Genomic DNA, 57,671 nt, shown 5'->3' with positions numbered 1-57,671 from the left:
CTTATCAAAAAAGCGATAATCTCCGATTATATTTCTGTCAACTTTGTAGATAGGGTTTTTGATGCGCCTAATAGTTATACTGCTTTCGAGAACTTAATGGCAGTATATGGCTATAGCATACAAATATATTGTGACTTTTCGGGCTATAGTGATATGGCTATTGGTATAGCGTTATTGCTTGGTTTCGAACTTCCACCCAATTTTCGTACCCCTTATAAATCGGCAAGTATAACCGAGTTTTGGCGTAGGTGGCACATATCGTTATCTACTTGGCTTAAAGATTTTCTTTACATCTCGGTAGGGGGTAATCGTCGAGGTTCTTTTGCAGGATTTTTGTTCCCTGTTTTGTTTTTTATAGCTACAATGACTTGGGGTGTAGTGCAACTAGATGTTAGCCATTGGCCGCTTATTATAAGTAGTAGTGCATTAGTATTATTTATACTATCATTTTTATTAGCTAAAGATAAACAAAGAACAATGGTAACTAATGTAAACTTAATGACTACTATGTTGTTAGGTGGGTTATGGCATGGTCCTAGTCTTCGTTTTATTGTATGGGGAGCATTGCACGGTATGGGGCTTGCGGTACATAAAATAGTTACAGAGTTTTTCCCAGCATCAAAAGGCAATAAAACAATATTTAGTGCATTATGTAAATTTATAGCTGTAGTGATAACCTTCCATTTTGTAGCATTTTGTTGGATATTTTTCAGAGCCAAAGATTTTACCCTTGCGCTTGATGTAATACATAACATTGGTAAGGTAACATTTGACCCTGAGCAATGGAAAACAATAATTATGGGGTATAAAAATGTGTTTTTATTAATACTTATTGGGTATATATGGCACTTTACACCCGATAGTATAATTAATACCTTACGCCAAGCATTCAATAAAACCCCATTGGTAATGAAAGCAATACTACTTGGTTTTGTTTTTTGGATGGTATATGCAACTGCTTCGGCTGAAGCACAACCATTTATTTATTTTCAGTTTTAAATATAACAATTTTAAATAATTTAGTTTTTTTTTATTGATAGTTTAATTTTAGAGGTTTTATAAAGAGTAATGATTGAAAAAAATCTTAAATTACGCCTTCAAACTATTTAAACTATGAAAAAAACACTACTACAACTAACTTTATTTGTATCGCTTTTTGTTGGTTCGACTGCTTTAGCACAAGATCCGTACAGCCTTAATGTATTTGACCAAGCCGTTTATTATGGCATGTATGAAGGTACTGTAGATGAACCCGTTCCTGAAGGGGCTATAAGAAATAGCAATTCATCTTATGGTAAAATGCTTACCGAAGAGCAACTGAACTCTTTTGGTAATACACTAACTATGACAGTTACTCTTAATCCTCTTTGTGATAATTATGACAGGATAGGTAATGTAAACTTGGTATTGGTTCCTAAAGGACAAACATCATACGTTTATGGAGAAGTAGGAAGATTAGAAATAGGTCGTTTTATTACTCCTTTTATGGATAAAAACGTAACTGATCCTAATGCCGTTCCTTATGTATATGAATTAGATCATCTTACAAAATTGTTTCATAATGAAGCTATTACAGACGATTTTGATTTTTGGGTAGAACTTGAGGTATATGGTTACCAAGGTGGTCCTGGTCAAGGTGGAGCTGCGGTAGAAATTGATGGTTGTGAAGACAGAAATGATGTGTATATGGGCTCTTTAGATTTTACTTCTACTTTTGACGATAGTGTTGATAATACAGATAACTATGTAATATCTTTATCGCATAAATATGAATTAAAAAATTATACGTTTGACGGAACTGATGTTTTAGGACAAACTGTAAAAACATTTAGTTTTACACTAGAGCAAGATGTTTCTAACGTAAAACTTTATCTTATAACCTCAAACCACGGTTCTAATAATGGTGGTGAGGAGTACATTAGACGTAATCATTTTGTATATTTTGACGATGCACAAGTGCTAACCTATAAACCAGGTGGTGTTTCTTGTGTGCCTTATAGATATTATAATACACAACCAAGTTGTATTTATATTGACTGTGGAGCTAATCCTCAGGTTTATAGACCCGATACTGATGCAGCATGGGCTTGGAATAACTGGTGTCCAGGGGATAAAATCCCTAATCGTGTTGTAGAGCTTGGAGATCTTAGTGCAGGAGAGCACAGTTTTAGAATAGAGGTTCCAGATGCACAATTTGCCGATAATCAAGGGTATTTCCCAACGTCAGTATACTTGCAAGGTGAAGCACCAATGCTTAGTACTACTGATTTTGATATGGCATCTTTTAGTGTTTCTCCTAACCCTGTTGTAGATGTTGTTACTATAAATACTACTGATAATGCAATGGTAAAAAGAGTAAGTGTTACTAATACTTTAGGGCAAACAGTATATACAGGAACTACAAATAGTGCTGATCTTTCTACATTGCAAAGCGGTGTATATATTATAACAGCAGAATTTAATAATGGTATTACAGCTACAAGAAAAATTGTTAAGAAGTAGAAAAAATGTTTAGCTAATTTTATTAAAATCCGTCACAATCGTGGCGGATTTTTTTATGCTACTAATATAATTATATTAGTAATTATTACAGTTGTTATAATAAGATATAGGCAACTAAAAACTAAGTTTTATTAAAGCATTAGGAGTGCGCTCTAGTGCATAGGTGTTTACTACCTCAATATCATCATTGGCATTAATACGGTAATAGCGATTAATGATATTTTTACGATTAAAAATATTAAGTATCGACAGCCCAAATTGCATTTGTACTTTAGGGTTTATATCCCAGCGGTAAGAAGCAGAAAAATTCACTTGCAAAAAATCATTTAGATTATCAGTATTAGGGTATTCATATAATATAGATGGGTTTCCATTATTATCATATATAGGTATATTGAGCAGTGGTTGTGTTACTGGTTTACCTGTAAACCACTTAGACCCTAATGCAATTTTAAAGTTATTCCATTCGTATATAGCTGCTGTATTTATACTATGATTTATTTCAAAGTTGTTGCTAAACTTTATGGGTTCTATATCTTCAAAGCGGTATTTATTATTGTTCCAAGTATAGCTTAACCATGCATAAAAATTACGATATTGTTTTTGTATTAAAAATTCAGTGCCATATACACTATAATTACCTGTAGACTCTACTTGTTCTAGTTGATTTTGAAAAGCCTGACTATAAGTAGTAATGCCATTTACTCTTTTATAAAAATTATCTATAGCTACAAGCCATCCCTTGTCTTTATAAGTTATTCCTGCAGAAACTTGGCTACTGTGTTGTATTGGTACATCAATATCATTAGCGAGTACCCATCGTTTGTTTTCTATTCCCAAAAAATCAGCTTGTAGTTCTACTATCTGTGTTGTAGTTTGGCTCTTCAGTTCGGCAAGTATTTCCATTTGCCAAGTATCGTTCATTTTATAATTAAATTGTAGGCGTGGTTCCATATATATGGCTCTTAGCTGTTCAATATAGTTAAAGCGTAATCCTGTTCGTACATACACTTTTTCTTGTTCGGGGTTATATTCTATTTCACCAATTATTGCATGTGTGCGTAAAACTTGGTTAGTGCTTCGCACTGATTCAGGATTACTCATTACATCTATATTCTCTACTTTCAATTGATCAAGTTGGTAGCCACTATGTAGCTTATACATATTGGTTAGCATATTAACATTGCTATACCGAAAACCATAGGCCTGTATTTTATTTTCCTGTTTTATAGTCTCTTCTGTCTCTAAGGCTCTATTAGTTCCATCTACATCATAAAAAGAGCCGTAAATACTAAAATTACTACTATTGTTTTCATTCCACTTGGTCTCCCAGCCCGCGGCTACACCAAGAGTCTGTTGATTTAAGCTACTAAGGGTGGTTATTATATTTGTAGCATTTACAGTACCTTGTGTAAAATCTAAACTATTATCTATACCTATCAGATGTAGGTATACATCATGTTTATCATTTATTTTTTGATGGTATTGTCCTGTAAAATCATAAAAATAAAATTCTTTATCACTTTTATAATTTACATCAGTACTATTAGCAAGTTCTGTAACTATAGTGTTTTGAAATATTCGTTGTGAATATTTTGTATAAGTAGGGAAGTCAAGTGCATCTGTAAAAGAACGACGAGCCGAGAGTTCAATATTTGCTTTTTCTGAAATTTTTAATTTAGTATAAAAATCTGCATTTATCATATTACTACCAATACTTGTATTTCCGTTTTCGATGTTTGATGTTTTAGAAGAGATATCAACCACACTCGAAACGCTTTCGCCATAAAATGCCGAAGTACCATTTTTGGCAATTTTTATGTTATATGCAATATTGGGGTTGATGGCAGAAATTAGCCCGAAAAAATGACCAGTTTGAAAAAGGCGTATACCATTCCACATAAAAAGATTTTGGTCGTGTGTACCTCCTCTTACATTAATATTAGAAACTGTCTCATCTATACTAGTTATACCTGGCAATTGTTGCATAGCAAGCAGTACGTCTGGTTCTATAAGTCCAGGAAGAATACCAAATTTTTTAGGGATAATATTAAAGCTTCCGTCTTTTTTCTTAGAGATACCTGTAGTAAGGTAACGCTCTGTAATAATTTCTTTTAGTTCTAATGGGGCTATTTGTAGCTTTATATTAAGACAATCGCCTGTATATTCGGATATTGATATGCTTACAGGTTTATAGCCTAGATGACCTACATAAATTTTTTCGGGTAATGAAGAGGTGTTTAATTCAAAATAGCCATCTATTCCCGCTACAATACTTTTATTATCGCTTATTTGAATAGAGGCATTTTCTATTATATATCCATACTCATCGGTAATGTAGGCACAGAATTTTTTATTTTGAATTCTAGTGCCTTTATATAATACTATATATTCTCCGTTTTCTTTATAAGTAAGCCCTGTACGATTGGTTATATAAACCAACTTTGCCCGAAGCGGCATAGAAGCTTCGGGCAAAGTTAGAGTGTGTTGAAAAATATCTTTTTCAGCATAATTAAATTTCACATTATGTTGTACTGCAATGGTATCGAGTACCTGTCTTAAAGCAATAAGTTGCTGTCCGTCCTGCCCAAAGGTTTTGGGGGCGAAAAAGAGAATAGATATTAAAAGTAATAAACACTTTATGTTTAATCTCATTCAGAGGTTAATACGATTCTATTACCTGATTTTTCTGCTTTTAAATGATATATACTCGTTATATTATCAAGAGCTGTATCTAAGTCATTCATTGGTAATGCACCATTAAAAGGACTATCAATATTTTCAGGTAGACTTATTGTTATATTATATTGACGTTCCATTTCTGCAATTACATTAGCAAGACTCTCCTTATGGAAATATACTTCATAGTTAATCCAGCTTGGTTCTGCGTTTTCTTCAAGCGGAATGTTTAGGTTCTTGCCATTTTCAAATATAGCACTTTGCCCTGGGGTTAGCAGTATCTCTTTACCATTACTTTTTACCATTACCTTGCCTTCAAAACAGGTAACATCAAAACGGTCTTCGCGCGCTTTTACATTAAACTGTGTTCCTACTACGGTTACAGTTCCTAAACTGGTAACAACATCAAATTTTTTACCTTTAGCAACTTTAAAAAATGCTTCGCCTTCAAGTTCTATTTTACGGTTGTTATCCCAGTTCCATGTTTTAAACTCAGCCTTAGAATCTGCATTTAGTACTACCGATGAATTATCGGGTAATAAAAATTCAGTACGCGTCCCTGCTTCTGCTATCGTGTTAGTAGTATGTGTAGTGTAGAAAAAATAAGATACTCCTAAAGTTACTACTAATACAGCAGCAATTTTAGCTATCCAAGGTGTTAATTTTATTACCTTATTTTTCTTGTCCTTATTACGTATAACATTTTGGTAAATATGATCTACATCAGTATCAGGTGCAGCTAATGCTCCTGAATATTCTTTAATTTTACGATATGTTTCAAAGCCAGGCAACGCTTCAAACTCCTGTAACTCTCTCTCGGTCATCCTACCATCAAGCCATTTTGCCAGTTTTATATCATCTTTCATTATTCCTCGTTTTTATATATAACAGTTATACTGTCATTTTCCCTACCTCATATTTTCAATTTCTTTTCGCAACTCTACTAGTGCACCATGAATTCTTTTTTCTACAGCTTTAATACTAATACCAAGTATTTCGGCTATTTCATGATATTTCTTTCCATCTATACGGTGTAACAAAAAAGCAGTTCGTTGCGCTTCGGTAAGTCCATCAATAGCTTTTTGTAGTTTCACTTTAAATTGCTCTTCTTCCATTAAAAACTCAGGGTCTTGCCCATCAGTATATACATGGGTGTTTTTTTTCACATACTGTAATACAACCTTTTGGTGAGCAATATGATTAAGCGATGTATTGTTGGCTACGGTATATAAAAAAGACTTTGCTTTTTCTGGTGGCACATCGGCACAGTTTTGCCATAGCTTTATAAAAGCCTCTTGGGTAACATCATCTGCTTGTTCCTCATTACCGAATTTGTAAAAAAGATAGTTGCGAAGTGATTTTGCATGATCCTTAAAAAAACTGGAAAATGTAATTTCTTCACAAATACCTGAAAGCGAAGTTTTTTTCATTTTGGCGTATAAAAGTGGGTGTTAAATTATGAATTTTTTTTAAACCGATATAATTATGATGTTTTTTAACATGAAATATGATAATATAAACATTTTTAGTATTAAATCTTAAATGTTAAAATTTTGTTAACAAGGTAGGGAGGTTTATTACTTGGATGTTATTAATAATACACAGGACATTTTAAAGTCCTTGAGTATTTTGAAATTGAAATATAGTGCCTCATGTAGGCTTACAATACTATGAAAAAGAAATGCTAGTTTCTTTATCCCTGGAACAAAAACCAACTGTAACAGTTGGTTTTTACCCAGGTGATACTAAAAAGCTTAAGATTTAGCTTTCTTTTACAATGAATATTAATTTGATACTGTTATCACCTTGCCGAAGAGCCAATCCATAAGCTATCTCGGTTTAGTTATCCGTTTCGGCAGGGCATACAGTAAAATAAAAAGTACTTAAAGAATATATTGAATAGTTGTGTTTTTTTTAAATATTCAGGTTTTTTCCGAGAGAAAAGCCGGCTCTTTCCCGGAGTCGGTTTTTTTATTTCCATAACTCTGCTAACTTACATATCAAATTATTAAATTTGCAGTTCTATAAAAGAAACTCTCGATTTTTATGTTCGAAAATTTAAGCGATAAATTAGACAAAGCCTTACACATATTAAAAGGTCACGGTAAAATTACCGAAGTAAATGTTGCCGATACTCTAAAAGAAGTACGTCGTGCATTACTCGATGCCGATGTTAACTTTAAAATAGCCAAAGAGTTTACCAATAGGGTAAAAGAAAAAGCACTTGGTCAGGATGTACTTACTACATTACAACCAGGGCAGCTAATGGTAAAGTTAGTAAAAGATGAACTTACCGAACTGATGGGGGGTGATGCAGAAGGCATAAACCTATCGGGTAATCCATCAGTAATATTAATGTCAGGTTTGCAAGGTTCGGGTAAAACCACCTTTTCTGGTAAACTTGCTAATTTTCTAAAAACTAAGAAAAATAAGAAACCATTATTAGTAGCCTGTGATATATACCGTCCTGCGGCTATTAATCAGCTACACGTAGTGGGAGATCAAGTAGGAGTAGAGGTATATTCCGAAGAAGGAAATCGTAACCCTGTTGAGATTGCACAAAATGCAATTAAGCATGCTAAGGCAAACGGCTTTAATGTAGTTATTGTCGATACTGCGGGTCGTCTTGCTGTCGATGAGGAGATGATGAAAGAAATTGCCAATGTGCATAAAGCTATACAACCACAGGAAACCCTATTTGTAGTAGACGCTATGACGGGGCAAGATGCAGTGAATACTGCTAAGGCATTTAACGACAGGTTAGACTTTGATGGTGTTATCCTTACAAAACTTGATGGAGATACACGAGGTGGTGCAGCTATTTCAATTAAATCGGTAGTAGATAAACCTATCAAGTTTATAGGTACAGGCGAAAAAATGGAAGCGATAGACGTGTTCTATCCTAACCGTATGGCAGAGCGTATTCTTGGTATGGGTGACGTTGTGTCGCTTGTAGAGAGAGCGCAGGAACAATATGATGAAGAAGAAGCACGTAAACTACAGAAGAAAATTGCCAAGAATGAGTTTGGTTTCGATGATTTTCTTTCGCAGATACAGCAGGTTAAAAAAATGGGTAACATGAAAGACCTTGTAGGTATGATACCTGGTGCTGGTAAAGCTCTTAAAGATGTAGAGATAGAAGATGATGCTTTTAAGCATATAGAAGCTATTATACACTCTATGACACCTGTAGAACGTACAAGACCATCAGTTTTAGATGCAAAACGAAAATCACGTATTGCAAAAGGATCGGGTACTTCTGTGCAACAAGTAAACCAACTACTGAAGCAGTTTGACCAAATGAGTAAAATGATGAAGATGATGCAGGGTGGTGGAGCTAAAAACATGATGCGAATGATGGGCGGAATGAAAGGCATGAAACCATAACAACAACATATTTATATAAAGACGCGGTTTAACCGCGTCTTTTTTAATTAACTACTATTCTAAACACTAAATACACATCACACTATGCAATTACTCGATGGTAAAAAGACCTCGAACGATATCAAGAATGAGATCGCTGCCGAGGTAGAAAAAATGAAACAAAACGGGGAGAAAGTTCCTCATCTTGCTGCGGTTATAGTAGGTAATGATGGTGCGAGCCTTACCTACGTGGGTAGTAAAGTAAAGGCTTGCGAGCGTGTAGGCTTTGAGTCGACACTCGTAAAAATGCCAAGTACAACATCAGAAATGGAGCTACTCAAAAAAATTGAGGAACTAAACCAAAATGATGACATTGATGGTTTTATAGTACAGTTACCTTTGCCAGACCAGATAGATACTCAAAAAGTTATTGAGGCTATAGACCCAAGTAAAGATGTAGACGGTTTCCACCCTGAGAACTTTGGTAAAATGGCGTTAGATATGACAACCTTTATCCCAGCTACACCATTTGGTATATTAGAGCTGCTAGAGCGTTATAATGTAGAAACTGCGGGTAAGCATACCGTAGTTATTGGTCGTAGTCACATTGTAGGTAGACCCATGAGTATATTAATGGGGCGTAAAGGTTTCCCAGGTAATAGTACGGTAACCCTAACACATAGCCATACTAAAAACATTAACCAGATAACTACTCAAGCCGATATTATTATTACAGCACTTGGAGTACCTAACTACCTGAAAGCAGAAATGATAAAAGATGATGCAGTAGTAATTGATGTGGGTATTACACGTGTTGCTGATGATACAACTGAGAAAGGATACAGAATAACAGGTGATGTAGATTTTGAAAACGTAAGTAAAAAAGCATCATTTATTACTCCAGTTCCGGGTGGTGTAGGACCTATGACGATTGCTATGTTGCTTAAAAATACATTACTAGCACGAGAGCAACGTAAGTTTAAAAAATAAATTTTTATTTATACTTATAATAATATAAAAGCCCCGCATCTGCGGGGCTTTTCAATTTAAGAGTGAGAATAGAATTAAGATTTAAAAATCAGTAGCTTTGCTTACTGTTTTCCATGCTTCAACTTCATTATGTAGCGAAGTATTTTTATCCTGAGCCATTTTCAGTGCGTCACTACCTAAAAATAGGTATAATGGTGCATTGTCTATACCTGCTGTTTTAATAATTTCGGCTACACCTTTTACAGGGTCTCCTTGTTGGTTACCGTTAATTTTATTTTCATGCATAGCCTGAATTTCGCGAACTTCTTTGTACTCTTCCATTTGTGTAGCAGCAATAACAAGCGAATCAGATTCCAAGAAATTAGTCCTGAAATAACCAGGTAATACAATAGTAGCCTTAATACCAAAAGGTTTTCCTTCTACCGCTAAAGCTTCGGTAAAACCTACTACTGCAAATTTGGTAGCACAGTAAATTCCGAACCCAGGGAAACTACCTGTAATTCCTGCAACTGATGAAAAGTTGAAAATATGCCCTGACTGCTGTTTGCGCAAATGTGGCATTACTTGCCGTATTACATTAAGCGAACCAAATACATTTACATCAAAGTTTTGTCTTGCTTCTTTATCACTAAGCTCTTCAAGGCTTCCCGCAATACCATATCCTGCATTGTTCACTACATAATCTATTCTGCCAAATTTGTCTATAGTTTCAGTGATAGCATTGGCTACGCTTTGCTCATCAATAAGGTTAACTTCCAATGGTAGGAAGTTAGTATCTTTCGTATTGGTAGCATCTTTTAGTTGTGATATACTACGCGAAGTAGCAGTAACTGCATCGCCTTTTGCTAATAGTTGCTTTACAAACTCTAACCCAAATCCTTTAGAAGCCCCCGTAATAAACCATACTTTTTGTACTGTTTGATTTTTCATACTATTTGATTTTTTTATTTATACAAATGTATGATGGTAATAAGGAGGCATAATTACTAGATGTAAACCAATTATTACGAAATTCAAACACTTCTGTAATGAGAAGGGATGGTGGAGGTTTGTTTTTTAAAGAAATTATTAAAATGTGCAGCCTCCTCAAAGCCAAGACTACGACCTATTTCCGATATATTCCAGTCAGTATGTTTAAGTAATGCTTTTGCTTCGGCAATAATACGTTCGCCTATTAATACTGTTGTTGTTTTTCCTGTAGTATGTTTTACAGCACGGTTCAGGTGGTTTACATGTATAGACAAACTAGTTGCAAAATCGCTAGCCGATCGCATAGTAAAACGTTGAGCAGGTGTTTCTATAGGAAATTGTCTCTCTAGTAATTCTTTAAATATAGCTGTTGTTCGAGAATTGGCATTAGGGTGTTCATACAAGTTTTCGGCAGGCTCTGTTTTTAAAGCAAGATGTATAATCTCATTAAGGTAACTTCTAAGTAAGTCATATTTAAAAGTATAGTCAGAGTTAATCTCGGTGAGCATTTTTTCAAAAGTAGCCATAACAGCATCTTCTTGAGTTTTATTAAGAATATAAGAAGGTTTACTACCTACAGTAAACATTGGTAGCTCATTTAAAGCGCCACGCATTCCTTCGGTAAAAAACGACTCTGTGAAGATGCAAAAACAACCCGTAGTATCTCCCGAAATGGTTTCCCAAGTATAAGGCACTTGTGGATTAAAAAACATTAAAGTAGTACCCGATATCTCAATACTTTTATCAGCATAATGATAAAGAATATTGCCTCTTATAAGACTTATTTTGTAATAATCTCTACGGGTATATTTTACCTGTTTTCCTGGTAACAAACAATCTTCGAGACGGAAAACGTTAAAATGTCCTATACCATTACTAATATTTTGGGGAGTGTCGCTATTGGTTATATTATCAGTATAAAACTGGGTGAGTGTTTCTGGTTTCATAGTCTGTTATTACAAAATTCAATCAAAGGTAATAAAAAAAGCTAGCAGTTATTGCTAGCTTAAGAATATGCTTTTTACTACAGGTTAATTATTTCTATTCCGATTATTGTTCCTCTTATTCCAATTGGTATTATTATTTGCTCCGCGTGGTCGTGTGGACTGTGCTTTGGGTAGGCTTGCTTCTTCAGTTTTACTACTAGGCTCTATAAGTGCATTAAGCTCTTTAATTTCGGCGGGAGTAAGATCACGATAACGTCCCACAGGTACATCTAACGATATATTGATGATACGAATACGCTTTAATGCTATAACCTCATAGCCTAAGTATTCACACATACGTCTAATCTGTCTATTAAGTCCTTGCGTCAGTATAATCTTAAAAATATATTTGCTAACCTGCTCTACCTTACATTTACGTGTAACGGTATCGAGTATAGGAATACCACCACCCATGCGCTGAATAAATCTGTCGGTAATGGGTTTATCTACGGTAACAATATATTCTTTTTCGTGATTATTACGGGCACGTAGTATTTTGTTTACAATATCGCCATCGTCGGTCATAAATATTAAACCCTCACTGGCTTTATCAAGTCGCCCGATAGGGAAAATTCGGGTAGGGTAGTTAATATAATCTACAATGTTGTTTCTAACGTCAAGATTAGTAGTACACTCTATACCTGCAGGCTTATTAAAAGCAAGATAGGTTAGCTTCCCCGTTTTTTCGAGTATCAGTTTCCCATCAATGCGCACTTCATCTTCTATACTTACTTTAGTTCCCATTTCAGGAACTACGCCGTTTATAGTAACGCGACCTTCTTCTACAAGTTTGTCTGCTTCCCTACGCGAGCAGTAGCCCGTTTCCGATATAAATTTATTAAGACGTTTAAGTTCTTGTTCCATGCTGCAAAAATAAACATTTTAAAATATAATTTTAGTTAATATATATTGAAGAATAAGGGCACCCAATATCGAGGTTAAAAGGAGAATATCCTGTGATTTTTAAATTTACTTCAGGGTCAATGATAGCTTTAATATTATCAGCAGCTATATCAGGGTTTAAATCTATAATAATTATCTCATTAATATTATAACAAACTAGCCCTACAGTTTGAAGTAATTCAGCATCTAGAGGACTCATTGATAATCCATAAATTATTAATGTATTAGTCTTTTCAAGTATCGTAATAAATGATGAATGTTTTTTTCCAAAAAAAATTTCTTGTTCCTTATTCCGATAATTCTCCTGAGTCATTTCGGTAGGTAGATAAATATCAGAATCAATATTTCCATGAATATATAAACATGGTATTTTATTTGTTTTATCCTCTAAATGACAAATTCTATTTATTTCATTTTCTATTACAGTATCCCAGTTTGTAGAAACTAAGTATGTTTCATTATTACTTACTGTTATAAATTTTCTAATTATTTTTTGAAACTCAGGTCTAGCATTTATTTTTGATTGCTCTTGAGCACTTCTCAATTTTTGGCATATTAGGTTTTTTAAAAAATCAATATTACTTAATGTTAATTTTAAATCCTGTTTTGCTTGTGGATGTTCAATTTGAGAATAACATCTCGCTAGATGTATTAATTTCGCGAAAAAAGCATTTGCGTTATTTGCTGAGATATTTTTATTAATCTCTTTTATTGCATCAACGACAGGAGTCCATGCATTTTCTATAGCTCCAGCCCCTACAAGTAATATTATTTTCTTCTTTTCCATATTCCTGTAAATATACTCAAAATCCTTTCTCAGTATAAATCACAAAAATATGCGCTACTTTTGCAGTCTTAAATTATATGCGCTTTGAGTACTAAACTTTTTTTAATAACACCGCCTTTTACACAGCTTAACACGCCTTATCCCGCTACGGCATACTTGAAAGGTTTCCTGAATACCAAAGGCATTGCCAGCGCGCAAGCCGACTTGGGTATTGATGTTATTAATAAACTATTCTCAAAACAAGGACTTACCGATTTATTTTCGCGTATTGAAACTGATACAGAAGATGGTTTTTCTGAAAACGCACAACGTATTATTGCTCTTAAAGAAGAGTATTTAAAAACGATAGATTCAGTTATGCTATTTTTACAAGGGAAAAACCCTACGTTGTCACATCTTATCTGTCAGGAAGATTTCTTGCCCGAAGCCTCTCGTTTTGCACAACTCGACGAACTTGATTGGGCTTTTGGTACTATGGGTACACAGGACAGGGCAAAGCACCTTGCTACATTGTACCTTGAAGACATTTCGGATCTAATTGTCGAGTGTGCCGACCCGCATTTTGGTTTTAGTCGTTATGCTGAAAGACTAGGGCGTTCGGCTAACTCATTTGATGAGCTATACGAGAGCCTGCAACAGCCTTATACTTATATTGATGAATTACTTATAGATTTATTACATCAGCGAATGGAAGAAGAGCAACCTAGTTTGGTTTGTTTTTCGGTGCCATTTCCTGGTAATTTGTATGCGGCATTTAGGAGTGCACAGTATATAAAAGCGAATTTCCCAAAGGTGAAAATTGCTATGGGTGGCGGTTTCCCGAATACCGAATTACGTTCACTTAGTGATGTACGGGTAATGGCGTTTTTCGACTTTATAACACTAGATGATGGCGAAGCACCCATTGAGTGCTTAGTCGAGCATATAGAGGGTAGGAGGGAACTTACTCAGCTGAAGCGAGCTTTTGTTTTACAAGGTGATAAAGTAACTTATATAGATAACGCCAATAAACCTGATTATAAACAAGCGCAAGTAGGTACGCCCGATTATACAGGGTTACCGCTGGATAGTTATATCTCGGTTATTGAAATAGTAAACCCGATGCACCGTATGTGGAGCGATGGGCGTTGGAATAAACTTACTATGGCACATGGTTGTTATTGGGGTAAGTGTACATTTTGCGATATATCGCTCGATTATATTAAAATATACGAACCTGTTGCTGCAAAATTGCTTGTTGACCGTATGGAAGAATTGACAGCGCAAACAGGTCAAAACGGTTTCCATTTTGTAGATGAAGCTGCGCCACCTGCTTTGATGCGGGAAGTCGCTTTAGAGATTGTAAGACGTAAACTTGCGGTGACATGGTGGACTAACATCCGCTTTGAAAAAAGTTTTACTGCCGACCTTTGCCGATTACTAAAAGCATCAGGGTGTATTGCCGTATCAGGAGGATTGGAAGTCGCTTCGGACAGATTACTAGACTTAATACAAAAAGGGGTAACAGTAGCTCAGGTAGCGCGGGTAACCCGCAATTTTACCGAAGCAGGCATAATGGTGCATGCTTACCTGATGTATGGTTTCCCTACACAAACGGCACAGGAAACGATAGATTCGCTCGAAATGGTACGCCAAATGTTTGAAACAGGTGTGTTACAATCTGGGTTTTGGCATCAGTTCGCTATGACAGCACATAGCCCTGTTGGGTTATATCCTGAAAAATTCAATGTAGTTAAAGAGAGTGATATTGTAGGTAGTTTTGCCAATAATGATATTGTCCATATTGATAAAACAGGAACTAATCATGATAAGTTTAGCTTTGGGTTAAAAAAGTCACTTTTTAATTTTATGCATGGTATTTGTTTTGATTATCCGTTACAGGATTGGTTTGAGTTTAAAGTGCCACGTACTAAAATTGACCCTGATTATATATATAATGTATTGCAGGAAGAAACTGAGTTTACTGTAAAGCCTACCGCAAAGTTGGTATGGATGGGAGGTAAGCCTGCTGTTTCGCATTTTACGAAAACAAAAAAAGGACAGACCTATGCGGTATCGTCCTTAACGTTTCATGATAAAAAGGAATCATATACTATACAGTTATCACAAGAACAAGAACAATGGTTAATGCCCTTTTTAGAAAATACTGCTAGTAAACCTGTTACATTTGCACAGGCAAAACAAAGCTATGAAGTGAATTGTAGTGAAGACTTTGAGCTATTTTGGTATAGTAAGCCTATAAATACCTTGCGTGATTTTGGGTTGTTAGTACTCTAATATTTTCTGTCATCTATCATCTCCTGATATTTTTCAGCTTGTTCTTTTGATAATAGTTTGAATATCTCTTTATCTATTTTTTCGCTCACGTCTTTTCCTTTCTGTATTTTAGCATCCCTTGGTATATCCTGTTCTGCAATGCCCATTATTTCATCTTTGTTATCGTTGTAAATAACAGTAATAGCTGCTTTCTGAAAATCATCTAGTTTTAGTTTCTTGTCGAGTTGCTTTACTGTTTCCTCAACAATATCTATTTTTCTATTTAACTTTTCTTTATTTCTGGTTCTCGGTGCACTTCTTTGTCGATCTATAGTACGATCAACTCCCGCACCTGTACCATTGTAAGGGTCATAGTACTGAGCAAAAGCAGTACCCGAACCCATAAGGAAAGTAAAGAGTAGTAAAAGGTTTTTTATAGTTTTCATAAAAGTAATGTATTATGCTAGAATCAAAATTACAATAAAAATGCCAAAGTTTCCTTTGGCATTGGTTTAAGTTCTATTCAGTAACGGGAGTGCCATATAAGTCAAACTCGGTAGCGTCGGTAATTTTTATGTTTACAAATTCGCCTGTTTTTAGGTAAGTTGTTGTAGCGTCTATCAGAACTTCGTTATCTACATCAGGACTGTCAAATTCGGTACGACCCACAAAATGATTACCTTCTTTTCTGTCGATAATACAACGGAACGTTTCGCCTATTTTTTCTTGATTCAGTTCCCATGATATTTGCGACTGTATTTCCATAATCTCGTTAGCACGCTGTTGTTTTACTTCAGCAGGAACATCATCTACAAGATTATAAGCGTGAGTGTTTTCTTCATGCGAATAGGTAAAGCAACCCAAACGTTCAAAACGCATTTCCTCTACCCACTTTTTCAGGGTTTGGTAATCTTCTTCTGTTTCACCAGGGTAACCTACAATAAGTGTAGTACGTATCGTCATGCCTGGTACAGCCTCACGGAATTGTTTTAACAACTTAGTTGTTTTTTCTTGCGTAGTACCACGACGCATCGATTTTAATACGTTATCAGCAATATGTTGTAAAGGAATATCTATATAATTACACACCTTAGGTTGGCGGTTCATTACATCTAGTACATCTACAGGGAAACCTGTAGGGAATGCATAATGCAGACGTATCCACTCTATACCTTCAACTTTTACTAAGTTTTCAAGTAGTTCGGCAAGATTACGTTTTTTATAAAGGTCAAGACCATAATAAGTAAGGTCTTGTGCTATAAGTATCAATTCTTTAACACCGTTACGCGCTAATCCTTCGGCTTCTTTAACCAGTTTTTCTATCGGTTGGGATACGTGTTTACCACGCATAAGTGGTATGGCACAAAAACTACACGGACGGTCGCAACCTTCGGCAATTTTTAAATATGCATAATTTTTTGGGGTAGTGGTAAGCCTTTCGCCTAAAAGTTCGTGCTTATAGTCAGCACCAAGCGCTTTAAGTAAAAGAGGCAGCTCAGTAGTACCGAAATACTGATCTATATTAGGTATTTCTTTTTCTAAATCGGGTTTATAGCGTTCAGAAAGACATCCTGTAACAAATACTTTATCTACCAGTCCTTGGTCTTTTTTGTCAGCATAATTCAATATCATGTTTACCGACTCTTCCTTTGCATTGTCTATAAAACCACAAGTGTTTATCACGATGATGTTTCCTTCTTCCTCAGCAGGAGCTTCGTGGGTAACCTCTTTACCGCTGGCTTTCAGTTGCCCCATCAGTACTTCGCTGTCATACACGTTTTTGGAACACCCAAGGGTTATTACATTTATCTTATTCTTCTTTAACGATTTGGTTCTCATGTAGTTGAAAATTGGAGTGCAAAATTACGCTTTTTATTGATAATGAGCAGGGTATGAGGGGTAAAATTTAGTTATACAATTTTTTAGAAATATTTATGAAAAAGTAAGAGTACTTGTAAATAAATAATTACTCTTCTTTATATTTGTTAAAAATTACTTTATGTCATTTTATATAATGAGTGATACTTTACCAAACTGGACAGAGGTAGCTCAATTTATTATTGGTTCTATAGGTATGGGTGTTGCATTATGGACATTAATTAAATTGGTATCACGAGATAAACAAAGAGAATCTGAAATTGCTAGCTTGTCTTTAATAGCCTCTAAATTAGAAGAATTACAAGAGGTAAATCAAAAACGATATGTAGAAAGTAAAAATCCACAATTGGAAATTAGATGTGATAGGGATTATGAACTTGGAGGTCATTATTTTCTATATTTTAAAAACTTAAATAATAATGGGAAAATAACCAAGTTCTTAAAGTCTGACTATAAGGGAGGTATGGTCAGTAGAATATCTAATTTGGGTAAAGAACAAGAATTTGCATTCTCTATTACCGCTCCTAAAAAAGGAGAAACATTAACAATTTTCATGACCTATATTATAGAGGATACTCATGAGTTTCAACAAGAATTATTTATATACTATTATCAAGATAAATTAATAGTTAGACCATTAACAATAGAACTTATGATTAAAAATAATAATATGTAGTATATCTGTCCGTTTTAACTATTTCAAAAAAGCCATTCTGAATTAGGAATGGCTTTTTTGAAATATAGTAAGACGAAAAAATAATTACAAATCGAGCGTGTAAGAAAGCGTTACATTATTGTTAGTGCTTTTTACACGGGCAGCATCGGTAAGTCCTGTGCTAAAAAACTGTACATCCATTTTACGTTGGTACCAAGAGTAAGCTAGGTCGAGCCTTGAGTTGCCAAAGGCAAAGCCAAGCCCGCCAGAATAGCCTGTAAGATCGCCTACAGTTGTACCATTTTTATACGGACTTTCAGAATAACGGTAACCACCTCTCAGACTTACGTTTTTAATGCGATATTCTGCACCTACACGCAGTTCGCCTGCCATACCTAATGTGTTACTAAGTTCGGTGTTAATAGCTTCGTAACCATTGGTTACAAATTCGGTATTGCCATAATCTTTAATAGAGTAGTCAGCACTTAATAGTCCATTTTTGCCAAATACATAGGCAAGACTACCCGTCCATTTAGAAGGCGTTTTTAATGTATAATCATCTAATATAAAGGTAAGGTAAGGGTTTACCACAACAGTACCATTTCCTGTTCCAGATGATACTACATTTTGCCTTATTTCATCTTGCAGTCGCAACCATGTTGGCGATTCATAAGCAATACCAGCTCTTAGTTGTTCGGTTACTTTTACAATAGTTCCTAAGTTGAAAGATACTCCGCCACCATAGGTATAACGTTCATTATTAAATCGGATAGCATTAAGCCCCGAAGGGGTATTGGCATCTTCATAAAAACTGGTTGTTTTTATATAATCTGTAAAGTGAATATTAATATTTGCCCCTACATATATTCTCTTCTTTAACTGCGCGCCAAAGTTTAGTGCTACTTTACCGTGAAAGCCCGTAGTGTTGAGTTGGTCTTCCTGATAAAAGTTATTTGCACTAGTATCATAACTAGATACATAAGCGGTGTTGTTAGCGGCTTGACTAACAGGGTCAAATATATAGGCATTATAACCTAAAAAAGCCTGCTGTTGCGAGAAATTAAGTTCTTCTAGATAACTGTTTTCTATTGTTCCTAAAGATGTTCCGTTGGCATAATTAAGAAAATAACGATCTATTGAATTTGTAGGGTTTGTACCCCGAGAATAAATATTGTTATCAAAATTATTGATATTATCGTAATTGAATGCTAATGCAAACTTGTTCATAAAAGCATCTTCGTTTGTGTTGTTAAAAACAAAAACAGCTCCCATTTGGTTTAAGTCAAAAGCATTATCATTTTTTTTTGTTTGTGTGCCAAAATAACTTGAGGTGTTACTTGTGTTGTAGCTAGATAGTGAAACAGTACCCGAATTGTAGCTAAAAATTGCAGAGCCAGCAGGGTTAACCATTATAGCCGAAGGGTCGCCACCCAACGCACCAAAGGCACCACCCATAGCACGAAAACGTGCCGAACCTGTTAAATTATCCATTGCATAACGAACACCATCTGCTGCTGAATTCAAATCGCGTTGTGCATATGAACTTACTGCTGCAAGGCTAAATGCAGCTAATAGTATATTTTTCATAACCTTATTTTTTCTTTAAAAGCTTTATGTTGTTTATATACAAAATAAGTAAAGCTTGATTTTTTTAACCTCTTCTACCACCACTGCTACGAGAGCCGCCACGAGAACCTCCGCCAGATGATCTACCTCCGCCAAAACTACCTGAGCTTCTTGAAGGGCTTACAGTGCTACTTCTAGAGGGAGAACTACTTCTTGTGCTGCTTCTAGAAGGCGAGCTACTTCTAGTGCTACGTGATGGAGAATAATTTCTATTATTATTGTTTCTTGAAGAGTTGTTGTAAATACTTCGGCTACTATTTCTATTAGTAGAAGTATTATAGCGTGAATTACCTTGTGTTCTTCTTACGCTATTGGTGTTTGTAGCTCTTCGAGAGCTATTTGTAGTAGTGCTTCTTCTGCTTGAGTTGTAATTTGCAGTTCTACTAGCGCTACGACGATTATTGTAATACTGATTTCTACCTCCAGCATAATAGTTACTAGATCTATTTCCGTAATAATGGTTATTGCCATAATAGTAGTTGTTGCCCCAACCATTATAACCCCATCCGCCACCATAGTAGCCTCCATAATAAGGATAGTTCCAGTTGTTCCAGCCCCAGCCACCGTAGCCCCAGCCACCATAACCCCAACCTAAACCTATACTCCAGCCTGAACCATACCAACCATTATTCCATCCGCCATAGTAGCCTCCATAATAAGGGTAATTCCAGTTATTCCAGCCGCCATAACCGTAGCCTCCGTAAACATTTACAACTACATTATCAGTTTGCTCGCCCCAACCCGGATATGCATTATAGTCGTCATATGTAGTATAACTATCACCTTCTTGTACTGTAAGGGAATCTTCTTCATACGAGTTGTATTCTTCTACATCTGTAAAAGCTGTTCCAGGGTATTGGTTTTGAAGTGACTTGAAATAAGTTGTATAATTCATGTTTTGCCCCGATACATCGCCATCACGATATTCATCGACATTACCATCATTATAAGTATATACGGGTTCATTGTTCTCATCATGAGGAACTGAGCCATATATTCCATCATTACTATAAGTCGAATTATTTTGGTATGAGCTGCATGAAGTTACGGCAAGCCCTAAGATACTCAACACTGAGTATAAGGAGATTTGACGTAGTTTGTAGTAATTAGTTTTCATATCTCTGCATTTTTTTTATTGTTGGGCTTTGCAAAATGGTTATTTTTGCCAAACGATTTCTACTAAATAAATATAAACAATATTTGTGCCAATCTAAATAAAAATGAGTAAGAACTTAACTAAACGGTCAGAAGATTATTCCAAATGGTATAATGAACTGGTTGTAAAAGCAGACCTTGCTGAAAACTCGGGAGTAAGGGGATGTATGGTAATAAAACCATATGGCTATGCAATTTGGGAAAAAATGCAGGCAGAGTTAGACAGGATGTTTAAGGAAACAGGACACCAAAATGCCTATTTCCCGTTGTTTATACCCAAATCATATTTTAGCAAAGAGGCAAGCCATGTAGATGGTTTTGCTAAAGAGTGTGCTGTAGTTACTCATTATAGGCTAAGAACTGCTGCAGATGGTAAGACAATAGAAGTAGACCCTGATGCTAAACTAGAAGAGGAGCTTATAGTGCGCCCAACTTCTGAAACTATTATATGGGATACTTATAAAGGATGGATACAATCGTATCGTGATTTACCATTGCTTATAAATCAATGGGCAAATGTGGTGCGCTGGGAGATGAGGACTAGACTGTTTTTACGTACAGCAGAGTTTCTTTGGCAAGAAGGGCATACAGCTCATGCTACAGAAAAAGAAGCTGTTGCTGAAGCAGAACAAATGATGAATGTATATGCAGATTTTGCTGAAAACTTTATGGCAATACCGGTTATAAAAGGTGTAAAAACGGCTAATGAACGTTTTGCAGGAGCAATAGAAACTTATTGTATAGAAGCCTTAATGCAAGATGGTAAGGCTTTACAGGCAGGAACATCGCATTTTTTAGGTCAAAATTTTGCAAAAGCTTTTGATGTAAAATTTGCAAATAAAGAAGGTAAGCAAGAACATGTGTGGGCTACTTCATGGGGGGTATCTACCCGATTGATGGGAGCACTTGTAATGACACACTCTGATGATAACGGACTAGTGTTACCACCAAACCTTGCGCCAATACAAGTTGTTATTGTACCAATATACAGAAACGATGAGCAGTTTGATGCAGTATCTGATGCAGCAAATGAATTGATGGCTAAGCTGAGAAAGCTTAATATATCAGTTAAATATGATAATAGAGATACACATAAGCCAGGCTTTAAGTTTAATGAATATGAACTTAAAGGCGTGCCAGTACGTATAGGACTTGGTCCAAAAGATTTAGAGAATGGCACATTTGAAGTTGCCCGTAGAGATACACTAACGAAAGAAATTGTTAGTAATACAGATATTGTTACCTATATACAAGATTTGCTTGAAGAAATACAAACAAACTTATACGCCAAAGCACAAACCTATAGAGATTCACACATTACGGAGGTAAATAGTTTTGATGAATTTAAAGAGGTTTTAGAGAACAAAGGAGGCTTTATATCAGCTCATTGGGATGGTACTCCAGAAACGGAAGATAAGATAAAAGATCTTACTAAAGCGACCATAAGATGTATTACTTTAGACAGGAAAGAAGAGGCTGGAGCATGTGTGTTAACAGGCAATCCGTCTGTTGGTAGAGTGCTATTTGCAAAGGCTTATTAATTTTTTTTATTTTTTTTGTTTCGACTATTGCGTAACTAAAAAATAGTTGTATTTTTGCATCCGCATTAGAGAAACAAAATGGCCCGTTCGTCTATCGGTTAGGACGCCAGGTTTTCATCCTGGTAAGGGGGGTTCGATTCCCCCACGGGCTACAAAAATAGAAGTTGAAGGAATTTTGAATAATCACCAAGACTTCAGGAACATTTAATGGTCCGTTCGTCTAGGGGTTAGGACGCCAGGTTTTCATCCTGGTAACAGGGGTTCGATTCCCCTACGGACTACAAAAAAGAATAATTTAAGACATTTAAGATAAAAGAAAATGGCAAATCATAAGTCAGCTTTAAAAAGAATAAGAACTAGCGAAAAGAAAAGAGTGTTGAACAAGTATCAGCACAAAACTACTCGTAATGCGATTAAAGCTATACGTGTAGCTACAGATAAAAATGAAGCTTCAGAGAAACTTTCTGGTGTTATCTCTATGATTGATAAATTAGCGAAGAAGAATATTATTCACGCTAACAAGGCTTCTAACCTTAAATCAAAACTTACTAAGCACGTAGCAGCGCTTTAATAAGCAAACTAGTGTTCATAATATTTTTAGCTCCCATTTTTGGGGGCTTTTTTTGTTACTATAATATTCTCTTTACTGCCTTTTTTATTTTACTTTAAAAAAAATCAATTTTTTTAAAGTAAAATAGTACTTCATTCGTCTTCTATAGTATATAGCAAGCAAAACCAAAATGCCGAGAAAAAGAAAACATGTTACATCAGAGATAATTAAAGAATTTAGTTCTCAATTATCTGGTTTTGTTATCGGCAGAGTAAACCGCCATGAAGATGCTCAGGATGTAATACAAGATGTATGGTATCAGCTAAGCAGGCTTACTAATCTAGATGAGTTAGAAAACATAAGTGCATGGCTATATCGGGTTGCAAGAAATAAGATTACAGACCTATATCGTAAAAAATCGGATGTATTACTTGAAGATTACACTTATGAAACAGAAGAAGATGAAGTAGAGATAAGAGATATTTTACTGCTAGATACTACAAATGATCCTGAATTGACTTTGTTTAAACAAATTTTTTGGGACGCACTTTTAAAAGCATTAAATGAGTTGCCAGAAAAACAACGACAAGTATTTATACTTAATGAAATAGAAGGGGTAACGTTGCAGGAAATAGCTACAACACAGCAGGAGAATATAAAAACAATTATAAGTCGTAAAACCTATGCTGTGAAACACTTGCGAAAACGATTGTTAAATTTATATAATGATTTAAACTAATATAAAAATGGATAAAGAGATAAACAAAAAAATTAAAAGACGAAAAAAATTAAAAATGCTTTTAATGATTCCTTTTGTGCTGGCACTTATATTTGGTCTGTCGGCTGTAGTAATGTTACTATGGAATAATATTTTACCTGAGGTTATTGGTGTTAAGCAAGTAAGTTACTGGCAAGCTTTAGGTTTACTGTTGCTTTCCAAAATATTATTTGGAGGACTTGGCTCTGATGATAGATTTAAATCAGATAAAAAATCACGAAAAAAAAGAGCAATGCGAAAAAAGCTGAAAGGGATGAGTGAAGAAGAACTTTCAAAATTTCGTGAGGAATGGCAAAAACGCTGCTAACATTCATCAATCAATCAATCAATAACTGTTATTTTAATTGAAGCCCTCTTTAGGGCTTTTTTTGTTAAATGGTTTTTATTTTTTGTTTTTCTTTTCGTTAGCTTCCTTTATATCATCTGTGTCAGGCTGCATTACTTCTTTATCACTTGTGTCTTGTGGTTCATACTGTATTTCGATAAATATCGGAAAATGATCAGAACCATAGCTATCTAACCTTTTTATTTTATTGAGTTTAAAGGCAGGAGAAATGAAAGCATGATCTAAAGGGAAACGCAAAAAAGGATAACGTGCATGAAATGAGTTAAAAAAACCTCTACCACGTCTTGGGTCGAGTAGCCCACTCATTTTTAAAAAAAGACTTGTGGTATGGCTCCAAGCTACATCATTTAAATCACCAATTACTATTACAGGTTTGTCTTGTTCTTTAACAATATCAGCTATTAACAATAATTCTTTATCTCGCTCTGTAGATCGTTCGTTTTCGGTAGGAGAAGGAGGGGTAGGGTGAATGCCATATAGCATTACTGTTGCTCCACTTTTTAAAATTAGTTTAGTATGTATAGAAGGTATATCATTTTCTACTATAAATTTAACTTTACTATCAGTTAATTCGAGCTTAGAATATAAGAGCATACCATAAGTGTTTTCTTGTGGTACTTTTATATGATAAGGATACTTTTCATTAAGTTCATCAGTACCTTCTTTCCATGTATTATTTGTTTCTAATAAAAATACTACATCAGGGTTTGCTTTGTATATTTCTTTAAGGCAACCTTTTGTATTAGTATTGTATTGGTACACGTTACTAATCATGATACTGATACTTTGTTCAGGCTTACTTGAGGCAGATTTATGTACTTGCTTTTTACCTGCTATAGTAAAAGGTAGTATTTGGTATATTAAGTATAGTATATTGCTACTTATTAGGGTGGTTAATACCCAATACAATATACTTTTCTCTTTGTATAATAAGACTATTAATACAAGGCAAAATATAGATAGTGTGAGTTTCTGTAAACGCGGATAATCGAAAACGCGAAATACCCAATAATCATTTCGGATTAAAGATAGTACTGTAAACAGTAGTAGCGTTCCAGTTAGAATAATAAGAAACGTATTCAAAATATATCGTATTAGTTGATAGGTACAAATATAGTACAGCTATAGTCAATTGGTGCTTTTATGTTATAACTTAACTTTCTAGTTTACACCATCTTTCTTTCTATATTAATAGGTAGTCGTGTTAATAACTCATAGTTAAGTTGATTGCTCATTTCTCCAAATGAAGCTACACTAACTTCATGTCCTCCTTGCATACCTATTAGTATTACGGTATCGTTTATTTTTACATCACTCATATTAGTTACATCTATGGCTATACAGTTCATGTTTACCATACCTACTACTGGCGCTCTACGCCCGTTTATTAATACAATACCGGTGTTACTAAGGCTTCTGCTAAAACCGTGCGCATATCCTACAGGAACGATCGCTAAAAGCATTGTTTGGTGTGAAAAGAAAGTAGCCCCATAACCGATGAATTCTCCCGGAGGGACTTCTTTAATACTCATAATGGTGCTTTCCCAACTTAGTATTCGCTTTAGGGGTGACTCCTCTACATTATACTTGTTAAGGTACTCTATCAAAACTTCAGGACCCGACCAAAAACCATATTGCATAATACCTATCCTTATCATATCATAATGCATATCGGGCAGTCGAACTGCTGCTGCTGAGCAACAAGTATGAATAATTTCGGGCATTATCCCAGCTTCTTTAAAAACTTTAAGAGCCTTTTTAAAACTAATTTTTTGCTTTTTTACGCGTACATAGTTAGCAATACTTTCTGCTCCTGCAAAGTGCATGCACAGTCCTTTAAATACTAATGTATCAGTATTATTTTTTAGATGAGTTATTAATTCTGGTATAGTACTCTGTTCAAAACCGGTACGGTACATACCTGTTTCTATTTCTATATGTATTAATGCTTTTTTATTCAGCTTTGCAGCGGTATTAATAGCTGTTGCTAAACGTTCCATTGTAAATACGTAAAACTCAATATCTTTCTCTATAGCCCACTCAATATCATCATCGTCAAGTGACCCCATTATCATTATTGTACTACTGGGCGAAGCAACCTCATATACTTCATAGGCTTCACCTGCATTAAATACAGCAAAGTGATTAACGCCACAGGCTTCTGCCATAGGTACATATGCAGTTATACCATGCCCATAGGCATTACCTTTTACAACTGCGCTTATTTGTTTGCCTTTAAAAAAACTTCTTAAAAATTCCCAATTAGATTGTAGAGCCGTTTGGTTAAGTTTTATTACTGATGATGCTTTCATTATTGTTGCGCCTCTTTTTGTATGGTTGTAAACATTGTAATACCTGTTGTTGTAATTTCGTCAGGATAATCATAAGCAGGGTGGTGGAGTGGGAAACACTTTTCGCCAGAGCCAATACCAAACATAGCCCCAGGATAAATGTTGGTAAAAATTCCAAAGTCTTCTCCAAACCTAAATCCGTCGGCTATTCCCTCATATTCTAGCTTTGCAACATTCGCAGCTTTGTGTATTATATTTACAGCATCAGGATGATTTTGGTTCGATTCAAAAGGCTCAATTACTTCAAAAGTAACCTCAAGTTCTTCCTTTTTAGCAATTTCAGTGGCCATATTTCTCATCACACCCATCACTTTATTAAGCCTTTCATTATTATCAGCACGAACTGTTAAATGTACAGAGCCTTCACCTGCTGATATACCATAGGCTTTCTCACCCATTTCCATATGCACAGGCGTTACTGTTATATAGGCGGGCTTTTCTTCTGCATTGAGTGATAGAGCATTTAACATATATTCGCTTATTGCTCCTGCGGGGTTTCTTCCATTCCAAGGTTCAGCAGCATGTGCAGTATATCCTTTAAAATAAGCTGCAAGACTCACTACGCTAGATGTAAAGCTTCCTGTTTTGCATACTATGTTATGCTTTTTAAAACCAGGTAAGTTATGTAATGCAAAAACCATATCGATATTCAGGTTTTTCAATGTACCATCAGCTACAACATTACGTGCGCCCCAACCGTTTTCTTCGGCAGGCTGAAACAGAAGGTACACATTCCCTTTTTCAGGTCGTTGTGCTGCATAGTGCTGGGCAACACCATACATAATGGTAGCGTGTCCGTCATGTCCGCATTTATGCGATACTCCTGTAATTGTCGATTTATATTCAGTAGTTATGGTTTCCTCTATGGGTAAAGCATCTATATCAGCGCGTAATAATATGTTTTTCCCAAAGTTTTTCCCAATAAAACTAACCAAAATACCAGTGTTAGCTGTTTTCTCTATTTTATCAGCATTTAGTTTATTTAAAAGCGATAGTAAATATTTTTGGGTTTCAAATTCGTTTTGTGATACTTCGGGGTTTTGATGCAAGTAATGCCTCAGGGTGGTGAGTTCCTCCATGATTATTTTTAATTTTTATAATGATACAAAAAAAACAGGAGGTAGAAAAATGAGATAGTATGGCTTTTTTAATGTCTCACTGTATAAAAAAAGCTATAGTATATTAATTAATATACTATAGCTTTTTGTGACCACGATGGGATTCGAACCCATACGCCTTGCAGCACCACCCCCTCAAGATGGCGAGTCTACCAATTTCTCCACGTGGCCATTATTACTTTAAATAAAAAAAGTTAAGCATGTATAATGACAGCTTAACTTTTTTTTGTGACCCGACTGGGGCTCGAACCCAGGACCCCATCATTAAAAGTGATGTGCTCTACCAACTGAGCTATCGAGTCGTGCATTAGGTAATGAAAAAGGTCTTATTAGTGACCCGACTGGGGCTCGAACCCAGGACCCCATCATTAAAAGTGATGTGCTCTACCAACTGAGCTATCGAGTCGTGTTTCATTCCCTGAATGCGGGTGCAAATATACGGATGTATTATTTATTATTCAAAGCCATTTTGTTATAAATTTGAGTTTTTTTTTACTAAAATTGTTTAACGACTTAATATATAGTGGATTATTATATGAAAAAAATTATTTTATGTGGATATATGGCTTCTGGTAAGACCACAATAGCGCGTTTACTGGCTCAGGCTTCGGGTATTACCTACCTAGATCTTGACGAAGTTATCGAGCAACAGACAGGAAAAACAATTCCACAGCTTTTTTTAGAGGGCGGAGAAATACAATTTCGGAAAAAAGAGCACATAGCATTAAAAGAAATTGTAAACAAAAATGAAAGTTTTATTTTAAGTCTTGGCGGTGGCACACCTTGCTACGCTAATAATCATGAGTTTTTACAAAGGGATGATGTACTATCTATATATTTAAAAACATCAATAAAAGAAGTTGTAAGTCGTATAGAGACGCAGTCTAACGAAAGACCCATGCTTAATAATTTAAGGGGGGAAGAGCTAGAAGAGTTTGTAGCCAAACATTTGTTTGATCGTAGTTATTACTATATGCAGGCAAAGCATAGGGTAGCTACAGATGATAAAAGCCTTGAAGCTATTGTTAATGAAATAATGAGCTTACTTTAGCTAAGACAAGCATAAGCTTCGTTATCTGTAAATACTACTTTTATATGCTCTTTTAAAGATGTAGATAAAGACAGTCCTTTAAAATCAGCTTTTACTGGGTATTGCTTGTGGTTACGGTCTACTAAAACAGCTGTTTTAAATTTCTTGAGTGGTACATCAAGAAAATGTTTCACACCATATATAAGTGTAGTACCAGAATTTAGTACATCATCTACCAAAACGAGTGCTTTATTAGTATATTCTTCTGGCGTTAATGATGTTTGTACACCATCAAGCGGTTGCTGTTTGTTTATTTTTACCTCGCACAAAGTTATTTTTAGGTCAGAAATTTTTTCGAGGGCAGTAGCTAGTTTCTGCGCAAAAATGTAACCATTACTCGCTATTCCTGCAAGTACCACTTCTTTTTCATCTACAAATGTTTCGTATATCTGGTAAGCCATACGAGTTGTTTTATGTTCTATTTCCTGCTGAGTAAGTATGATGTGGCTCATTATGTTATAACGTTATTTTTTCTCAAAGATAAAAAAGAGTTCTTTACCTTCTCTTGGTTTAATAGAATTATAGGCTGTTTCTATGATGCGGATATTAAATAGACCTTTAAAGGTAGCTATATACTCTTCAGTATTACCGCCAAATGGAGGACCTTTCTCTGTAAGCGGAAATTGAAATAACAGCCCTACAAGTTTTCCATTGGGAGCTAAAAGACTATGCATTTTTTCGGCATATTGTTTCCTTAAAGAAGGGTCGAGGGCACAAAAGAAAGTTTGCTCTATTATCAAGTCATACAGACCTTCATGTTTAAAGAAATCATCAAGAATTAAGTGCTTAGTGTCAAGCTCAGGAAGTCTTTTTTGTATATTTTCTAACGGAGAAGGAGCAATATCTAGTACATAGCTATTGTAGAATGCCTGATGAATTAAGTGTTCAAATTCATGACCGTTACCTGCTCCTGGTATAAGTATTTTTAAAGACTTATCGGTAAGTTGGTTGATATATTCTTTTATAGGCGGTGTAATTTTGCCCATATCCCACGGAGCAGAATCATTAAGATAACGCTCTTCCCAGTATTTTTTATCAAATGTTGTCATCAGCATCAATGTCTAAAGTGTCACTAGAATAATCATCAATATCCCTACGGTCTTTTTTAGTGGGTCTGCCGCTTCCTTTTGCTCTATAATGGTCTTTGGATAGCCTGAGTAGTTTCAGGTGCTCAAAGGCTTCGGCAGGCGTTTCATCCTTACGGTAAATATCTACCAGTTTAGGACCTACACGATTTGCAGGAATATCTAACACGGTTAGTTTATAGTTAATTTGATCGCGGCGAACCGTTATTTTATCGGTAGGGAAAACCTCCCGCGAGGGTTTTACCTGCTGTCCGTTTACAGCTATGTGCCCTTTCTTACAGGCTTCGGTAGCTATATTGCGTGTTTTATAGTAACGCACACACCATAAATATTTATCAATCCTCATACTAATTCTTAAAAATCATTGTTATAGCTGTACAAAAATAAAGGAAAATTGTATCTTGCGCCATTAAAATAAAAATTAAAATGAATAGATTTTTAAAGGCTTCTAGCCTGCTTTTACTGATTACATTTTTTATTGCTTGTAAAAAAGATGATGGTGCCTCTATAGAGCCACCAAGAGACTATGCAGAGCAGTATGTGGTTGAAAAAGCAGAAATAGAAGATTATTTGAGAACTCACTATATTGCAAGTGTTGATGAAGATTTTAATGTAGACTTGCAGGAAATACCTACAGATGGCGATCAAGTTTCTATTTGGGATCAAACAGAATACCCGTTACAAAGCAAAATAGTAACTCTTGATGATGTTGATTTTACATTATATTACTTAGTGTTACTACAAGGGGTAGGAGAATCGCCAACGAGAGCTGACGGAGTACGTGTAGCATATAGAGGTACTACACTCGACGCAACACAGTTTGACTATAACCCTTATCCTGAAACCTATCCTTCACTTGCAGGAACAATACTAGGGTGGCAAGAAATTATACCACTTTTTAATACGGGTACTTATGTAGATGTGCCTGATAGTCCAGATCCAGCTTATTTTGAAGATTATGGTGCGGGTGTAATGTTTTTACCATCAGCTTATGGGTATTACGAGCTCGCTCAAGTAAATATTCCAGCATACAGCCCACTTATTTTTAACTTTAAGTTATATGATTTGAACTATGTAGATAGTGATGGTGATGGGATATTGAATAAAGATGAAACAGAAAATGGTATTGATATAAATGATTATGATACTGATGGCGATGATGCTCCAAATTATCTTGATATTGACGATGATGGCGATGGTTACTCTACTCGTTATGAGATAACAATATCTGGTACTAATGATGTGTATGATTTTGAAGATATACCGACTTGCGATGGTGGTACTATTAAAAAACATTTAGATCCGAATTGCTTTTAAATCAATAAAATTGAAAAATAAAAAAAGCCTGTTCATATATGAACGGGCTTTTTTTGTTACCATAAATTGTTGTTGAGAATTTCTTCTGTATTTAAATCATTTCGGAATTTACCAATTCTGATTCGGGTTACAATACTGTCTTTAATCTTAAATAAAGCGGTACGATTATCTTTTTTGTATATAATAGTACTATCTACTTTTGTAAAATTATTTCCAAAGTTTTTAATTACATCTTTATAATGCATACCTACTTTAACTTGATTATCATATATGTATATTTCTTCTCCAGATAAGTAAATATCCATAAATTCTTCTGTATCTGTTCCATAATGATACGGGTCTACAGAATCATAAACAATTAACATACCCTGAAGTTCCGACTGTTTTAATCGCTCTTGTTCTTTAGGGTATTTAATCAGAGTATAGTGTACAAAATTTTTATTTTTTTTATTTCTAGGGTAAATCTGTGTTTCTACTTTTGGCATGAATCCGCTTGTAACATCATCTAGCTGAAACTGTATGTTTTTTACATCAACATCATTATCAAGTAATGAATATTCTAGTTTAGTAGAGATAATAGTGTCTTTTTTTAAGACAAACTCTTCCTTTCTTTGAGGTTCTTTGGGAATAGTTTTCTTTTCAATATTCTCTTTACAGGAATAAAAAAGTAGAGATATGGATAGGGTTATAAAAAAGGTTTTCTTCATGAATAATTTGATTTTTATAAATAAAAAAAAATCCCAACCTTTCGATTGGGATTTTAAATATAGTAAATAAAACGATTACTTTCTTTTTACCACTTTTTCAACAGCAGCAATAATAGCATCGCTATTCAATTTGTATTTTTCCATTAGTTGTGCAGGCGTTCCGCTTTCTCCAAAACTATCTTGTACTGCAACAAACTCTTGCGGAGCAGGATTGTTAAGAGTCAATGTGCGTGCCACACTCTCACCAAGACCACCTAATATATTATGTTCTTCGGCAGTAACCACACAACCTGTTTTACCAACAGATTTTAATATCATTTCCTCATCAAGAGGTTTAATGGTATGTATGTTTATAACTTCGGCAGAGATACCTTTAGCTTCCAGAGCTTCGGCAGCAACAAGTGCTTCCCATACTAGGTGACCTGTAGCAACTATAGTAACATCAGTACCTTCGTTAAGCATAACCCCTTTACCAATTTTAAACTCACCATTTTCAGGTGTAAAGTTTGGTACAGATGGGCGACCGAAACGTAAGTAAACAGGACCATTATGTTCTGCAATAGCAATGGTAGCTGCTTTGGTTTGGTTATAATCGCAGGTATTAATAACCGTCATGCCCGGAAGCATTTTCATTAACCCTATGTCTTCTAGTATTTGGTGAGTAGCACCATCTTCGCCTAGCGTAAGCCCAGCGTGCGATGCACATATTTTTACATTTTTATCGCTATAAGCAACAGATTGGCGTATTTGGTCATAAACCCTTCCTGTAGAAAAGTTAGCAAAAGTACCCGTAAATGGTATTTTACCACCAATAGTCATACCTGCAGCCATACCTATCATATTAGCTTCGGCAATACCTACCTGAAAGAAACGCTCTGGGTGATTCTTTTTAAAATCATCCATTTTAAGCGAACCAATAAGGTCGGCACAAAGTGCTACTACATTTTCGTTAGTTTTACCCAGTTCGGTAAGTCCTGCTCCAAAACCAGAGCGTGTATCTTTATTTCCTGTATTTGTATATTTCGTCATGATGTTCTAATAATTAATAGTCCCCTAAAGTTTCTGCATTTTGTGCTAATGCTTTTTCAAGTTGCTCATCGTTAGGAGCTTTACCGTGCCAAGCGTGAGTATGCATCATAAAATCGACACCATTACCCATCTCAGTATATAACAATACACAAACAGGCTTTCCTTTTCCAGTTTTGGCTTTCGCTTCGGTCATACCTGCTATAATAGCCTCTATGTTATTACCTTCTTTAATTTCTAGCACGTCCCATCCAAAAGCTTCAAATTTTGCTTTAAGGCTACCCATTGGTAAAACCTCGTCGGTAGGACCATCAATTTGTTTACCATTAAGGTCTATGGTCGATATAAGGTTATCTACTTTGTAAGCCGACGCATACATAATAGCCTCCCAGTTTTGTCCTTCTTGTAACTCACCATCACCATGTAGGCTATATACAAGGCTATCTTCACCATTAAGTTTTTTGGTTTGTGCAGCACCAAGTGCTACGCTCATACCTTGCCCCAGTGAACCCGATGCCATACGAATGCCTGGTAAACCTTCGTGCGTAGTAGGGTGACCTTGTAGTCTTGAGTTTAGTAAACGGAAAGTAGCTAGTTCGCTTACAGGGAAGTAACCACTACGTGCTAGTACGCTATAGAATACAGGAGAGATGTGTCCGTTAGAAAGGAAAAATAAATCTTCATTTATTCCATCCATATCAAAACCTTCTTTGCGCTCCATTAAATTTTGGTAAAGTGTTACCAAAAATTCAGTACAGCCGAGTGAGCCACCTGGGTGACCTGAGTTTACGGCATGCACCATACGAAGAATATCTCTTCTTACCTGAGTAGTTAAATCGTTAAGTTGTTGTGTATTAGGTTTCATTTGTAGAAATTAGTTAAACAGGTGCAAAAGTACTCCTAATTTTTATGAGGGGCAAATTAATTGTTTTAGATAATTTATCTATTGATAGTTCTTTGACTGAGTTTTTGGAGCTTTAAAGTTCTTCTGTCAGGTAATACTTCAAATGAAAGTACCTTATATATGGTTTCCGTTTTTAAGCTTTTTGTAATGATGTAGGTAATTGAGTCTTTCTCTTTAATCTTAACTCTATAATAATCATCACGTGTTATAACTCTTACACTGCTAATTGTATTACAAGTATTAATGTCATTAATGTAAAAACGATTTTTTTTGTAGAAATCCCAAGTCACAAATTTACAGCCAACTGAAGGAGAACCAATCTTATTAATGAGAATAATAGTGTCAGATTTATAGTAGGTGCTGTCAATATTATTAGTTTCCCAATAACCACTCCAATCATTCCAATCGTTATAATCTTTATATCTAATACTTTTCTTGAAAGAATTTTTCAGTATCCTTTTTGTAATTTTATCAGATTGAGAATAGGTTAGGGATGAGCGGAATATAAAAAAGGTGATGAATAGTAATTTCATATGTATGGAGTTTAAAAAACGAATATAATCAAATTGTTATTTACTGTTCAACTTTATCTAATAGCTACAATCTATATTCTCAAATCTAAAATGTATCTTTGCAGGCTGTAAAAGAGAGCTATGAAATTTGATTTATTTACAAAAGACCCACAAAGCAAAGCAAGAGCAGGAGCTATAACTACTGATCACGGAGTTATAGAAACGCCTATATTTATGCCAGTGGGCACGGTAGCCTCGGTAAAAGGGGTACACCAACGTGAACTTAGAGATGACATAAACCCTGATATAATTTTAGGAAATACCTACCACCTGTACTTGCGTCCGCAAACGGAAATACTAGAAAAAGCGGGAGGGCTTCATAAATTTATGAATTGGGACAGACCCATACTTACCGATAGTGGCGGGTATCAGGTATATTCACTTTCGGCAAGCCGAAAGATTAAAGAAGAAGGCGTAAAGTTTAAATCGCATATAGATGGTTCATACCATTTCTTTTCACCTGAAAACGTGATGGAAATTCAGCGTACCATTGGTGCTGATATTATCATGGCATTTGATGAGTGTACACCTTACCCGTGCGATTATCGCTATGCCAAACGCTCGATGCACATGACGCATCGTTGGCTAGACAGGTGTATTACGCATCTGGACAAACTGCCTTATAAATATGGGTACAGTCAAGCTTTTTTCCCGATAGTGCAGGGGAGTACCTATACTGATTTACGACAGCAATCGGCAGAGTATATTGCCAATGCTGGAGCAGTAGGGAATGCCATCGGCGGATTATCTGTAGGAGAACCTGCCGAAGAAATGTATGCTATGACGGATGTAGTATGTAGTATACTGCCAGAAGACAAGCCTCGTTACCTTATGGGAGTAGGTACACCCATAAATATATTAGAGAACATTGCATTGGGCGTCGATATGTTCGACTGTGTTATGCCTACGCGTAATGCGCGTAACGGTATGTTGTTTACGGCTAACGGTACTATCAATATAAAAAATAAAAAATGGGAGGACGATTTTTCTCCTATTGACGAAATGGGCATAACCTTTGTAGACACAGAGTACTCAAAAGCCTATCTGCGACATCTTTTTGCTGCTAACGAATATTTGGGTAAACAAATAGCCACGATACACAATCTTGGTTTTTATATGTGGTTGGTTCGTGAAGCAAGAAAGCATATATTAGCAGGAGATTTCCGTGAGTGGAAAGATATGATGGTGAAAAATATGAACCAGAGGTTATAATTATATTTAAGTAAAAGCCTAGTGAAAATAATAGACTGGTATATCCTGAAACGATACTTAGCCACATTTTTTGTAATGTTGCTACTTTTTATTCCTATAGGTATAGTAATAGATGTATCAGAAAAAATAAATAGGATACTCGAAAATAAAGTTCCGTTTATACAGGTTGCATTATATTATGCTGACTTTACCATTTATTTTGCCAACCTTCTTTTTCCTATTTTTCTTTTTCTGTCTGTTATATGGTTTACTTCTAAACTAGCTAATAATACCGAGATTATAGCCATATTAAGTTCGGGTATATCATTTAACCGTTTCTTAAGACCTTATATTATAGGTGCTACCATGATATCGTTATTAGCCTTATTAATGGGGTTCTTTTTTGTGCCAAAAGCCAGTAAAGGCTTTAATGATTTTAGGTATAAGTATCTTAGCCGTAAAGAAATAAGGAAGAGTCAGGAAGTGTATAAACAAATAAGTCCTGACGAGCAGATATATGTAAGTAGCTTTGATTACGTGCGAAAAAGAGGTTATAACTTTAATCTCGAAAAGTTTGAGGATAATGAGATGTTGTATAAAATTAGTGCAACGTCTATAAAATGGAATCCTGAAGATAGTACCTATACATTACAAGGATATAACAAAAGAACAATAGGGGAACTAAATGATACATTTGAGTCTGCTACAGAAAAGAAGTTCAAATTTAATTTTGAACCAGACGATCTTACTCCTGTTGTATATATAGCAGAGACCATGACACTGGGCGAGCTAAACCGTTTTATAGAAAAAGAACGGGCAAGTGGTTCGGCTAATATTAATACTTATCTTGTTGTTAAGTATAAGAAATACAGTATACCTATTTCGGCATTTATCCTTACAATTATTGCCGTTGCTGTTTCATCTATGAAACGTAGGGGGGGTATGGGGGTAAACCTTGCTATGGGTATAGGGCTTGCCTTTACCTATATTTTCTTTGATAAGGTTTTTGGTACTATGGCAGAGAAGTCTAGTATTCCGCCGCTTATCGCAGTGTGGTTCCCTAACATTACATTCGGCATACTTGCCATTTTCCTATTAAGAAATGCCAAAAGATAACATAAAAAGTTACCTACAGCTCCATTTTATAGTATTTATATGGGGGTTTACCGCCGTTATAGGCGCATTAATATCGCTTGATGCCTTGCCGCTAGTATGGTTTAGGATGTCTATTGCGGTACTCATTATTTTGCTTTATATGCTTATAAAGCGCATGCCTCTTAAAATACCGCCCAAAACATTAGTAGGCTTTTTAATAGCAGGTTTAATCATAGCATTGCATTGGCTTACGTTTTTTAAAGCCATAAAAGTCTCTAATGTTTCAGTAACGTTGGCTTGCCTTAGCACAGGAGCATTCTTTACATCACTATTAGAGCCCATTTTCTTTAAGCGTAAAGTAATATGGTATGAGGTTTTATTTGGGTTGTTTGTAGTAGGTGGTCTTTACCTTATTTTTCGTTTTGAGGGCGATTATATGTATGGTATAGTATTAGCGCTTACTTCGGCATTTTTATCGGCTTGTTTTTCTACTATTAACGGTATTTATGCCAAGCAATATAATTCATCAGTAGTATCCTTGTATGAACTTTTTGGAGGCGTTCTTTTTCTATCCCTATACTTATTATTTACAGGGAGTTTTACAGCTGATTTTTTTATAGTCTCAATGTCCGACTGGCTTTGGCTTTTCGTTTTAGGTTCTATATGCACAGCGTATGCTTTTATCGTATCGGTAGATATAATGAAGTTTTTAAGCCCTTATACAGTAATGCTTACTATAAATTTAGAACCTGTATATGGGATTATTCTCGCATTAATAGTATTTAATGAGAAAGAAAAGATGAGTTGGACATTTTATGTAGGGGCTGCAATAATAATAACAATGGTGATTCTCAACGGAATACTTAAAAAATATATTAAAACTGAAAAGTAAATGGCTAGGATTTGTTTTTATCTAATCTTAAACTTTTATCTTTGTAGTTCGAACCAAAAGTAAAATTCTGTCGGAATTATGGAATATTTAGATTTTGAATTACCTATTAAAGAGCTTGAAGACCAGCTCGATAAATGTACCGTTATAGGTCAGGAATCGGATGTTGATGTATCTAATACATGCAAACAAATCGAGAAAAAACTAGAAGAAACTAAGAAAAAGATATATAAGAACCTTACTGCTTGGCAGAGAGTTCAGCTTTCTAGACATCCAAGTAGACCATATACCATGGATCATGTAAAGGCGCTTATGGGAGATACTTTCTTAGAACTTTTTGGCGACAGGGGCTTTAAAGATGATAAAGCCATGATAGGTGGGCTTGGTAAAATAGGCGGTCAGTCGTTTATGGTTATCGGTCAGCAAAAAGGATATAATACCAAAACAAGGCAGTACCGTAACTTTGGTATGGCTAACCCAGAAGGATATCGTAAAGCTTTGCGCCTTATGAAAATGGCAGAAAAGTTTGGTATCCCTGTTATTACGCTTGTAGATACTCCTGGAGCATATCCTGGTCTTGAAGCTGAAGAGCGCGGACAAGGAGAAGCTATTGCTAGAAATATATTTGAAATGGTACGTTTAAAAGTACCTGTTATTACCATTATTATTGGCGAAGGTGCATCGGGTGGTGCATTAGGTATAGGTGTGGGCGATAAAGTATTTATGCTTGAAAATACATGGTACTCTGTTATCTCTCCTGAATCTTGCTCATCAATATTATGGAGAAGTTGGGAATTTAAAGAACAAGCAGCCGAAGCATTGAAGCTGACTTCTTTTGATATGAAGAAACAAAAATTGATTGATGATATTATTCCAGAACCACTTGGTGGTGCTCATTATGACAGAGCAACTACCTTTAAAAGTATGGAGAAATACATCTTGAAAGCCTATAATGAATTAAAAGACTTATCAACAACCGATTTATTATCAAAAAGGATGGATAAGTATAGTAATATGGGCGAATATAAAGAATAGTAAGCCATTTCGGGAAAATACATCCGAAGCCTTACAGCTTCGGATTTTTTTTGACTTATTAACAGTTAAGGGGTGGTTTATCAACACTTTATCAACACATCTGCCTTAACAATTTCTTAAACTACCCTTTTCAATTTTAACTACTTTAGCATAATGGAAAATATCAGAAATATGAACCCGGTAAGAGTTGATAAGTCAACAATTATCAACCTTGAGAAAGGAAAATTGCCCCCACAGGCTCTCGATTTAGAAGAGGCTGTTTTAGGAGCAATGATGATCGACAAAAAGGGGGTTGATGAAGTTATCGATATTCTTCAACCCGATGCTTTCTATAAAGATGCCCACAAACACATTTATGAGGCTATTGTAGAGCTTTTTAATGACACACAACCCATAGACTTGTTAACTGTATCGGCACAGCTTAAAAAAATGGCTAAGCTAGAGTTGGCAGGGGGAGATTTTTATTTAATACAACTTACGCAAAAGATATCATCTTCTGCACATATTGAGTTTCACTCAAGAATTATACTACAAAAATTTATACAGCGTAGTCTTATAAAGATTTCGAGTGAAATTATAGAGGAGTCGTATGATGAAACTACTGATGTTTTTGACCTGCTAGATAAAGCTGAATCTAAATTATATGAAGTAACACAAGGTAATATCAAGCGAAGCTCAGAAACAGCACAGAGTCTTGTAATACAGGCTAAAAAACGTATTGAAGAAATAGCAGGTAAAGAGGGTTTAAGTGGTGTTGCTACAGGTTTTAATGACTTAGATAAACTAACTTCTGGTTGGCAGCCTAGTGACTTGATTATTATAGCAGCACGACCAGGTATGGGTAAAACAGCTTTTGTACTTTCTATGGCACGTAACATTGCTATAGATTCTGGGCATCCAGTGGCATTGTTCTCGCTAGAGATGTCATCAGTACAGTTAATTACCCGTTTGATATCGAGTGAAACAGGGTTACCATCAGAGAAATTGCGTACCGGTAAACTTGAAAAGCACGAATGGGAGCAGTTGAGTATAAAAGTAAAAGATTTAGAAAAAGCACCACTTTATATAGATGATACCCCATCACTTTCTATATTCGACCTTAGAGCAAAAGCACGAAGACTTGCTTCGCAATATGGTATAAGGCTTATTGTAATTGATTACTTGCAGTTAATGACTGCTGGTGGTAACGGTAAGAACGGTGGTAACAGGGAACAAGAAATATCTACTATTTCTCGAAACCTGAAAGCATTGGCAAAAGAACTTAACGTTCCAGTTATTGCACTATCACAGTTATCGCGTGCAGTAGAAACGCGTGGTTCGAGTAAAAGACCATTGCTATCAGATTTAAGGGAATCTGGAGCGATAGAACAAGATGCAGATATTGTGTCGTTTATTTATCGTCCTGAATATTATAAAATTGATGAATGGGATGACGAAGAACGTTCGCCAACACAAGGACAAGCTGAGTTTATAGTAGCCAAGCACCGTAATGGTGGTCTTGATAATATTAGGCTTAAGTTTATTGGTAGTCTTGGTAAGTTTGATAATCTTGACGATTTTAGTTCGCCATTTGATGAGTTACCTTCGAGTATGAATGACAATAGTGCCTTTATAACTAAAAATCTACCTTCGGCAAATGATGCTTTCGGGAGTAATATGAATAGTGGTGGTAATGATGGCGATGTGCCGTTTTAATAATAATATTTTAAAAGAATGACTATGAACGATAATAATGATGTGCAGGTAATAACAGAAGAAATACGTGAAATAGCCGTTTTTGGCGCTGAGGTTATTACTTTTAAATAATACATTTTTACAGAAAGTAAAAAGCGTATCAGTTAACTAGACTGATACGCTTTTTTTGTGAATGGAGAATTATGATTAATTTACTTATGCTTTTGTCATTTCTTTCTCTGCTATAAGTTGTTCAGCTTCTGCAATAGCGGTTACTGTTTTTATAACAGAGTCTGGTGTTACAGAGATACTATCGATACCTAAACTTACTAGAAACTGTGCAAAATCTGGAAAATCTGAAGGTCCTTGCCCGCAAATACCCACTTTTACACCTGCTTTTTTAGCCGTAGTAATAAGCATTTCTAGCATTCGTTTTACTGCGGGGTTACGCTCATCATAAAGATGTGCTACTAAAGATGAATCTCTATCCAGACCAAGTGTAAGCTGAGTAAGATCGTTACTACCTATAGAGAAACCATCAATATGTTCTGCAAACTCAGCAGCCATAAGTATGTTAGACGGTACTTCTGCCATAAGGAATAGTTCTAGTTCATGCTCTCCACGCACTAGTCCGTACTCTTTCATTACTTCTGTTACTCGTAGTAGCTCTTCTACCGTACGGCAGAAAGGTATCATAACCGTTACGTTTTTAAGTCCCATTTCTTCACGCACTTTTTTAATAGCGCGACACTCTAAACCAAAAGCTTCTTTATATGCCTCAGAGTAATAGCGCGATGCACCACGCCAACCTATCATTGGATTTTCTTCTTTTGGCTCATAATATTTACCCCCAAGTAAGTTGTAGTATTCGTTAGTTTTAAAATCAGAAAAACGTACTATAGTTTTATTAGGGTAGAAAGAAGCAGCAATTTTAGCAACACCATCGGCTAGCTTATCTATAAAGAAAGTTTCTTCATCAGGATAACCTGTTATTTTCTTTTCTATCTCAGCCGTAAGTTCCGCATCGTTAAGTTTACGGTGATTCATTAATGCTAACGGGTGTACCTCAATATAATTATTAATAATAAACTCTTCGCGAGCAAGACCTACACCTTTATTAGGCAAATGAGAGAATTGGAATGCCATACCTGGCGAAGCCACATTTAGCATAATATCAGTTTTTACTTTTGGTAAAAGGCTAAGGTCATGTTCTTTTTCAGTATAGTTTACTTCACCTTCATAAACGTATCCCTTATCACCTTCGGCACAAGAAGCAGTTACCATCATTCCTTCTTTTATCACTTCGGTAGCATTGCCACAACCTACAATAGCAGGAATTCCCATTTCACGTGCTATAATAGCAGCATGACAAGTACGTCCCCCTTTATTGGTAATAATAGCCGAAGCCATTTTCATAATAGGTTCCCAGTCAGGGTCGGTCATTTCGGTTACTAATACAGATCCTGGAGTAAACACATGTCCTTCAGTAACCCTTTTATCCATAGAGAATATAATATTGGCTTTACCACTACCTATTTTGTCTCCTACGGCTACACCCTTGGTAATTATTTTTTCATGGCGAGTTTCGTCTTCCATTATATATTCGGTAATGGTAGTAATCTGCTCTTTTTGAGAGTGTATAGTTTCGGGTCTTGCTTGTACTATAAATAACTCTTTAGTCAATCCATCTATAGCCCACTCTACATCCATAGGAGTCCATTTGTCTCTTATTTTAGTATAATAATCTTCAATAATAACCACCCATTGGGCTAGTTTGATAACATTATGTTGGTCAAGGCAAAAACGTGAGCGGAATTTTTCTTCCGTAGGGATTATTTTAACCCTTTCGTCACCACCCTCGCCATATATCATCATTTTATCTTTGTTGCCCAGTTTTTTTTCGATTACTGATTCGTAACCTTCTTTTAACAAAGGTTTAAATACTATAAATTCGTCTGGAGATATAGCACCTTGCACCAGCATTTCGCCAAGTCCATATGTACCATTTATCACTACAGCATCTTTAAAACCACTTTCGGTATCTATAGAGAAAGCAACACCTGATGTTCCTAAATCACTACGCACCATTTTTTGTACACATACCGATAATCCAAGTTCTAATAAATCATAACCAAAACGATGCCTGTAGCTAATTGCTCTATCAGTAAATAATGAAGCAAAGCATTTTCTTATACTGTCCATTAATGTTTGCGCACCGCGAACATTTAAGTACGATTCTTGTTGTCCTGCAAACGAAGCATCTGGTAAATCTTCGGCAGTAGCCGAGCTTCGTACAGCAACATCGGTCATTTCTTGACCATATTGTTGTGATAGTTTTTCATAACGTTCAGCAATTTCAATACTCATTGCTTCAGGAAATTTACCATTTAAAAACGCCTGTCTAATATGCATACCACCTCTGCGTAAAGACTCTATATCATCATAATCAATAGCATCTACTGTCTCAGTAACGGTTTTGTCTAGCGAATTATGTTTTAAAAAAGCTTTGTATGCAGCTACCGTAACCACAAAACCATCGGGAATATTTACCCCAAGGTTTGTAAGATTCTGAAGCATTTCTCCTAAAGAGGCATTCTTACCACCAACGCGGTGGAGGTCATTAATACCTACATTTTTTAATAATAGTGTAAAACCCATAGTGTGTTGTAGTTGTTAAATAGTTATTAGAATGCACTATAAAACACATTCTGTTAAAGAAAATGCAAATGTATGCTGTTTTTAATGTTAACGAAAACGTTTTAGTTTAGTTTTTTATTAAAAAATTCGCAATATTAATCTAGTTTATAATAGGGAATGTGTTTTTATTGTAAATTAAAAATAAAAGGTGTCTATATAAGTTATTATTAAAGACGAATCATTTGTTTATCTTTGGGTTTAAAATTGTTACTAATGCGTTTAAAAACGATATATATAGTTCTACTTCTTGTTTTTTCATTTACTGCAAAAGCATCAATGATTTTACTACCTATGGATGAAACATCTCAGGTAAATCATTTAAAAGCATATGGTATTACATACTGGACACTTGATAAAAACTATAAGGCAAGCTGGCTGCTCAATTATAGAGGAGGCTCTTTTTTATTACCCGATACCGAAGAGATAAGGCGTGAATGCCAAATACGTGGCGTTAGCTTCGAAATACTAAGCGATGCCGAAGCGAATGGTATATTAGACGAGATAAGCAGTCCGTCACAAAACATGGAAACGGTAATACTAGAAAAAGCTCCTAAAATTGCGGTTTACTCACCGCCAGGCAAACAACCTTGGGATGACGCTGTTACAATGGTGCTTACGTATGCCGAAATTCCGTTTACTACTATATATGATGAAGAGGTATTAAACGATGCACTTTTATTATATGATTGGTTACACTTACATCATGAAGATTTCACAGGGCAATATGGTAAGTTTTTTGGAGCATACCGCAATGCACCTTGGTATATGCAGCACAAAAAAGAAGCCGAGGATCTTGCTGCAAGACTAGGTTATAACAAAGTATCGGAAGAAAAAATGGCTGTTGCCGATAAAATACGCGACTATGTTATAGGAGGTGGTTTTATGTTTGCTATGTGCTCGGCTACCGATAGTTTTGATATTGCACTGTCTGCCGAAGGTGTAGATATTTGCGAACCAATGTTTGATGGTGATGCAAGTGATGCAAACTATCAATCGAGAATAGACTATAATAATTCATTTGCTTTTAAAGATTTTATATTAGAGCGTAACCCTATGGCTTATGAGTTCTCAGATATTGACACTACTGGGGACAGACGCATATTACCAGATAATGACTATTTTACTTTAATGGAATACTCTGCCAAGTGGGATCCTATTCCTACTATGTTATGCCAAAACCATACTCAACTTGTAAAAGGCTTTATGGGACAAACCACAGCCTTTAGAGGTGATAAGGTAAAATCAAACATATTAGTAATGGGAGAAAATAAACAGAATAACGAAGCGCGCTACATACATGGAACAAAAGGTAAAGGGATGTTTACTTTTTATGGAGGTCACGACCCTGAAGATTATCAGCATAGAGTAGGAGATGCACCAACGGTATTAGATTTACATCCTAACTCTCCTGGATATAGATTAATACTTAATAATGTGCTTTTTCCTGCTGCAAGAAAGAAGAAATTGAAAACCTAATAGAAGCTTCGATTACTGCTTTACCGTTACAGGTATCTCTCCGTATACATAACGTCCACCTATTTTTTCTATATTTACATTTACGTCGAGGTCGTCATTTGTACTAATCCTAACTAAATTAACATCCATTGGTGTAGTAGTATTTACAGTTACATTAATACTCCCATCTTCATTAACAGGCACTACTGCATAGTTACTGTTTAAAGGTGTAGCTTTTTCAGAACCGTTAGCATAAGCTTTGGGTATAATGTCAATTTTTTCAAGAATATTGACAATTAAACAGGCAGCAATAACAGTAAGAATAATTTTAGTATAACGGTCGGTTTTCATAATTATAAGTTTAAGTGTTTATTGCTAAAAATACTAAAAATCAGTTATATGTGCGTACTAATTCTTTATATTTGGTAAAAGTGCATCCATGAAAAAGATACTAATTATAATAACCTGCTTATTTGTACAGCTTACGAATGCTCAAAGCGATTACCCAGTACCGCCATTAAAAGCTAATAACCTTTTTTATATACAACATAGTAATAACCATAATACTTATGTATATGACGCAGATATTAAAAACGGAAAATTAGACGATAAAGGGCCTGTAATTGTATATCGTATTGTTTATACCAAAGGTGGTATTAAAGAAGATCTAACCGTGATACAGCGAAAAATGGCTTATGGAGTAGAGCTTGATAAAACTTCTGAGAAATCGTGTACATTTACCTTGGCAGCCTACCCACAAAAAAAGTTGGTATTAGAGGTAGATAAAAATAAAGAACCCTATGTAACTGTAAGTGTTAACGGTAAGAGTATTATTCTAAAAAAAATGTTTTTGTTTACTAATAAAACGGGAACTAAAGTTGATTATATTGACTTTTACGGAAAAGATAAATTGAAAGGAAAAGATATTGTAGAACGATTTTACCCTTCATAATATTAAAAAGTCACTTTTAGTATAGTTGTTATAAAAAACAACAAACCCGCTCATTGAGCGGGTTTGTTTATAAGTAAGAAATAAATATATTGTTTTTATAAAACGTTTTTATTTAACCTGGTTTACAATTGCAGTAAACGCTTCTGGGTGGTTCATTGCAAGGTCGGCAAGAACTTTACGGTTCAATTCGATACCTGCACCTTTTACTTTACCCATAAATTGAGAATAGTTCATTCCATGAAGTCTTGCACCAGCGTTAATACGCATAATCCATAAAGCGCGGAAGTTTCTCTTTTTTTGTTTTCTGTCACGGTAAGCATAAACCATTGCTTTTTCTACCGCATTTTTGGCTACTGTCCAAACGTTTTTACGTCTTCCAAAGTATCCTTTGGCTTGCTTCAACACTCTTTTTCTACGTGCTCTTGAAGCTACTGAATTTACTGATCTTGGCATAATTTTCTTTTGTTTTTGTAGCAGGCGTTCTGTTATTTACAGAAACTTAATAGGCCATACTCCAGGGTTATTAATTTAGTTAACCGAAATAGCTATTATCTTAACAATAATTGCTGTTTGATACTCTTCTCATCTGTTTTGTGAACCAAAGTTGAATGAGTAAGGGCAAGCTTACGCTTCTTACTTTTCTTAGTCAGGATGTGACTTTTAAAAGCGTGCTTTCTTTTGATTTTTCCAGAGCCTGTAACTTTAAAGCGTTTCTTGGCACTAGATTTAGTTTTCATTTTAGGCATTTTCTTCCTGTATTTAATTTATTCTTACTTACTTATTTTTAGTCGTAAATTTTTAAAGAATAATATTGTTGACTTTACAACTTTCGACTTTAAAAACTTTATGACTTTTCTTATTTCTTTTTCTTAGGAGCGATAAACATAATCATTCTTTTACCTTCAAGAACTGGCATAGCTTCTACTTTTCCATACTCTTCTAAGTCTTGTGCAAGTCTAAGAAGTAATATCTGTCCTTGTTCTTTATAGATGATAGAACGTCCTTTAAAAAATACAAATGCTTTAAGTTTAGATCCCTCTTTAAGGAACTTTTCAGCATTTTTTCTCTTAAATTCATAATCATGCTCATCCGTTTGCGGTCCGAAACGAATTTCTTTAACCGTAATCTGTGTAGATTTTGCCTTTAGCATCTTCTCTCGTTTCTTTTGCTCGTAAAGAAACTTCTTATAATCCATTATTTTACATACAGGAGGTGTAGCATTAGGGGAAATTTCCACTAAGTCAAACTCTTGCTGTTCGGCCATTCGTAGGGCTTCCGATGTTTTATACACTCCGGTTTCTACGTTTTCTCCCACAAGCCTCACTTCAGGTACTCGGATGGCATTATTAGTCCTGTGTGCGTCTTTCTTTTCTACTCGAGGTTGGTAACCTCTGTTGTTTCTTATAGCTATGGCTTTAAAATTTTAAATTAAACTTATTTAAAAAGGCTTTAATGTTTTATTAACCTCTTCCGCTACTACGGAAGCAAATTCCTCTATTGTCATACTTTGGTTCGACTTACCTGCATCGCCATGACGACGTACAGAAATCGTTCCATTCTTCTCTTCTTCCTCACCAACTATCAGCATAAACGGCAGTTTCTGTACTTCAGCTTCGCGAATTTTTTTGCCAATAGTCTCGTTTCGGTTATCAATTAGGGCGCGAATTTCGTGATTTTCCAGCAATTCTAAAACTTTTTTAGCATAATTTTCATATTTCTCACTAAGAGACAGTATGATAGCTTGCTCTGGCATTAGCCAAAGCGGGAAGTTTCCGCCTGTATTTTCTAGTAATATCGCGATAAATCGTTCCATAGAACCAAATGGTGCACGGTGAATCATAATTGGTCGATGCAACTCATTATCAGAACCTTTATAGGTCAAGTCAAATCGTTCTGGTAGGTTATAATCTACCTGAATAGTACCCAATTGCCACTGCCGACCCAACGCATCCTTAACCATAAAGTCAAGTTTAGGGCCATAAAAAGCAGCTTCACCATATTCTACAACCGTATTAAGCCCTTTGTCTTTAGCAGCATTAATAATCGCATTTTCTGCTTTTTCCCAGTTTTCGTCAGATCCGATGTATTTATCTCTGTTCTCTTTATCGCGAAGCGATACTTGCGCGCTAAAGTTATCAAAACCAAGCGAACCGAATACATACAGTACTAAGTCAATTACTTTTTTGAATTCCTCGTCAAGCTGATCTGGCGTACAGAATATGTGAGCATCATCTTGAGTAAAGCCACGTACACGTGTTAAACCATGTAACTCACCACTTTGCTCATAACGATATACGGTACCAAACTCTGCATAACGCTTTGGTAAATCTTTATACGACCAAGGTTTACTGTTATATATCTCGCAGTGGTGCGGACAGTTCATCGGTTTTAGCAAAAACTCCTCACCTTCGTTTGGCGTGTGTATTGGCTGAAAACTATCAGCACCATACTTAGCATAGTGTCCTGATGTTACATATAATTCTTTTTGCCCAATGTGCGGTGTTACCACCTGCTCATATCCGGCTTTCTTTTGTGCTTTCTTTAAAAACTGCTCTAGGCGATCGCGTAGTGCAGCTCCTTTTGGCAGCCATAATGGCAGTCCTTGACCTACTTTTTGCGAAAAAGTAAACAACTCTAATTCTTTACCCAGTTTACGGTGGTCGCGACGTTTTGCCTCTTCCAGTAGTTCTAGGTACTCTTTTAAATCTTTTTGTTTCGGGAACGAGATACCATACACACGTGTAAGTTGTTTGTTCTTCTCGTCGCCACGCCAGTAAGCCCCTGCTACGCTCATTACCTTCATTGCCTTGATGATACCCGTGTTCGGGATGTGTCCACCACGACAAAGGTCGGTAAAGGTGCTGTGGTCGCAAAACGTGATAGTACCATCTTCCAGGTTTTCTATCAGTTCTACTTTATAAGGGTTATCCTCTTTTTTATACATTTCTAATGCTTCGGCTTTGGTAACCGAACGCATAGTAAACTCATGTTTTTCGCGCGCTATGGCAAGTACTTTATCTTCTATGGCTTTAAAATCTTTATCGCCCACTACATGGTCGCCAAAATCTACGTCATAATAAAAACCATTCTCTATGGCAGGACCAATAGTAAGCTTAACGCCTGGGTAAAGCTCCTGTAATGCTTGTGCCAAAACGTGCGAAGAGGAGTGCCAAAAAGCCTTTTTACCCTCTTTGTCATTCCATGTATATAATATTAGCGAACCGTCCGTCGTCAAAGGGGTCTTGGTTTCAACAGTTGTACCATTAAAGGAAGCCGAAATAATATTTCTTGCTAAACCTTCACTAATGCTCATGGCAACATCGTGGGGCGATACCCCAGCGTTGAATTCTTTGACCGAACCGTCCGGTAATGTAATATGTATCATTATTAAAATTTTATGGATAGCAAAGATAGGGGATTAGGGGGAGTAGTGCAATAGGAAATTATCGATAGATTTATTTTAATGAGATACTTTTTTATGCTGAATTTTTTTGGTTTTCTCCCATCATCATATTAAAATGTCCTTCATGATCAGTATGAATAAATATATTTTTAAAAACAGTAAAATAATTTTCAATTATAACATCTTGTTTTTCTATAAATAAGTCATCAGGAATAGTATGTGACCCGTCATTTATCCAGCTAATTAGAGATTTGCAGATTTCTTTTTCTTCCAAATTACTAAACTTATTAATCAAATCATCATTACCATACTTTCCTAATAATTTAAAATAGTTTTCTATGATTCTTCTCATTGTGTTTTGAATGGAGATGTTAGAACTTTTATCCCTGTTTTTTATTTCCTCCCATAACAGACCATAGGATGTTTCAATAGGGTTTTTCATTTCAAAACTTTGAATTAAAGAAGATTTATCTTTCTTTCTTAAAACCCAAAAATGTGTGTGCTTGCATTTTTCTGTTCTTCCATCAATAAAAGAAACCTCTTTATGAAAATACACATTATGTGTTAAAAGAATAAGTTGCTTGATATTAGAATTATCGTCTTTAATTTTTTTAATTATCTCTTTTAATAGTGAGCTAACAATAAATAAAACATTACTGTCTAAGCTTGATATAGGATCATCAATAACAAGAATTCTATCTTCTGTAATATTCTCCTTAGAGATACTTCCTTTGCATAATTGTAAAAAGTATAGAAATGTTATGAAGGTTATTTCTCCTTCACTTAATGTTGACTCCGCTAAGATTCCATTTTCTCTTTGTATTTGATAATGATTGCTGTCAATGCTTGAAGGGACTATATGGAAATTTAAAAACCCAAAAGATGTAAGAGTTCTGTTTATTTCATCAATAGTTGGCTGAACACTTGTAATATTTTTGGTACCTTCAATTATTTCGTTATTTAAATCTCTTATTTTCGATTTTAATTCATCAATTTGTAAATTCAGAGTATTAATACCACCCGTAATTCCTGTCGTTTTCTTTGTATAATTATCTATAGATGTTTTATTTTCTTCTACTAAGTATTTCCAAATGCATGATATTAGTTTATCTTTTTCTCTTGTGAGATTATTAATTATTTTATTATGGTTGTCGATTTCTTTATTACAATTTCTAAGTTCTTGTTCTATAACTTTTAATTGTTCTTCAATCGATTGTAGGGTAATAGATCTACTAGGCTCTTTTTCTTTGTTGGAAATTAATTCTTTATTTATGTTTAGTTGGCTTTCTAACGTTTTTAAATGTGCAGAGAAACTTTGCATACTTAATTTTGTGTTCGGATTGTTTTTTTCAGTTGATTCAATTTGATATAATTCGCCTAAAATGTTGTTGGATAACCTTATGTAATTTTGATAGTTATTATTTAAAAGGGTTATATCGTCCATAAAAGACTTGTCAAAATACTCTTCTAACTGTAATTTGAAACTGTCAGAAATAGTTTCTTGTTGGCAAAAAGGGCATATGTTATCATCTTTTAAATAGCTTCTCCCTTCATTTACCCAATCATTTATATTTAGTTTTTGAATTAGTTTAGCTATATCTACATCTGATTTACCAATTATTTTTTTATTCCAGATAACATCATTATTTATATTTAATAAATCTTGATAATTAGGAATAGATAAGCTTACATATAGCTCTATTTTGCTGTCAAATATGGTTTTAGATTTAGATACTAATTCTTCTTTAGTAAGCATAGGAGATATGTTATCCCCAAACTCTCTAAGTACTTTAGTGCTAAAAGCCTCTTTTCTCATAAAACCTGTAAAAGCAGGTTTGAAATTATCTTCATACTTTTTATATGCTATATTCCATATATCTTCTTTGAATTGCTTCTGTTCGTTTTGTAGAGTTTTATTTCGTGTTTTACGCAAATCAAGTTTCTGAGTCAATTCAGATTTAAGTTCTTCAAGTTCTACTTTCTTTTTATCAATATTCTCTATTTCTTCTTGAGTAGCTTGACCAATAGTAAACACTCCATTTATTTCACTATTGGTAAAATTTTGGTCTCTAAAACTTTTATTATAAACTAATGTTCTATATGGAGTATCATTTGTCCACTTTATTTCACAATCATTATAATTTGAATTTTTTGGATTATGTAAAAAGTTGCTTATTGTTGTTTTTCCGCTTCCATTTGCACCATAAATGAAATTGATTTTTTTGAGATTACTTATGGTAATACCGTTATTGTCATAAGTAGCAGTGTTTTTTAAGGTAATTGATTGAATCATAGTTGGATGATTTGTTAAAACACTAAATTACTTTTAATTTTGGATAAATTTAAAGATTAACTAAAATATAAAATCCGCTGTAAAGCGGATTTCATATTTTAATGATCGTCGTTATGATCTTCATGTTCATCATCGTGTGTATCGCCACCGCTATCATTACGTATTTCGGTATGACGAATTTCGCCTCCTGTAGTCGCTGCGTTACTACCTAAAAATAATACTACAAGGCTAAATACTATAGTTACTATACTTATAGCGCTGCTAAAAGTTTTTCTTTTTATGTTTGCCCATAGTCCTAGTAATGCTAATCCGCCAAGCAGGTAAGAGCACAGTATAAATGTTTCGGCAACCTCTTCATGTTCGTGTATAATGTGATGGTCGGCAATATTTAAGTGTTCTACAACTTCTTCGGCACCTTCGCCCGATACAGCAGCAGGAATGGTACATAAAGCACCCAATATAAATATACAATAGGCGGTACGCTTTACAACTGCCGAGCGCGTAATGAAACCGCCAAGCATAACAAGCAAGCCAACAATAGGGATAATAATAGGTAAATGGTTCACCGCAAGGTGAAAATGTGCATCGTTCATAATAACTGTTTTTTGAAAGCATAAAAGTAGGAATTTTATGCTTTACGGTATATAATAAATTAGGAAATAAGTAATATTTATAAATAAGGTATAGTGCTTCGTTCCTCAATATGATAAACGTATAATCTATACTTTAAATATAGTATCGGGATTTTCTAAGTTATCCAGCTTTTGTATATACTCATCGTCAAGCAAGCTCAGCCCGTATTGGTAAGAAGCATTCATCCACCCAAACCCCGATTTGGTAATGTAGGCAAACTCAGTCCCTACGTTTCCATACTCAGCATATACTTTATGTGTACTGGCTACCACATCATATTTTTCGGGTATTGTACCATTATAGTCTACTGCATTTTGAGTTATCGTCCATAACCAGCGGTATATCATTTCGCGGGCTTCGGTTTCATAGCCATAATCTATAAGTCCTTTCCATAATAACATTTGATGTGGTGCCCACCCGTAAGGGTAGTCCCATTGCCGATTCACCAGTCCGTTAGAATATTTTTCTGTCGATGCTCTACTCGATCCTAGTATGCCACCCTGTGCTTTCAGTTCACTCATTAATATAGGTACAAGATGCGCTGCATCTTCCTTAGTACATAACCCTGCCCAAAGCGGAAAGAAATTGGTTGCAGCCATAAAGTCTATTTGCTTTTTTGTTTTAATGTTATAATCAAAATAGCATTGCTTTTCATCATCCCATAAATATTGCTTCATGCGTATTTTTCGAGTAACTGTTTTCTCGTGCCAATATTCGTTAGTGTAGGTTTGTCCACTCTCAGTGATAAAACTCTCATTAAAGTAAGTAGCGATTAAAAATTCAAAATCTTTCTCATACTTATATAATAAGGAGTTCACATCTACACAATTCAAGTCGGCAGCTACGTTGTCTAGTCGCCATGTAGTATCGTGCCCGCTTTCGCGAAGGGTACGGTCGTGCACAAAATAGCAATCTAGTGTACTGTCTTTAATTTCGCCACTCTTATATTTTTCTTCAAACTTAAGTACAGGTAAATTATAGCTGTCAGCATGTTCTTGTAGTATAACTCTAAAATGTCCAGGTTCAGTTTCGGGCGGAATACCTATGCCTTCGGCATAATAGCGGTTAAGCCCAGTTTCGGGAGTATAACGTTTACCATTCATCCATACATTTTCATATTCCTTTATCGCTATTGATAAACTGTAGGCAAGCCATTCTTTATTTTCATCTTTATTAGGCATAGCAGTATATACCTCTCTTATAAATGACGATAAGAACGGAGGTTGTGTGCGCGTAAGATAGTAGGAACGATTAGCATTTAATATTTTACCATAATGTTCTATTTGGTAGCAAAAGTTATCGACCATTGCCTTTGCAAGATCTAATCGATCATCTATTATAAGACCTATACCTTCAAAATAACTATCCCAACCATACATTTCATTAAAGCGTCCACCAGGCACAACAAAAGGTACACCTTTACCATTCTCAATTTTTAAAGAAAGAATACCTGGCAACTCATTAATAGAACGTACATATTCGGGAGTAATTTCGGGTGGGAGTATTACTACTTCAAGATTACGTCTTTTTTTTTGCAACCCGAGAAAATACTCAATACCTACACTATCATTATAAGGTACATAAATACGCTGATGATCATCATCCATTTTTTCATCATCCATAATGCGTTCTAATCCTTTCGCATCAATAGTACGCGTAAGGTTATCCCAAAAATGACTTCGAATGCGCCGAGATATACGTTCGGCAGGAGGTTCTTGTATTTGGCTAAGCGATATCGTCAGGTTTTCACAATGCTCTTCATGTGCAATAGCCAGTTCCTGCAAAAGATTAGATATATAATAGGTGTTTCTTAATATAATAGTGTCACCATTAGTACTCATCATATAATAGTCTTTTTGCGGAGCATCGTCTTTGGTTATTTTTTTATCACCGTCAGTATCATAACCAGACAGTAAGTCATCCATAGTTTTGTTTACAGGCAAATTGAAAATAGTTTGTTCTTCAATAAATTTTTTATTACAATTCATATATAGGTATAGTATAAGAGGTGTCGCGAAAAGTAAACGAATTATATATTAGATGTTAGGTTAATATTGTTTTTGGGAGGTCTTCATTAAATGAATTAAAAAGGCATAAACTATAAAAGTAATAAATATCTATGCCTCATACTATATTAATAAGACTGCTTAACATATCGTTAGTGTGTTTTTAACGGATTGAAAATTATAGCAGGTTATAATTAAGGAATTATCACAAGACGTAGAAATAGTAAAGGGGATCAAGATAAATGAAATTCAATATTTTTTTTATTGTAACTTTAATGTTTTCAGAGTGTTATTGAAAGGTTACCAAAAACTTTCAAAAAAGGCAAAAAAAAAGCTTGCAAGAGAAAATAAAGTTCTTACATTTGCACCCGCATTCAAGGCGAAGTTCATACGACATATTGACAACGGCAACCCTTAAAAACATTAGGTTCTTACTATAAGTAAGCGTTTAAAAAAATAAAAAGGCAGCCCTTAAAAAAAAGCAAAAAAAGATTTGCAAGATAAAGGAAAAAGATAGTATCTTTGCCCACCCAAACCGAGAGGAATGGTGATCATTGCAAAACTGAAAAACACTTAAAAAGGGCAGCGAAAAAAAAGTAAATTTTTTTTCAGAAAAGCTTGCCAGTTAAAAAAGAAGTTGTACTTTTGCACTCGCTTTAACAAACAACGCCGCAAGGCACAATAGTTAAGCGATACGAATAAGAAGACACGTTCATAGACATATTGAATTGACAGCATAAGAGAGAGTAAGAAAACTTGATTTTATCGAAAAAAAACACCTGAGATACAGATCGTAAAAATATTTAAAATATACGATGAAGAGTTTGATCCTGGCTCAGGATGAACGCTAGCGGCAGGCCTAACACATGCAAGTCGAGGGGTATAAGGAGCTTGCTCCTTAGAGACCGGCGCACGGGTGCGTAACGCGTATGCAATCTACCTTGTACAGAGGGATAGCCCAGAGAAATTTGGATTAATACCTTATAGTATATGATTTTGGCATCACTATCATATTAAAGATTTATCGGTACAAGATGAGCATGCGTCCCATTAGCTAGTTGGTATGGTAACGGCATACCAAGGCAATGATGGGTAGGGGTCCTGAGAGGGAGATCCCCCACACTGGTACTGAGACACGGACCAGACTCCTACGGGAGGCAGCAGTGAGGAATATTGGTCAATGGGCGCAAGCCTGAACCAGCCATGCCGCGTGCAGGATGACGGTCCTACGGATTGTAAACTGCTTTTATATGGGAAGAAACCCTCCTTCGTGAAGGAGCTTGACGGTACCATAAGAATAAGGATCGGCTAACTCCGTGCCAGCAGCCGCGGTAATACGGAGGATCCAAGCGTTATCCGGAATCATTGGGTTTAAAGGGTCCGTAGGCGGTTTTATAAGTCAGTGGTGAAATCCGGCAGCTCAACTGTCGAACTGCCATTGATACTGTAGAACTTGAATTATTGTGAAGTAACTAGAATATGTAGTGTAGCGGTGAAATGCTTAGAGATTACATGGAATACCAATTGCGAAGGCAGGTTACTAACAATACATTGACGCTGATGGACGAAAGCGTGGGTAGCGAACAGGATTAGATACCCTGGTAGTCCACGCCGTAAACGATGGATACTAGCTGTTCGGTAGCAATACTGAGTGGCTAAGCGAAAGTGATAAGTATCCCACCTGGGGAGTACGAACGCAAGTTTGAAACTCAAAGGAATTGACGGGGGCCCGCACAAGCGGTGGAGCATGTGGTTTAATTCGATGATACGCGAGGAACCTTACCAGGGCTTAAATGTAGAGTGACAGACTTGGAAACAGGTTTTTCTTCGGACACTTTACAAGGTGCTGCATGGTTGTCGTCAGCTCGTGCCGTGAGGTGTCAGGTTAAGTCCTATAACGAGCGCAACCCCTGTTGTTAGTTGCCAGCGAGTCAAGTCGGGAACTCTAACAAGACTGCCAGTGCAAACTGAGAGGAAGGTGGGGATGACGTCAAATCATCACGGCCCTTACGTCCTGGGCTACACACGTGCTACAATGGCCGGTACAGCGAGCAGCCACCACGTGAGTGGGAGCGAATCTACAAAACCGGTCACAGTTCGGATTGGAGTCTGCAACTCGACTCCATGAAGCTGGAATCGCTAGTAATCGGATATCAGCCATGATCCGGTGAATACGTTCCCGGGCCTTGTACACACCGCCCGTCAAGCCATGGAAGCTGGGGGTACCTGAAGTCGGTGACCGCAAGGAGCTGCCTAGGGTAAAACTGGTAACTGGGGCTAAGTCGTAACAAGGTAGCCGTACCGGAAGGTGCGGCTGGAACACCTCCTTTCTAGAGACACGATCCTCAGATGTTAAAAAACGAGAAAAGTAAGACAACTTACTCTCGCTGTTAGTTCAAATATAAAATAAAGAAGAAGAGAGCTGAAAAAGTACAAAGAATTAAGTACCAAGTAATAAGATAGCGGATGCACTGCATCTTAATACCTAACCACTAATACTTAAAACTTTAAAAAGTCTCGTAGCTCAGCTGGTTAGAGTACAACACTGATAATGTTGGGGTCGGCAGTTCGAGTCTGCCCGGGACTACTAATTACGCCATATGGCATAAAAAAAGCTCTTCAATTCAAAAGAAAAGGAAATTTTAGAAGTTGAGTGATTACACGTAAAGTGAGCACGTTATCATATGCTGCAAACTGCTACTGGTAACAAGCAACAAACACGGGGGATTAGCTCAGCTGGCTAGAGCGCCTGCCTTGCACGCAGGAGGTCATCGGTTCGACTCCGATATTCTCCACAACAGCTAAAGTTGCTGATAATAATTATCAGTAGCAATACGCTACAAGTTCATTGACATATTGCGATAAAAAACAAAGTAGAAAAATATAGAAAGCATAAAGGTGCTGTATATATTTATACAGTACAAAAGTACAATAAGCAAAATAAGGGCGTATGGGGAATGCCTGTGGCTCTCAGAGGCGAAGAAGGACGTGATAAGCTGCGAAAAGCTGCGGGGATTGGCACACACGAATTAATCCGCAGATATCCGAATGGGGCAACCCACTATGTTGAAGACATAGTATCCGAAAGGAGGTAAACCCGCTGAACTGAAACATCTAAGTAGGCGGAGGAGAAGAAAACAAAAGTGATTCCGTAAGTAGTGGCGAGCGAAAGCGGAACAGCCCAAACCAACTGTGTTACGGCATAGTTGGGGTTGTAGGACCAAGACATTGTTTGCGCAAAGAATTAGAAGCATCTGGAAAGTTGCACCACAGAGGGTGATAGTCCCGTATAAGTAATAAACGTAAAACATATTGGTATCCTGAGTAGGGCGGGGCACGTGAAACCCTGTCTGAATCCGGCGGGACCATCCGCCAAGGCTAAATACTCCTGAGAGACCGATAGTGAACCAGTACCGTGAGGGAAAGGTGAAAAGAACCGTGAATAACGGAGTGAAAAAGATCCTGAAACCATACGCCTACAAGCGGTCGGAGCCCTTCTGGGGTGACGGCGTGCCTTTTGCATAATGAGCCTACGAGTTACCGTTGCTGGCAAGGATAAGCACTTCAGGTGTGGATCCGTAGCGAAAGCGAGTCTGAATAGGGCGCTTTAGTCAGTAATGGTAGACGCGAAACCGTGTGATCTACCCATGGGCAGGATGAAGCTGTGGTAACACATAGTGGAGGTCCGAACCCGTTGACGTTGAAAAGTCTTGGGATGACCTGTGGGTAGGGGTGAAAGGCCAATCAAACTCGGAAATAGCTCGTACTCCCCGAAATGCATTTAGGTGCAGCGCTGGATTTAGTTATATAGAGGTAGAGCTACTGATTGGATGCGGGGGCTTCACCGCCTACCAATTCCTGACAAACTCCGAATGCTATATAATGATAACCAGTAGTGAGGGCATGGGTGCTAAGGTCCATGTCCGAGAGGGAAAGAACCCAGACCATCAGCTAAGGTCCCCAAATGTATACTAAGTTGAAAAAACGAGGTTTGTCTGCCCAGACAGCTAGGATGTTGGCTTGGAAGCAGCCATTCATTTAAAGAGTGCGTAACAGCTCACTAGTCGAGCGGACGAGCATGGATAATAATCGGGCATAAGTATACTACCGAAGCTATGGATTTGTAATTTATTACAAGTGGTAGGGGAGCATTCTATAGGCGTCGAAGGTGATATGTGAGTATTGCTGGAGCGTATAGAAAAGAAAATGTA

Annotated in this window: 49 protein-coding genes, 7 tRNA genes and 2 rRNA genes (2 of these 58 cut by a window edge); 25 read left to right on the top strand and 33 right to left on the bottom strand. The window is 35.9% G+C overall.

The genetic code is table 11. From position 1 onward, the window contains the following. Window positions 1-999, top strand: the 3' portion of a protein-coding gene (locus DVK85_RS02200; protein WP_114676865.1) for an MBOAT family O-acyltransferase. It extends 663 nt beyond the left edge of the window; only the last 999 of its 1,662 coding nucleotides appear in the window; its start codon lies beyond the left edge, outside the window; its stop codon occupies window positions 997-999. 114 nt (window positions 1,000-1,113) lie between these two features. Further along, on the top strand, window positions 1,114-2,502 hold the full coding sequence (locus DVK85_RS02195) for a peptide-N-glycosidase F-related protein (RefSeq protein WP_114676864.1): 1,389 nt from the start codon (window positions 1,114-1,116) through the stop codon (window positions 2,500-2,502). A gap of 114 nt (window positions 2,503-2,616) precedes the next feature. On the opposite strand, the gene DVK85_RS02190 is transcribed toward DVK85_RS02195, so the two are convergent. The 3 genes from DVK85_RS02190 to DVK85_RS02180 are packed head-to-tail and all read right to left on the bottom strand — an operon-like array spanning window position 2,617 to window position 6,611. Then, a complete protein-coding gene (locus DVK85_RS02190) occupies window positions 2,617-5,157 on the bottom strand; it encodes a TonB-dependent receptor plug domain-containing protein (protein WP_114676863.1) in 2,541 nt (846 codons plus the stop codon). After that, a complete protein-coding gene (locus DVK85_RS02185) occupies window positions 5,154-6,047 on the bottom strand; it encodes a FecR family protein (RefSeq protein ID WP_114676862.1) in 894 nt (297 codons plus the stop codon). Before DVK85_RS02185 ends, DVK85_RS02190 begins: the two co-directional genes overlap by 4 nt. Window positions 6,048-6,089: 42 nt before the next feature. Then, window positions 6,090-6,611 (bottom strand): RNA polymerase sigma factor, encoded by a 522-nt coding sequence (locus DVK85_RS02180; protein WP_114676861.1) that lies wholly within the window; start codon window positions 6,609-6,611, stop codon window positions 6,090-6,092. 616 nt (window positions 6,612-7,227) lie between these two features. On the opposite strand from DVK85_RS02180, the gene ffh reads away from it, so the two are divergent. Further along, the gene (ffh, locus tag DVK85_RS02175) at window positions 7,228-8,568 is read left to right on the top strand and encodes a signal recognition particle protein (protein ID WP_114676860.1); all 1,341 of its coding nucleotides are present in this window, start codon (window positions 7,228-7,230) and stop codon (window positions 8,566-8,568) included. An 84-nt stretch (window positions 8,569-8,652) separates the two neighbouring features. Then, window positions 8,653-9,537 (top strand): bifunctional 5,10-methylenetetrahydrofolate dehydrogenase/5,10-methenyltetrahydrofolate cyclohydrolase, encoded by an 885-nt coding sequence (locus DVK85_RS02170; protein ID WP_114676859.1) that lies wholly within the window; start codon window positions 8,653-8,655, stop codon window positions 9,535-9,537. An 81-nt stretch (window positions 9,538-9,618) separates the two neighbouring features. On the opposite strand, the gene DVK85_RS02165 is transcribed toward DVK85_RS02170, so the two are convergent. From DVK85_RS02165 to DVK85_RS02150, 4 genes are all read right to left on the bottom strand, one after another. Beyond that, window positions 9,619-10,467 carry an SDR family NAD(P)-dependent oxidoreductase gene (locus DVK85_RS02165; protein ID WP_114676858.1) on the bottom strand — a complete coding sequence of 283 codons (849 nt, stop codon included), beginning with the start codon at window positions 10,465-10,467 and terminating at the stop codon, window positions 9,619-9,621. A gap of 83 nt (window positions 10,468-10,550) precedes the next feature. Continuing rightward, the gene (locus DVK85_RS02160) at window positions 10,551-11,453 is read right to left on the bottom strand and encodes a helix-turn-helix domain-containing protein (protein ID WP_114676857.1); all 903 of its coding nucleotides are present in this window, start codon (window positions 11,451-11,453) and stop codon (window positions 10,551-10,553) included. Between the two features lie 84 nt (window positions 11,454-11,537). Next, window positions 11,538-12,356, bottom strand: a complete 819-nt coding sequence (gene rluF / locus DVK85_RS02155) for a 23S rRNA pseudouridine(2604) synthase RluF (RefSeq protein WP_114676856.1) — start codon at window positions 12,354-12,356, stop codon at window positions 11,538-11,540. 31 nt (window positions 12,357-12,387) lie between these two features. Next, complete coding sequence (locus tag DVK85_RS02150) at window positions 12,388-13,182, bottom strand: hypothetical protein (protein ID WP_114676855.1); 795 nt, start codon at window positions 13,180-13,182, stop codon at window positions 12,388-12,390. 84 nt (window positions 13,183-13,266) lie between these two features. Here DVK85_RS02150 and DVK85_RS02145 point away from each other — a divergent pair, with 84 nt between their 5' ends. Beyond that, window positions 13,267-15,459, top strand: a complete 2,193-nt coding sequence (locus DVK85_RS02145; RefSeq protein ID WP_114676854.1) for a B12-binding domain-containing radical SAM protein — start codon at window positions 13,267-13,269, stop codon at window positions 15,457-15,459. Here the strand turns inward: DVK85_RS02145 and DVK85_RS02140 are convergent. Both DVK85_RS02140 and rimO read right to left on the bottom strand, forming a co-directional pair. Continuing rightward, window positions 15,456-15,884, bottom strand: coding sequence for a hypothetical protein (locus DVK85_RS02140; RefSeq protein WP_114676853.1), 429 nt, complete (start codon window positions 15,882-15,884; stop codon window positions 15,456-15,458). The genes DVK85_RS02145 and DVK85_RS02140 overlap by 4 nt on opposite strands. A gap of 73 nt (window positions 15,885-15,957) precedes the next feature. Next, window positions 15,958-17,277: a 30S ribosomal protein S12 methylthiotransferase RimO gene (rimO, locus tag DVK85_RS02135; RefSeq protein ID WP_114676852.1), complete on the bottom strand. Its 1,320-nt coding sequence runs from the start codon at window positions 17,275-17,277 to the stop codon at window positions 15,958-15,960. A gap of 160 nt (window positions 17,278-17,437) precedes the next feature. On the opposite strand from rimO, the gene DVK85_RS02130 reads away from it, so the two are divergent. Beyond that, the gene (locus tag DVK85_RS02130; protein WP_127960539.1) at window positions 17,438-17,992 is read left to right on the top strand and encodes a hypothetical protein; all 555 of its coding nucleotides are present in this window, start codon (window positions 17,438-17,440) and stop codon (window positions 17,990-17,992) included. A gap of 84 nt (window positions 17,993-18,076) precedes the next feature. Here DVK85_RS02130 and DVK85_RS02125 read toward each other — a convergent pair whose 3' ends face one another. Together DVK85_RS02125 and DVK85_RS02120 are read right to left on the bottom strand one after the other, a co-directional pair. Beyond that, entirely contained in the window at window positions 18,077-19,558 is a 1,482-nt protein-coding gene (locus DVK85_RS02125) for an OmpP1/FadL family transporter (protein ID WP_114676850.1), read from the bottom strand. Window positions 19,559-19,622: 64 nt separating this feature from the next. Further along, entirely contained in the window at window positions 19,623-20,714 is a 1,092-nt protein-coding gene (locus DVK85_RS02120) for a hypothetical protein (protein ID WP_114676849.1), read from the bottom strand. 103 nt (window positions 20,715-20,817) lie between these two features. Here DVK85_RS02120 and proS point away from each other — a divergent pair, with 103 nt between their 5' ends. From proS to DVK85_RS02090, 6 genes are all read left to right on the top strand, one after another. After that, complete coding sequence (proS, locus tag DVK85_RS02115) at window positions 20,818-22,293, top strand: proline--tRNA ligase (RefSeq protein ID WP_114676848.1); 1,476 nt, start codon at window positions 20,818-20,820, stop codon at window positions 22,291-22,293. An 80-nt stretch (window positions 22,294-22,373) separates the two neighbouring features. Beyond that, window positions 22,374-22,445, top strand: a tRNA-Glu gene (locus DVK85_RS02110). A 57-nt stretch (window positions 22,446-22,502) separates the two neighbouring features. Beyond that, window positions 22,503-22,574: transfer RNA gene (locus DVK85_RS02105), tRNA-Glu, on the top strand. Between the two features lie 38 nt (window positions 22,575-22,612). After that, window positions 22,613-22,864, top strand: coding sequence for a 30S ribosomal protein S20 (gene rpsT / locus DVK85_RS02100; protein ID WP_114676847.1), 252 nt, complete (start codon window positions 22,613-22,615; stop codon window positions 22,862-22,864). 169 nt (window positions 22,865-23,033) lie between these two features. After that, window positions 23,034-23,582, top strand: a complete 549-nt coding sequence (locus DVK85_RS02095) for an RNA polymerase sigma factor (RefSeq protein WP_114676846.1) — start codon at window positions 23,034-23,036, stop codon at window positions 23,580-23,582. Between the two features lie 7 nt (window positions 23,583-23,589). Continuing rightward, entirely contained in the window at window positions 23,590-23,928 is a 339-nt protein-coding gene (locus tag DVK85_RS02090) for a hypothetical protein (RefSeq protein ID WP_205431294.1), read from the top strand. A 75-nt stretch (window positions 23,929-24,003) separates the two neighbouring features. On the opposite strand, the gene DVK85_RS02085 is transcribed toward DVK85_RS02090, so the two are convergent. The 6 genes from DVK85_RS02085 to DVK85_RS02060 form a co-directional block, all read right to left on the bottom strand. Then, window positions 24,004-24,741: an endonuclease/exonuclease/phosphatase family protein gene (locus DVK85_RS02085; RefSeq protein WP_205431292.1), complete on the bottom strand. Its 738-nt coding sequence runs from the start codon at window positions 24,739-24,741 to the stop codon at window positions 24,004-24,006. A 392-nt stretch (window positions 24,742-25,133) separates the two neighbouring features. Beyond that, window positions 25,134-26,279: an alanine racemase gene (alr, locus tag DVK85_RS02080; RefSeq protein WP_114676844.1), complete on the bottom strand. Its 1,146-nt coding sequence runs from the start codon at window positions 26,277-26,279 to the stop codon at window positions 25,134-25,136. Then, on the bottom strand, window positions 26,279-27,397 hold the full coding sequence (locus tag DVK85_RS02075; protein WP_114676843.1) for an amidohydrolase: 1,119 nt from the start codon (window positions 27,395-27,397) through the stop codon (window positions 26,279-26,281). Before DVK85_RS02075 ends, alr begins: the two co-directional genes overlap by 1 nt. Before the next feature lie 128 nt (window positions 27,398-27,525). Beyond that, window positions 27,526-27,607, bottom strand: a tRNA-Leu gene (locus DVK85_RS02070). Between the two features lie 58 nt (window positions 27,608-27,665). Next, window positions 27,666-27,738 (bottom strand) — tRNA-Lys (locus DVK85_RS02065). Between the two features lie 31 nt (window positions 27,739-27,769). Next, a tRNA-Lys gene (locus DVK85_RS02060) sits at window positions 27,770-27,842 on the bottom strand. A 129-nt stretch (window positions 27,843-27,971) separates the two neighbouring features. Between DVK85_RS02060 and DVK85_RS02055 the strand changes: the two genes are divergently transcribed. Continuing rightward, window positions 27,972-28,487, top strand: a complete 516-nt coding sequence (locus tag DVK85_RS02055) for a shikimate kinase (protein ID WP_114676842.1) — start codon at window positions 27,972-27,974, stop codon at window positions 28,485-28,487. On the opposite strand, the gene DVK85_RS02050 is transcribed toward DVK85_RS02055, so the two are convergent. From DVK85_RS02050 to DVK85_RS02040, 3 genes are read right to left on the bottom strand one after another with little or no spacing between them, the layout of a single operon-like run. Further along, entirely contained in the window at window positions 28,484-28,981 is a 498-nt protein-coding gene (locus tag DVK85_RS02050; RefSeq protein ID WP_114676841.1) for a phosphoribosyltransferase family protein, read from the bottom strand. The two genes, DVK85_RS02055 and DVK85_RS02050, sit on opposite strands and share 4 nt — an antisense overlap. Window positions 28,982-28,990: 9 nt before the next feature. Beyond that, window positions 28,991-29,575: a methyltransferase gene (locus DVK85_RS02045; RefSeq protein ID WP_114676840.1), complete on the bottom strand. Its 585-nt coding sequence runs from the start codon at window positions 29,573-29,575 to the stop codon at window positions 28,991-28,993. Further along, complete coding sequence (locus tag DVK85_RS02040) at window positions 29,562-29,957, bottom strand: RNA-binding S4 domain-containing protein (protein ID WP_114676839.1); 396 nt, start codon at window positions 29,955-29,957, stop codon at window positions 29,562-29,564. The genes DVK85_RS02045 and DVK85_RS02040 overlap by 14 nt, the downstream gene beginning before the upstream one ends. Window positions 29,958-30,037: 80 nt before the next feature. On the opposite strand from DVK85_RS02040, the gene DVK85_RS02035 reads away from it, so the two are divergent. Beyond that, window positions 30,038-30,928, top strand: a complete 891-nt coding sequence (locus DVK85_RS02035; protein ID WP_114676838.1) for an FKBP-type peptidyl-prolyl cis-trans isomerase — start codon at window positions 30,038-30,040, stop codon at window positions 30,926-30,928. A gap of 56 nt (window positions 30,929-30,984) precedes the next feature. On the opposite strand, the gene DVK85_RS02030 is transcribed toward DVK85_RS02035, so the two are convergent. The 4 genes from DVK85_RS02030 to DVK85_RS02015 all read right to left on the bottom strand — a co-directional run bounded on the left by DVK85_RS02030 (window position 30,985) and on the right by DVK85_RS02015 (window position 34,098). Beyond that, window positions 30,985-31,635, bottom strand: coding sequence for a hypothetical protein (locus DVK85_RS02030; protein WP_114676837.1), 651 nt, complete (start codon window positions 31,633-31,635; stop codon window positions 30,985-30,987). 75 nt (window positions 31,636-31,710) lie between these two features. Next, window positions 31,711-32,664, bottom strand: a complete 954-nt coding sequence (locus DVK85_RS02025) for a transketolase family protein (protein WP_114676836.1) — start codon at window positions 32,662-32,664, stop codon at window positions 31,711-31,713. Window positions 32,665-32,677: 13 nt separating this feature from the next. Next, window positions 32,678-33,526, bottom strand: a complete 849-nt coding sequence (locus DVK85_RS02020) for a transketolase (protein WP_114676835.1) — start codon at window positions 33,524-33,526, stop codon at window positions 32,678-32,680. Between the two features lie 74 nt (window positions 33,527-33,600). Beyond that, entirely contained in the window at window positions 33,601-34,098 is a 498-nt protein-coding gene (locus DVK85_RS02015) for a hypothetical protein (protein WP_114676834.1), read from the bottom strand. Between the two features lie 120 nt (window positions 34,099-34,218). On the opposite strand from DVK85_RS02015, the gene tgt reads away from it, so the two are divergent. The 5 genes from tgt (at window position 34,219) to dnaB (ending at window position 40,042) form a co-directional block, all read left to right on the top strand. Next, window positions 34,219-35,349 (top strand): tRNA guanosine(34) transglycosylase Tgt, encoded by a 1,131-nt coding sequence (gene tgt, locus DVK85_RS02010; RefSeq protein WP_114676833.1) that lies wholly within the window; start codon window positions 34,219-34,221, stop codon window positions 35,347-35,349. 21 nt (window positions 35,350-35,370) lie between these two features. Continuing rightward, window positions 35,371-36,444 carry an LptF/LptG family permease gene (locus tag DVK85_RS02005; RefSeq protein WP_114676832.1) on the top strand — a complete coding sequence of 358 codons (1,074 nt, stop codon included), beginning with the start codon at window positions 35,371-35,373 and terminating at the stop codon, window positions 36,442-36,444. After that, complete coding sequence (locus DVK85_RS02000; RefSeq protein ID WP_114676831.1) at window positions 36,431-37,315, top strand: DMT family transporter; 885 nt, start codon at window positions 36,431-36,433, stop codon at window positions 37,313-37,315. The genes DVK85_RS02005 and DVK85_RS02000 overlap by 14 nt, the downstream gene beginning before the upstream one ends. Before the next feature lie 78 nt (window positions 37,316-37,393). Then, window positions 37,394-38,347: an acetyl-CoA carboxylase carboxyltransferase subunit alpha gene (locus DVK85_RS01995; RefSeq protein WP_114676830.1), complete on the top strand. Its 954-nt coding sequence runs from the start codon at window positions 37,394-37,396 to the stop codon at window positions 38,345-38,347. Window positions 38,348-38,500: 153 nt separating this feature from the next. Then, window positions 38,501-40,042: a replicative DNA helicase gene (gene dnaB, locus DVK85_RS01990; RefSeq protein ID WP_114676829.1), complete on the top strand. Its 1,542-nt coding sequence runs from the start codon at window positions 38,501-38,503 to the stop codon at window positions 40,040-40,042. 195 nt (window positions 40,043-40,237) lie between these two features. Here the strand turns inward: dnaB and ppsA are convergent, their stop codons facing one another. After that, entirely contained in the window at window positions 40,238-42,679 is a 2,442-nt protein-coding gene (gene ppsA / locus DVK85_RS01985; RefSeq protein WP_114676828.1) for a phosphoenolpyruvate synthase, read from the bottom strand. Between the two features lie 252 nt (window positions 42,680-42,931). On the opposite strand from ppsA, the gene DVK85_RS01980 reads away from it, so the two are divergent. Next, a complete protein-coding gene (locus tag DVK85_RS01980) occupies window positions 42,932-44,194 on the top strand; it encodes an asparagine synthetase B (RefSeq protein WP_114676827.1) in 1,263 nt (420 codons plus the stop codon). A 12-nt stretch (window positions 44,195-44,206) separates the two neighbouring features. Here the strand turns inward: DVK85_RS01980 and DVK85_RS01975 are convergent, their stop codons facing one another. Next, the gene (locus tag DVK85_RS01975; RefSeq protein ID WP_114676826.1) at window positions 44,207-44,524 is read right to left on the bottom strand and encodes a hypothetical protein; all 318 of its coding nucleotides are present in this window, start codon (window positions 44,522-44,524) and stop codon (window positions 44,207-44,209) included. A gap of 88 nt (window positions 44,525-44,612) precedes the next feature. On the opposite strand from DVK85_RS01975, the gene DVK85_RS01970 reads away from it, so the two are divergent. Then, complete coding sequence (locus DVK85_RS01970) at window positions 44,613-45,125, top strand: DUF4833 domain-containing protein (RefSeq protein WP_114676825.1); 513 nt, start codon at window positions 44,613-44,615, stop codon at window positions 45,123-45,125. A 108-nt stretch (window positions 45,126-45,233) separates the two neighbouring features. Here DVK85_RS01970 and rplT read toward each other — a convergent pair whose 3' ends face one another. The 7 genes from rplT to DVK85_RS01935 all read right to left on the bottom strand — a co-directional run bounded on the left by rplT (window position 45,234) and on the right by DVK85_RS01935 (window position 53,379). Continuing rightward, window positions 45,234-45,578 (bottom strand): 50S ribosomal protein L20, encoded by a 345-nt coding sequence (gene rplT, locus DVK85_RS01965; protein WP_114676824.1) that lies wholly within the window; start codon window positions 45,576-45,578, stop codon window positions 45,234-45,236. Window positions 45,579-45,673: 95 nt separating this feature from the next. After that, window positions 45,674-45,871, bottom strand: coding sequence for a 50S ribosomal protein L35 (gene rpmI / locus DVK85_RS01960; protein WP_114676823.1), 198 nt, complete (start codon window positions 45,869-45,871; stop codon window positions 45,674-45,676). Between the two features lie 110 nt (window positions 45,872-45,981). Continuing rightward, a complete protein-coding gene (gene infC, locus DVK85_RS01955) occupies window positions 45,982-46,530 on the bottom strand; it encodes a translation initiation factor IF-3 (protein ID WP_114676822.1) in 549 nt (182 codons plus the stop codon). 33 nt (window positions 46,531-46,563) lie between these two features. Further along, window positions 46,564-48,510 carry a threonine--tRNA ligase gene (gene thrS / locus DVK85_RS01950; RefSeq protein WP_114676821.1) on the bottom strand — a complete coding sequence of 649 codons (1,947 nt, stop codon included), beginning with the start codon at window positions 48,508-48,510 and terminating at the stop codon, window positions 46,564-46,566. Between the two features lie 91 nt (window positions 48,511-48,601). Continuing rightward, window positions 48,602-50,821 carry an AAA family ATPase gene (locus tag DVK85_RS01945; protein ID WP_114676820.1) on the bottom strand — a complete coding sequence of 740 codons (2,220 nt, stop codon included), beginning with the start codon at window positions 50,819-50,821 and terminating at the stop codon, window positions 48,602-48,604. A gap of 98 nt (window positions 50,822-50,919) precedes the next feature. Further along, complete coding sequence (locus tag DVK85_RS01940; RefSeq protein ID WP_114676819.1) at window positions 50,920-51,414, bottom strand: hypothetical protein; 495 nt, start codon at window positions 51,412-51,414, stop codon at window positions 50,920-50,922. Window positions 51,415-51,540: 126 nt separating this feature from the next. After that, on the bottom strand, window positions 51,541-53,379 hold the full coding sequence (locus tag DVK85_RS01935; protein ID WP_240339554.1) for an alpha,alpha-trehalase: 1,839 nt from the start codon (window positions 53,377-53,379) through the stop codon (window positions 51,541-51,543). Between the two features lie 893 nt (window positions 53,380-54,272). On the opposite strand from DVK85_RS01935, the gene DVK85_RS01930 reads away from it, so the two are divergent. The 4 genes from DVK85_RS01930 to DVK85_RS01915 form a co-directional block, all read left to right on the top strand. Next, window positions 54,273-55,790, top strand: a 16S ribosomal RNA gene (locus DVK85_RS01930). Window positions 55,791-55,973: 183 nt separating this feature from the next. After that, window positions 55,974-56,047 (top strand) — tRNA-Ile (locus DVK85_RS01925). 134 nt (window positions 56,048-56,181) lie between these two features. Next, window positions 56,182-56,255: transfer RNA gene (locus DVK85_RS01920), tRNA-Ala, on the top strand. A 134-nt stretch (window positions 56,256-56,389) separates the two neighbouring features. Further along, window positions 56,390-57,671, top strand: a 23S ribosomal RNA gene (locus tag DVK85_RS01915) (it continues 1,594 nt past the right edge of the window). The 16S and 23S rRNA genes sit together here with 2 tRNA genes alongside, the layout of an rRNA operon.

The organism is Flavobacterium arcticum (genome assembly GCF_003344925.1).
In the GTDB taxonomy this organism is placed as follows: domain Bacteria; phylum Bacteroidota; class Bacteroidia; order Flavobacteriales; family Flavobacteriaceae; genus Flavobacterium; species Flavobacterium arcticum.
The sequence above is the reverse complement of the archived record's forward strand: the minus strand, read 5'-3'. Positions and strand labels throughout refer to the sequence as shown.

Coding starts and splice junctions, on each gene's coding strand:
- DVK85_RS02195 (WP_114676864.1), top strand. CDS start 1,114: ATGAAAAAAACACTACTACAACTAACTTTATTTGTATCGCTTTTTGTT.
- DVK85_RS02190 (WP_114676863.1), bottom strand. CDS start 5,157: ATGAGATTAAACATAAAGTGTTTATTACTTTTAATATCTATTCTCTTT.
- DVK85_RS02185 (WP_114676862.1), bottom strand. CDS start 6,047: ATGAAAGATGATATAAAACTGGCAAAATGGCTTGATGGTAGGATGACC.
- DVK85_RS02180 (WP_114676861.1), bottom strand. CDS start 6,611: ATGAAAAAAACTTCGCTTTCAGGTATTTGTGAAGAAATTACATTTTCC.
- ffh (WP_114676860.1), top strand. CDS start 7,228: ATGTTCGAAAATTTAAGCGATAAATTAGACAAAGCCTTACACATATTA.
- DVK85_RS02170 (WP_114676859.1), top strand. CDS start 8,653: ATGCAATTACTCGATGGTAAAAAGACCTCGAACGATATCAAGAATGAG.
- DVK85_RS02165 (WP_114676858.1), bottom strand. CDS start 10,467: ATGAAAAATCAAACAGTACAAAAAGTATGGTTTATTACGGGGGCTTCT.
- DVK85_RS02160 (WP_114676857.1), bottom strand. CDS start 11,453: ATGAAACCAGAAACACTCACCCAGTTTTATACTGATAATATAACCAAT.
- rluF (WP_114676856.1), bottom strand. CDS start 12,356: ATGGAACAAGAACTTAAACGTCTTAATAAATTTATATCGGAAACGGGC.
- DVK85_RS02150 (WP_114676855.1), bottom strand. CDS start 13,182: ATGGAAAAGAAGAAAATAATATTACTTGTAGGGGCTGGAGCTATAGAA.
- DVK85_RS02140 (WP_114676853.1), bottom strand. CDS start 15,884: ATGAAAACTATAAAAAACCTTTTACTACTCTTTACTTTCCTTATGGGT.
- rimO (WP_114676852.1), bottom strand. CDS start 17,277: ATGAGAACCAAATCGTTAAAGAAGAATAAGATAAATGTAATAACCCTT.
- DVK85_RS02130 (WP_127960539.1), top strand. CDS start 17,438: ATGTCATTTTATATAATGAGTGATACTTTACCAAACTGGACAGAGGTA.
- DVK85_RS02125 (WP_114676850.1), bottom strand. CDS start 19,558: ATGAAAAATATACTATTAGCTGCATTTAGCCTTGCAGCAGTAAGTTCA.
- DVK85_RS02120 (WP_114676849.1), bottom strand. CDS start 20,714: ATGAAAACTAATTACTACAAACTACGTCAAATCTCCTTATACTCAGTG.
- proS (WP_114676848.1), top strand. CDS start 20,818: ATGAGTAAGAACTTAACTAAACGGTCAGAAGATTATTCCAAATGGTAT.
- rpsT (WP_114676847.1), top strand. CDS start 22,613: ATGGCAAATCATAAGTCAGCTTTAAAAAGAATAAGAACTAGCGAAAAG.
- DVK85_RS02095 (WP_114676846.1), top strand. CDS start 23,034: ATGCCGAGAAAAAGAAAACATGTTACATCAGAGATAATTAAAGAATTT.
- DVK85_RS02090 (WP_205431294.1), top strand. CDS start 23,590: ATGGATAAAGAGATAAACAAAAAAATTAAAAGACGAAAAAAATTAAAA.
- DVK85_RS02085 (WP_205431292.1), bottom strand. CDS start 24,741: ATGATTAGTAACGTGTACCAATACAATACTAATACAAAAGGTTGCCTT.
- alr (WP_114676844.1), bottom strand. CDS start 26,279: ATGAAAGCATCATCAGTAATAAAACTTAACCAAACGGCTCTACAATCT.
- DVK85_RS02075 (WP_114676843.1), bottom strand. CDS start 27,397: ATGGAGGAACTCACCACCCTGAGGCATTACTTGCATCAAAACCCCGAA.
- DVK85_RS02055 (WP_114676842.1), top strand. CDS start 27,972: ATGAAAAAAATTATTTTATGTGGATATATGGCTTCTGGTAAGACCACA.
- DVK85_RS02045 (WP_114676840.1), bottom strand. CDS start 29,575: ATGACAACATTTGATAAAAAATACTGGGAAGAGCGTTATCTTAATGAT.
- DVK85_RS02040 (WP_114676839.1), bottom strand. CDS start 29,957: ATGAGGATTGATAAATATTTATGGTGTGTGCGTTACTATAAAACACGC.
- DVK85_RS02035 (WP_114676838.1), top strand. CDS start 30,038: ATGAATAGATTTTTAAAGGCTTCTAGCCTGCTTTTACTGATTACATTT.
- DVK85_RS02030 (WP_114676837.1), bottom strand. CDS start 31,635: ATGAAGAAAACCTTTTTTATAACCCTATCCATATCTCTACTTTTTTAT.
- DVK85_RS02025 (WP_114676836.1), bottom strand. CDS start 32,664: ATGACGAAATATACAAATACAGGAAATAAAGATACACGCTCTGGTTTT.
- DVK85_RS02020 (WP_114676835.1), bottom strand. CDS start 33,526: ATGAAACCTAATACACAACAACTTAACGATTTAACTACTCAGGTAAGA.
- DVK85_RS02015 (WP_114676834.1), bottom strand. CDS start 34,098: ATGAAATTACTATTCATCACCTTTTTTATATTCCGCTCATCCCTAACC.
- tgt (WP_114676833.1), top strand. CDS start 34,219: ATGAAATTTGATTTATTTACAAAAGACCCACAAAGCAAAGCAAGAGCA.
- DVK85_RS02000 (WP_114676831.1), top strand. CDS start 36,431: ATGCCAAAAGATAACATAAAAAGTTACCTACAGCTCCATTTTATAGTA.
- DVK85_RS01995 (WP_114676830.1), top strand. CDS start 37,394: ATGGAATATTTAGATTTTGAATTACCTATTAAAGAGCTTGAAGACCAG.
- dnaB (WP_114676829.1), top strand. CDS start 38,501: ATGGAAAATATCAGAAATATGAACCCGGTAAGAGTTGATAAGTCAACA.
- ppsA (WP_114676828.1), bottom strand. CDS start 42,679: ATGGGTTTTACACTATTATTAAAAAATGTAGGTATTAATGACCTCCAC.
- DVK85_RS01980 (WP_114676827.1), top strand. CDS start 42,932: ATGCGTTTAAAAACGATATATATAGTTCTACTTCTTGTTTTTTCATTT.
- DVK85_RS01975 (WP_114676826.1), bottom strand. CDS start 44,524: ATGAAAACCGACCGTTATACTAAAATTATTCTTACTGTTATTGCTGCC.
- DVK85_RS01970 (WP_114676825.1), top strand. CDS start 44,613: ATGAAAAAGATACTAATTATAATAACCTGCTTATTTGTACAGCTTACG.
- rplT (WP_114676824.1), bottom strand. CDS start 45,578: ATGCCAAGATCAGTAAATTCAGTAGCTTCAAGAGCACGTAGAAAAAGA.
- rpmI (WP_114676823.1), bottom strand. CDS start 45,871: ATGCCTAAAATGAAAACTAAATCTAGTGCCAAGAAACGCTTTAAAGTT.
- thrS (WP_114676821.1), bottom strand. CDS start 48,510: ATGATACATATTACATTACCGGACGGTTCGGTCAAAGAATTCAACGCT.
- DVK85_RS01945 (WP_114676820.1), bottom strand. CDS start 50,821: ATGATTCAATCAATTACCTTAAAAAACACTGCTACTTATGACAATAAC.
- DVK85_RS01940 (WP_114676819.1), bottom strand. CDS start 51,414: ATGAACGATGCACATTTTCACCTTGCGGTGAACCATTTACCTATTATT.
- DVK85_RS01935 (WP_240339554.1), bottom strand. CDS start 53,379: ATGGATGACTTACTGTCTGGTTATGATACTGACGGTGATAAAAAAATA.